The organism is Actinokineospora baliensis (assembly GCF_016907695.1).
GTDB classification, from domain to species: domain Bacteria; phylum Actinomycetota; class Actinomycetes; order Mycobacteriales; family Pseudonocardiaceae; genus Actinokineospora; species Actinokineospora baliensis.
In genome coordinates, this window is sequence record NZ_JAFBCK010000001.1 from 519,044 (window position 1) to 576,714 (window position 57,671).

The following is a 57,671-nucleotide window of genomic DNA, read 5'->3' on the forward strand; positions in this document are numbered from 1 at the left end:
ACGCGGCTGCCGCGGCCATCGCGGACCTGCGCGGCGCCGTCGGCGAGTCGCGCGACGCGGTGCACGGTCGCCTCGACGAGGCCACCGGCGCGCTGCAGGACGCGCTGCGCGAGACCAAGGAGACCGTCGACGCGAGCGACCGCCTGGAGTCGCTGGCGCAGCGGCTGGAGAAGGTCACCGCCCGCCTCGACGAGATGGCGACCCGGCTGGACACGGTCGAGGACGGCTTCACCGAGCGCCTGGGTGAGCTGGGCGGCGCCATCGAGCGCGGCCTGAGCAAGGTCGAGGGCACGCTGTCGCACCGCCCCGACGCGGACTCGGTGGAGTCGCTGGTCAAGCGCGGCAACGACGAGTCGGTCCGCCGCATCGGCGGCCACCTGGACGAGGCCATGGCCACCTTCGCCGAACTCATGCTCGGCGGCGGCCAGCCCACCCCGCCCCCGCCGACCACCCTCCCCCGCCAGGGCACCCGCCGCCGCTCCAACGGCAAGGGTGTGGTCCCCGCCGACAAGCGCGACGACAACGCCGACGACAGCGACATCGCCGCAGGCGCCTAAGAGCCGTTGATGGGGTCGCCCTCTCGCGGGCGACCCCATCGGTATCTCGCGCGGCTACCGGTTCCTTCGTGACGACCGGGAAGCGCTGGAATGTGTTGAGGGCAAGGAACGCCGCGACAGCGACAAAGCCACCGATCGCGGCGAGCCCGCCGCGATTGACAGGTCCGCTGCGAGTGGCGGGCCTGCCGCGACGCCGCGGCACCGATGGGGTGGGGTCGCTAACCGCGCCTAGAGCAAGCAGATAGGGCCGCCCTCATGGGCGGCCCTATCTGCTTCTTAGGCGGCCACCGGTTCCTTCGCGGCGACGGGGTTCGCCTACTAGACGCGGCGAGCATCGAAGGCAAAGGGCTGGCCACAGCAGCGGCATCGTCGCGCCACGCCAATCCGTAGGTGAGAAGCCCCCGAGGCGATCCACCCGCCTCCGCAAGTGGCGCCCGGTTCCCTACGCAGCCACCCGTTTCCCACGCAGCCACCCGTTCCCTACGCGGCCACCTGTTCCCTACGCGGCGACCGGTTCCTTCGCGGCGATCGGGATGTGCCGCAGGGTGCGGTAGGCGATGAAGGCGAGCAGCACGGCCACCGCGGCCGTAACCGTTGCCGTCACGGTCAATCCGTGGGTGAAGGCCTCGCGGGCCGCCGTGATCAGGGTCGGGTCGCCGGTGGCTGTTGCCTCGCCGAGGGTTGCGGGGCCCGCGGGGAGGTCTGCCCGGTAGATGGCGGTGCCGATGGTGCCGAGGATCGCCATGCCCAGTGCGCCACCGAGTTCGCTGGCGGTCTCCGACACCGCGGAGGCGGCGCCCGCGTGTTCGGCGGGGGCGGCGGTGAGCATCAGGTCGGACGTCAGCGAGGTGGTCATCAGCACTCCAGCGGCGACGCCGCCCGCGCCGAGCAGGAGGAGCCACAGCGGCGAGGTCGGGGTGAGTTGGGTGAGCACCGCGAATGCGGTCGCGAGGACGACCAGGCCACTTGCCACCAGCACGGCGACGCGGACCTTGCTCGACAGCACCCCGGTGACGGTCATCCCGACGACGACCAGCGGCATCGCGGCCAGCGACCAGAGCGCCGCGGTGAACGGGCGCATGCCCAGGACCAGCTGCATGTACTGCGTGGTGAAGTAGGTCGATCCGATAAAGCAGAACATCGCGACGACGTTGACCACCACCGCGCCGCTGAACGCGGGGACCCGGAACAGCGCCATGTCGACCAACGGGTGGGCTCCGGTGCGCTGCGCGTGCACGAACACCGCGGCCAGCAGCAGCCCGACGACGAGCGCGGCGACCGGGAGCGGTTCGAACCCGTCGACGGCCAGTTGCTTGATGCCGTAGATCACCGCGAGCACGGCGACCAGCGACAGCAGCGCGCCGCGCAGGTCGAAGCGGCCCGCGGCGGGGTTGCGGTACTCCGGCAGCAGGACCGGGCCGAGCACGAGCAGCAGCACCATGGCGGGCACGTTGATCAGGAACGCCGAGCCCCACCAGAAGTGCTCCAGCAGGAACCCGCCGACGATCGGGCCGATGGTGGCGCCCAGGGTGAGGCCCCCGGTCCACACCGCGATGGCGGTCTTGCGCTGAGCGCCGTCGTGGAACATCGCGCGGATCAGCGACAGGGTGGACGGCATCAGGGTCGCGCCCGCGATGCCGAGCAGGCCGCGGGTGAGGATCAGCACCTCGGCCGACCACGAGTAGGCGGCCACCACCGAGGCGACACCGAACGCGGCGGCGCCGATCAGCAGCAGCTTGCGCCGCCCGATGCGGTCGCCGAGCGCGCCCATGCTGATCAGCAGCCCGGCGAGCGCGAACCCATAAACGTCCATGATCCATAACTGCTCGGTGCCGCTGGGCTGCAGGTCGGCGCTGATGAACGGCAGCGCGAAGAACAGCACGCTGACGTCCATGGAGATCAACAAACACGGCAGGACGAGGACGGCGAGGCCGATCCACTCCCTGCGCCCGGCACGTCCCTGACCCATGTCCCACTCCCAGTTGTTTATGTCGTACGCACTTCTGTTTACGTTATACGCAGCTGTAGGGTGGGACGTCAAGCCGATCCAGGGAACGAGGACATGAGCGAAACCGGACTCCCGGCCAGCATCGAGGCGGCCTGGGGCGTGCGACGGCCCGCGCGCGGACCCAAGCGCGCGTTGAGCCTGGACCGGATCGTCACCGCCGCGGTGGCCGTCGCCGACGCCGACGGCCTCGACGGGCTGTCGATGAGCCGGGTCGCCGCCGAACTGGGCACCAGCGCGATGTCGCTCTACCGCTACGTCTCCGCCAAGGACGAACTGCTGACCCTGATGTCCGACGCCGTCTTCGGCGACGCGGCGGAGGTGACCCCCGGCGGGGACTGGCGCAGCGCGCTGACCGAGTTGGCCTGGGGCTGCGTCCGCGGCTACCGCGCCCACCCGTGGACGGTCCGCATCCCGATCAGCGGCCCGCCGGTGACCCCCAACCAACTGCGCTGGCTGGAAGCCGGGCTTGCCGCCCTGGACCCGACCCCGCTGACCCCCGCCGAGAAGATGAGCTCCCTGCTCATGCTCAGCGGCCTGGCCCGCAACGACGCCACCCTCGCCCACGACCTCGGCGACGCGGGCGACCTGATGCCCAACTACGCCAGGGCCCTGCGCCACCTGCTGCCACCGCTGGAGTTCCCGCACCTGTTCTCGATGCTCGACACCGAGGTCATGGCCCAAGACGACCACCCGGACGTCGAGTTCGCCTGGTCCCTCGACCGCTACCTCGACGGCCTCGCCGCGTTGATCACCGCGAAGTCCCGGTAGCCCGTACGATCCCGCGGGTATGGGCACCGCGAACGACACCGGAGGGCTGCCGTGCCGGTTCGGGCCAATGCCGCCGCTAGCGGGCGGGTTCCAGGACCGGGACCTGCCGCTCCCGGCGGCGGGCGAATGCGTTGTGCTGACCGGGAACGGCGGTCACGGCAAGACCCAGGTGGCCACCGGGTTCGCCGAACGCCTGTGGGCGGCTGGCGAGATCGGTCTCCTGGCATGGATCACCGCCGCGAGCCGCGACGACCTGGTCTCCGGGTACGTGGACCTGGCCAGGCGGCTGCACGGGACCGACCTGCCCGCGGACCGCGCGGTGCCGTGGGTTCTCGGCTGGCTCGGCGAGGCGGCGACGCCGTGGCTGGTCGTGCTCGACGACCTCTGGCACCCCGAGGACCTCGACGGCCTGTGGCCACCGCCAACGGGTCGCGTGCTGGTCACGACCCGGCGCCAGGACTCGGCGCTGCTGGGCCACGGGCGGCGCACGGTGGCGGTCGACCTGTTCACCCCGGAGGAATCCCGCGCCTGCCTGGCCGGGTACCTCCGACCGGAACTGATGGCGGGTGCGGGCGAACTGGCCGCCGAACTCGGCCACCTGCCGCTGGCGGTCGGGCAGGCCGGTGCCTACGCCGCCGACCGGCACCTCACCTGCGAGCGCTACCTCGACCGGTGGCGCGACAGCCCCAAGCCGCTGCGGGCGCTGTTCCCCGACAACGGGTACCGCACCGTGGCCACGACTTGGCGGCTGTCGATCACGGCGGCCGACGAGCTGGAACCCGCCGGGTTGGCGGGCCCGCTGCTGCACATCGCCGCCTTGCTCGACCCCAACGGCATCCCGACTTCGGTGCTCACCTCGCACCCGGTGCTGGAGTACCTGTCCCGCGGAACGGGGTCGCAGGTCGGCACCGATGACGCCTGGGACGCGCTGAGCTGTCTGCGAAGGCTGTCTCTGGTCTCGTTCGAGTCGACGAGCATCCGGGTGCACGCGCTGGTCCAGCGAGCCGCCCGGGAGAGCACCGGTCCGGGGCGGCTCGCCACCCACACCCTGGTCGCGGCCGAGGCCATCGCGGCGGCCTGGCAGGCGATCGAGGTCGACACCGCGCTGGCGTCCTCGTTGCGCGCGAACGCGGCCGCGCTAGCCGAGGCCGCGGGTCCGCTGCTGTGGCGGGACGGCGCCTACCGGGTGCTCATCAAGGCGGGCAGCAGCCTGGGCCGGGCCGGGCACTTCGCCCCGGCGCTGGCGCACTTCAGGGACCTGCGGGACCAGGCGGCGGGCCACATCGACGCGGATCACCCCGACTCGCTGACCATCCGGCACGAGATCGCCTACTGGCTCGCCGACACCGACCTCCCGGCCTCGCTCACCGACCGGTGCGCGCTGCTCGAAGACCAGATCCGGGTCCTGGGCCCCGACCACCGGCACACGCTCAACACCCGGTACAACATCGCTTACTGCCAGGCCAAGACGGGCGACGTCGCCGGTGGGATCGCCACGCTCGAAGCCCTGCTGGACAGCCAGACCCGAGCTCTCGGCGCCGACCACCCGCACACGCTCAAGACCCGGCACGAACTCGCCTTCTGGCGCGCGGTCGCGGGCGACACCGGGGCGGCGCTCGCCGAGTTCGCCGCGCTGCTCGCCCAGCAGACCAGGGTGCTGGGCGCTGACCACCCGCACTCACTGAGCACCCGGCACGAGATCGGACACTGGACCGCGGCAGCCGGGCAGGTCCGCGCCGGGCTCGACGTGCTCGAGTCGGTGCGCGTGGACCGGGTTCGGTTGCTGGGCCACGAGCACCCGCACACGAAGCTCAGCCAGGACACCGTCGCGCACTGGCGCGAACACCTCCGCCAGAGCGAGGCGTAAGCCGTACGATCTTGGGGTGGACGCCACGAACCGGATGGTGGGCGCGGTGGGCAATGCCGTGCAGGCCGAGCACATCCACGGGGGCGTCCACCTGCACAACACCGAGGTGCCGGACGTCCTGCCGTGCCGGTTCGGGCCGGTGCCGCCGTTGGCCGGGGGCTACCAGCGGCGGGAACTGCCGGGCGGCGGGTGCCTGGTGCTTAGCGGGGGCGCGGGCCACGGCAAGACCCAGATGGCGGCGGGGTTCGTCGAGGACCTGTGGGCGGCGGGTGAGGTCGAGCTGTTGGCGTGGGTCTCGGCGGCAACGCGGGAGGACGTTGTTGCCGCCTATGCCGACTTGGCCCATCGGCTGAACGGGCCCGACCTCGACGGCGACCGCGCGGTTCGCTGGGTGTTGGACTGGCTCGGGAAGACGGCGGTGCCGTGGTTGGTCGTGCTCGACGGGGTGCGGGATCCGCGGGACCTCGACGGGCTGTGGCCGCCGTCGCGCGGGCGGGTGGTGGTGACCACCCGCCGCCAGGACGCCGAACTGGTCGGCCACGGGCGCCGCCGCGTCGCGGTGGACCTGTTCACCCCCGAGGAATCCCGCGCGTGCCTGGCCGCCCACCTGGACCCGCGGCTGATGCCCGGCGCCGAGGAGTTGGCCGCCGAACTCGGCCACCTCCCCCTGGCGGTCGGCCACGCGGGCACCTACATGGCCGACCGGAACCTCACCTGCGCGCAATACCTGACCCGCTGGCGCGGCAAACCCCTGCGGGACCTGATCCCGGCGCGGACCTGGCAGCTGTCGATCACCCTGGCCGACTCGCTCGAACCGGTGGGCATGGCGGGGCCGCTGCTGCACATCGCCTCGACGCTCGACCCCCGCGGCATCCCCGTTTCAGCACTGACCTCGCCGCCCGTCCTGCAGTACCTGTCCACAAAGGACGAAACGGATGCCTGGGACGCGCTGAGCTGCTTGAGCAGGCTCTCCCTGATCACCTTCGACGCGACGACCGTCCGCGTGCACCCCGTCACCCAGCGGGCCATCCGCGAACAGGCGAAAGGCAGGCACGCCCGCGTCGCCGCGGACGCCCTCGCGGCGGCGTGGCCCGAAGACGACGCGGCGCGGTTCCGCGCGAACGCGGCCATTCTGGCCGAGACGGCGAAGTCGTCACTCTGGCGCTGGCGGGTGCACCCGGTGTTCTTCAAGGCAGGCAACAGCTTGGGCGCGGAAGGACATCCCGCTGCCGCGCAGGACTACTTCGCCGACCTGCTCGCCCAGGTCGGCCCGAACCACACCAGCAGCCTCAACCTCCGCCACAACGTCGCCTACTGGCGCGCGGTCGCAGGCGACCCCACGACGGCGATCGCCGAACTGGAGGACGTACTGGCCACCCAAATCCGCGTTCTCGAACGGGACCACCCGAACACGCTGAACACACGGCACAACATCGCCCAGTTCCGCGCGGAAGCGGGCGAGGTCGCGGCCGGGGTCCGCGAACTGGAAGCCGTGCTCGCGGACAAAGTCCGAACCCTCGGACCGGACCACGTGGCCACCGAACAGACCCGCGACGCCCTCACCAAGTGGCACGGACAAATCACACCCGAATGACCTCACCCACCAACGGAAGCGGCCGAGCAGGCCGCAAAACACCACCCCGCGAACCGCGCCTAGCCGAAATGGCGGCGGTTCAGGGACGGATGACCTCAACCACCAGCGGGCCGCGGGTGGGCGCGGTCGAACCGATCGTGAAAGCACCGTCCAGGGACGTCAGGGCGGCGGGAATGGCGTCTTCGGTGTCGGTGTGGAGTTCGAGGATGGGGTCGCCCGCTCGAACCACATCGCCGGGTTTGGCGTGGCAGAGGATGCCCGCGGCGGGTTGGACGGGGTCTTCCTTGCGGGCGCGGCCCGCACCCAGGCGCCATGCGGCCACTCCCACGGCGTAGGCGTCGAGGGTGGTCACGGTGCCGTCGGCGGGGGCGGTGATAGTGTGGGTGTGGGCGGGTGTGGGCAGTGGGGCCGAGGGGTCGCCGCCTTGGGCCGCGATCATGCGGCACCACACGTCGTAGGCCTGACCGGAAGCCAGTACCGCAGCGGGGTCCACATCGGACAGACCGGCCAGCGCAAGCATCTCCCGCGCCAGCGCCAGGGTCAGCTCGACGACGTCCGCCGGGCCGCCGCCCTGGAGGACCTCGACCGACTCGGCCACCTCGACGGCGTTGCCCACGGCGCGGCCGAGCGGGATGGACATGTCGGTCAGCAGGGCCGAGGTGCGGACCCCGTGGGCCGTGCCGATGTCGACGAGCGCGGTGGCCAGGCGGCGGGCGTCGGCGGGGGTCTTCATGAAGGCGCCGGAGCCGAACTTGACGTCCAGGACCAGTGCGGAGGCGCCCTCGGCCAGCTTCTTGCTCATGATCGAACTGGCGATCAGCGGGATCGACTCGACGGTGGCGGTGACGTCGCGCAGGGCGTAGAGCTTGCGGTCGGCCGGGGCCAGGCCGGTCGTCGCGGCGCACACGACGGCGCCGACGTCGGCGAGTTGCCGCTGGATCTCGTCGACCGAGAGCTGCGCGCGCCACCCGGGCACCGCTTCGAGCTTGTCGAGGGTCCCGCCGGTGTGCCCGAGGCCCCGGCCGGAGAGCTGGGGCACGGCGGCACCGCACGCGGCCACCAGCGGCGCCAGCGGCAGCGTGATCTTGTCGCCGACGCCGCCGGTGGAGTGCTTGTCCACGGTCGGCCGGTCGACCGCCAGCGACAGCACCTCACCGGAGGAGACCATCGCCGCGGTCCAGCGCGCGGTCTCCTCGGCGTCCATGCCGTTGAGGAACACCGCCATCGCCAGCGCCGACATCTGCTCGTCGGCGACCACGCCCCGGGTGTAGGCGTCGACCACCCAGTCGATCTGGTCGTCGGTGAGCCGGTTGCCGTCCCGCTTGGCGCGGATGACGTCGATGGCGGTGAACATCAGGCCTCTTTCGCGGGCAGGTCGTGCGGGCCGAAGGCGTGCGGGAGGACGTCGGTCATGGGTCGCGGGCCGTCCGGGGTGTCGACGAGGCAGTCGGGTCCGCCGAGTTCGTAGATGACTTGACGGCATCGGCCGCAGGGCATCAGCAGGTCACCTGTGCCGCTGCGGCAGGCGAGCGCGACAAGGCGGCCGCCGCCGGTCAGCCGCAGCTGGCCAGCCAGGGTGCATTCCGCGCACAACGCCAAGCCGTAAGAGGCGTTCTCGACGTTGCACCCGGTGATGATCCTGCCGTCGTCCACCACGGCGGCCGCACCGACCTGCAAGCCCGAGTACTGGCAGTAGGCCAGCGCAGCCGCTGACACCGCGGCGGCGCGCAGTGCGTCCCAGTCGACCGTCATACCGCCTGCCCCCGCCTATAGGGCTCACCGACGAACTTGGGCGGCCGCAAGCGTTGCGAGGCCAACCCGAGCACAAGCAACGTCACCACATAAGGCGCCGCGCCAACCAACTCTGGCGGCACCTCATCGCTCGCGAAGTACCACCAGCCGAATAGAACCCCGATCGCGGCAGCCACACCGGAAAGGACGTTGTGCCCCGACCGGTACTGGATGACCGCCACAACGACCAGCGCGATCCCCAACAGCAGCAAGAGGGCGTGCACAGCGTTAGAGCCCCGCAGCGCCATAGCGTCGGTGTACCCGAACAGCCCGGCGCCGGTGGCGAGCCCACCCGGCCGCCAGTTGCCGAAGATCATGGCGGCCAAGCCGATGAACCCGCGCCCACCGGTCTGCCCGTCGCGGAACTGCCCGGAGCTGACCGCCAAGAACGCCCCACCGAGTCCGGCGAACGCACCGGACGCCGTGACCGCGAGGTACTTGTACTTGTAGACGTTCACACCCAACGACTCCGCCGCCGAAGGCGCCTCACCGCACGACCGCAACCGCAGCCCGAACGGCGTCCGCCACAGAACCCACCCGGTAGCCACGATCAGCACCACGGCGAGCAGCGTCAGCAGCGACACCTGAGTCGTAAGACCGCGCAAGACGCCCGCGAGGTCCGACACGAAGAACCACCGCTTGTTCTCGATGGTCCCCATCAGGTCCGAGAACCCGGGCAACGTCACCTTCGCCGCATCCTCGATCCGCGGCGACTGCTTCTGACCACCACCGGGCGCGTCCGCGAAGTACAACTTCGACAGGAACAGCGCCGTCCCCGGCGCCAGCAGGTTGATGGCGACACCGGAGATGATGTGGTCGACGCCGAAGCTCACGGTGGCCACCGCGTGCAACAGACCACCGACGATGCCCAGGAACAGCCCGAACACCACGCCTGCCCAAGGCCCCCACTGGTAGCCCGCGTACCCGGCGCCGAAAGTGCCTAGAACCATCATCCCTTCGAGCCCGATGTTGACCACACCGGCTCGTTCGGCCCATAGACCGGCGAGAGCCGCCATGGCGAGCGGCACCGCTGCTGTCAGCGCAGCCTGCACGGTGCCCGAAGACGTTAGGTCTGTCGCGCCGCTAAGAGCGCGGACGGCCGACAGCACGACCAGGGCCGCCACAGCCACAACGAGATACACCATTGGCGACAGTCGTGCGCTGCGCCGAGGTGGAGCTGTCTCCTGCCCCACCGAGAGTCCGGCGGTCATGCGGACACCTCCTCAAGGGTCTTGGTGCGGCCCAGGGCCTCACCGACCTTGTGCTGCTCAGCGCGCACGCGGTAGCGGCGGACCAGTTCGTAGGCGACGACAACCGACAGCACGATCACGCCCTGCATGATGAGGACGATCTCGCGCGGCACACCCGAGATGTCCAAGGCGTTCGCCGCGTTGTCCAAGAAGCCCCACAGGAGCGCTGCAACCACCATGCCGATCGGGTGGTTGCGCCCCAGCAGCGCGACGGCGATACCGACGAAACCCAGTCCCGGTGGGAAGTCCAACGCGTAGGTGTAGGAGGAGCCCAGCAACTGCGGCATGCCCACCAGTCCCGCGACGGCACCGGAGAGCAGCATCGAGATGATGACCATCTTCCGCACGCTGACCCCGCTGGCGACGGCCGCCGACTCCGACAGCCCGGTCGCCTTCAGCTCGAACCCGAACTTCGTGCGGGACAGCACGAACCAGTAGAGGAGTCCGACGATCGCGGCCAGGATGACCAGCCCGAACACCTTCGTCGACGAGCCGGACACCTCGAACCCGCCGACCTGACCACCCTCGGTGATCTTCGCCGTGCCGATGTTGTTGCTGCCCGGCGTCGCCTCCGCGAGCCTGGCGGGGTTGAGCAGGTAGGAGACCAGGTAGGTGGCGATCGCGTTGAGCATGATCGTCGAGATCACCTCGGACACGCCGCGGGTGACCTTGAGCAGCGCCGCGAGCCCGGCCCAGCCCGCCCCGACCAGCATGGCGACCCCGATGGTCAGCGCGATCCGCAGGAACGAGGGCAGGTTCTCCATGAACGCCGCGCCCGCCAGCGCGGCCGAGAGCATCGCGGCCAGCCGGTACTGCCCGTCGACGCCGATGTTGAACAGCTTCATCCGGAACCCGATGGCCACGGCGACGGCGGCCAGGTAGTAGACGGTGGCGCTGTTGAGCGAGTTGACCAGGGTCCTCGGCCGCTGGGCCGCGGTGGCCATGGCGTCCACGGTGTCCATCGGCGGGTGCCCGGTCGCGGCGAGGATGACACCGCAGACCAGGGCGGCGAAGACCAGGGCGCCGAGGGGGGCGGCCAGGCCGAGCAGCAGGGAGCGGGGGGTGAGGTTGCGCATCAGTCTTCCCTCCCCGCGCCGGTCATCGCGGAGCCGAGCTGCTCCGGGGTCACCGCCGCCGGGTCGTGGTCGGCGACGAGCCTGCCGCGCAGGATCACCGACAGGGTGTCGGACATGCCGATCAGCTCGTCGAGGTCGGCGGAGATGAGCAGGACCGCGAGCCGCTCGGCGCGGGCCCGGCGGATGTGCTCCCAGATGGCGGCTTGGGCGCCGACGTCGACGCCGCGGGTGGGGTGGGAGGCGATCAGCAGCACCGGGGAGCCGCTCATCTCGCGGCCGACGATGAGCTTCTGCTGGTTGCCGCCGGAGAGCGCGGAGGCGTGCACGTCGATGCCGGGGGTGCGCACGTCGTACTCGTCGACGATCCGCTCGGTGTCGGCCTTGGCGCCGCGGCGGTCCAGCAGCGGCCCGCGCACGTTGGGTTTGCTCGTCTGGTGGCCCAGGATGCGGTTCTCCCAGAGGGTCGCCTCCAGCAGCAGCCCCTGGCGGTGCCGGTCTTCCGGGATGTAGCCGACGCCGGACTCCCGGCGGTGCCTGGTCGTCTCGCGGGTGATGTCCCTACCGGACAACGTGATCGTGCCGGAACTGCACTGCCTGATCCCCATGAGGGCCTCGACCAGCTCCGCTTGCCCGTTGCCCTCCACGCCCGCGATGCCGAGGACCTCACCGGCGTGGATGGTGAAGGAGACGTCGTCGAGCACGGTGCGGCCATCGGCGCTGACCACGGTGAGGCCGTCTACCGACAGGACAGCCTCGTCCGTGACGGTCGATTCGCGCAGCTCCGGGACCGGCAGGGCGCTACCGACCATCAGCTCGGCCAGCTTGCGCGCCGTGACGTCCTCCGGCGACACGCTCGCCACCGTCGTACCCCGCCGGATGACGGTGATGTCATCGGCGACCGACAGCACCTCGTCCAGCTTGTGCGAGATGAACAGGATGGTCAGGCCCTCGGCCTTGAGGTCGCGCAGGTTGCCGAAGAGCTCGTCGACCTCCTGCGGCACCAGGACCGCCGTGGGCTCGTCGAGGATGAGGGTGCGTGCGCCGCGGTAAAGGACCTTGAGGATCTCGACGCGCTGCCGCTCGCCGACGCCGAGGTCGTCGACCAGCCGGTCGGGGTCGACGCCGAGGCCGTAGGCGGCGGAGATCTCGCTGATCTTGGCGCGCGCGGCGGCGAAGTCGAGCCCGACGCCCTTGCGCGGCTCGCTGCCCAGGACCACGTTCTCGAGCACCGTGAGGTTGTCGGCCAGCATGAAGTGCTGGTGGACCATGCCGACCCCGGCGCGGATGGCGTCAGCTGGCGAGGAGAAGGTCACCGGGACGCCGTCGATGGCGATGGTGCCCTCGTCCGGCTGCTGCATGCCGTAGAGGATCTTCATCAGGGTGGACTTGCCCGCGCCGTTCTCCCCCACCAGCGCGTGCACGGTGCCGACCCGGACGCTGATGTTGACGTCGGAGTTGGCGACGACGCCGGGGAAGCGCTTGGTGATCGCGGACAACTGGACGGCTGGGGCGGGCGCACCGCCCGCTGGTGGCTCCGTTGACACTGCCGAATCCTTCGTCGCTGGCTGGGGGGACTCGCGGGGAATGCCCGACGGGCCCGGGGCCGCACGAGGCGGGACCCGGGCCCGTTGGGCGCAGAGCGGGTACCCGCTACTTGGTCGCGGGAACCTTGATCTCACCCGAGACGATCTTGGCCTTGTACTCGTCGACCTTGGTCTTGACGTCGTCGATCATGCCGCCGCTGGTGGCGTAGTCGATGCCACCGGCCTTGAGGTCGTAGACCTTCTCGCCCTTGGCGAACTTCGCGTCCTTCACCGACTTGATGAAGTCGTACACCGCGACGTCGACCTCCTTGATCATCGAAGTGATGATCACGTCCTTGACGTCGGCGAGCGCGGGCAGGTTGTACTGGTCGGAGTCGACGCCGATGCCGAACTTGCCGTTGGCCTTGGCCGTCTTGAACACGCCGTTGCCGGAGCCGCCCGCGGCGGCGTAGACGATGTCGGCGCCCGCGTCGTACATGCCCTTGGCCGCGGTCTCGCCCTTGGCCGGGTCGTTGAAGCCGGTGAAGTCCGGTGGCTGGGTCAGGTATTTGACCTGCACCGTGGCGTCGGCCTTGACGGCCTTCACGCCCGCGGTGAAGCCGACCTCGAACTTCTGGATCAGCGGCACGTTCACGCCGCCGATGAACCCGACGTTGCCGGTCTTGCTCTTGAGCGCGGCGACCGCACCGACGAGGAACGAGCCCTCCTGCTCGGCGAAGGTCAGGTTCGCGACGTTGTCGGCCTTGGGGTCGGCGCTGTCGATGATGGCGAACTTGACGTCCGGGTAGTCCTTGGCGGTCTTCTCCAGCGCGGTCGCGTAGGCGAAGCCGACGGCGATCACGGTGTTGTAGCCGCCCTCGGCGAGCTGGCGGAGCCGGTCCTCCTTCTGCGCGTCGGTCTCGCCTGCCGCGGCTTCGAGCTCCTTGATGTCGAAGCCGAACTCGGACTTGGCCTTGTCGAGGCCGCGCGCGGCCGAGTCGTTGAAGGACTGGTCGCCACGGCCACCGATGTCGTAGGCCAACCCGATCTTGAGGTTGGACGCGGCCTGGCTGGCACCGGTGGTGCCGCTCGTGCCGCCCGAGCCACTGTCGTTCTTGGAGCCACAGGCCGCCAGGGCGAGCCCCAGCGCCACCAGACCTGCCGCGAGACGAAGTCCTCGCACTCGACGCAAGGCTTTCTCCTTCCGGATCTCCAGGCGTCCTCGCCAGACGCTGTCGTTCCGCAGGACCGTACTCCCCGGTACGGGACTTTCCCCGGCGCGACCCGGGGCGTGACCCAATTGTTGGTTGCCGCCACCCGGCGTCGCCACCCGGCGACCCGACCGGGTGGTCAGCGCCGCACCGCAGGTCCGGCGGACCCCGACCTCCTGTCCAGTGTGGACACATAGGGGTCGCCGGTAGGGGTGCCAGGGGTCGAGCGGCGAAAAAGCGCGGAATCGATCCAGAACCAGCGCCACCCCCACCGGGTCATGATCGCGACCCTGCGTCACCGGCAGCGCCGGGGTGACCGGGGACAGTGGCCCCACCAGCGGGGGACGGGGGTCCGGCGCGTGTCTCGTCCGTCACAGAGGGGATCGGCGGGTTGGGTGCGCTCCGCTTGTCAGGTCTAGCATCCGTTGAGTCAAGACCCGTTTCGTGTGGAGTCCCCGCACGCCGCGGCACACCACCAGCGAGTCAACCAGAAACGCAGGAGGCCTGCTTCCGATGTCCGACTCGGCCATCGCCACCGAGCAGGTGGCGCCGCGCGGGACCCGGCGGACCGGGACCCTCTACCGCGGCGACCCGGGCATGTGGTCCTGGGTGGCGCACCGGATCACCGGGGTGCTCACCTTCTTCTTCCTCTTCGCGCACGTGCTGGACACCGCGCTGGTGCGGGTCTCGCCGAACGCCTACGACGAGATCATCGAGACCTACAAGACCCCGGTGGTCAACCTGCTCGAGGTCGGCCTGGTCGGCGCGGTGCTCTACCACGCGCTCAACGGCCTGCGGGTGCTGCTGGTGGACTTCTGGTCGCGCGGGCCGCGGCTGCAGAAGCCGATGCTGTGGACGATCCTGGGCATCTGGGTCGTGGTGATGGTCCCCGGTGCCTACTTCATGATGGAGCGCACCGTGCGCGAGATGTTCGGGGGCAACTGATCATGGCGCTCGCCCTGGACAAGCCGCGCGCACCGCGCCGCCCCGCCGCCCGCCGCGGCAACTTCGAGATGGTCAGCTGGGTCTTCATGCGGGTCTCCGGCCTCGCGCTGATCGTGCTGGTGCTCGGCCACCTGCTGATCATGAACATCCTCGACGGCGGCGTGCACCGGATCAACTTCGCCTTCGTGGCAGGCCGCTGGTCGAGCCCGTTCTGGCAGGTGTGGGACCTGCTGATGCTGTGGCTGGCCGAGATCCACGGCGGCAACGGGTTGCGCACGGTGATCAACGACTACGCGCGCAAGGACAGCACCCGGTTCTGGCTCAAGATCATGCTGTACGTGTCGATGGTGCTGATCCTGTTCCTCGGCACCTACGTGATCTTCACCTTCGACGCGACGATCCCGACCACGCACTGAGCGCGGCGCGCGCACCCACCACACCCGAGTCGGAAGAAGCGGTTGACCCATGCAGTTCCACAAGTACGACGTGGTGATCGTCGGGGCGGGTGGCGCTGGCATGCGCGCGGCCCTGGCCGCGGCCACCGAGGCCGGGCACGCGCCGCGCACCGCGGTGCTGACCAAGCTGTACCCGACCCGGTCGCACACCGGTGCCGCCCAGGGCGGCATGTGCGCCGCGCTGGCCAACGTCGAAGAGGACAACTGGGAGTGGCACACCTTCGACACGATCAAGGGCGGTGACTACCTGGTCGACCAGGACGCCGCCGAGGTCATGGCGAAGGAGGCCATCGACGCCGTCCTCGACCTGGAGAAGATGGGCCTGCCGTTCAACCGGACGCCGGAGGGCCGCATCGACCAGCGCCGCTTCGGCGGCCACACCCGCAACCACGGCGAGGCCGCCGTGCGCCGGGCCTGCTACGCGGCCGACCGCACCGGCCACATGATCCTGCAGACCCTGTACCAGAACTGCGTCAAGCACGGCATCGAGTTCTTCAACGAGTTCTACGTGCTCGACATCTGCCTCACCGAGACCGACTCCGGTCCGGTCTGCACCGGCGCGGTCGCCTACGAGCTGGCCACCGGCGAGATCCACGTGTTCCAGGCCAAGGCCGTCGTGTTCGCCACCGGCGGCTTCGGCAAGGTCTTCAAGACGACGTCCAACGCGCACACCCTCACCGGTGACGGCATGGGCATCATCTTCCGCAAGGGCCTGCCGCTGGAGGACATGGAGTTCTACCAGTTCCACCCGACCGGCCTGGCCGGGCTGGGCATCCTGCTCACCGAGGGGGCCCGCGGCGAGGGCGCGATCCTGCGCAACGCCTCCGGTGAGCGGTTCATGGAGCGCTACGCCCCCACCATCAAGGACCTCGCGCCGCGCGACATCGTCGCCCGCTCGATGGCCCTGGAGGTGCTGGAGGGCCGCGGCGCGGGCCCCAACAAGGACTACGTGCTGCTCGACTGCACGCACCTGGGCGCGGAGGTCCTGGAGACCAAGCTGCCCGACATCACCGAGTTCGCCAGGACCTACCTCGCGGTGGACCCGGTGAAGGAACCGGTGCCGGTGTACCCGACCGCGCACTACGCGATGGGCGGCATCCCCACCAACATCCACGGCGAGGTGCTGCGGGACAACGACAACGTCGTCCCCGGCCTCTACGCGGCCGGTGAGTGCGCCTGCGTGTCGGTGCACGGCGCGAACCGGCTGGGCACCAACTCGCTGCTCGACATCAACGTGTTCGGCCGCCGGGCCGGGCTGTCCGCGGCGAACTACGCGGCCAACCACGACCTGATCGACCTGCCGGAGGACCCGGCGACCGCGGTGCAGGAGCAGGTGTCGCTGCTGCTGTCGGACCACGGCCGCGAGCGCGTCGCCGACATCCGCACCGCGCTGCAGGCCACGATGGACGCCAACGCCTCGGTGTACCGGACCGAGGAGACGCTCAAGCAGGCGCTGCACGACGTGCAGGCGCTCAAGGACCGCTACGCCCACATCTCGGTGCAGGACAAGGGCAAGCGGTTCAACACCGACCTGCTGGAGGCCGTCGAGCTCGGTTTCCTGCTGGAGCTGGCCGAGATCCTGGTCGTCGGCGCCCTGGAGCGCAAGGAGTCCCGCGGCGGCCACGCCCGCGAGGACTACCCCAACCGCGACGACACGAACTACATGCGGCACAGCATGTTCTACAAGCAGGGCGACGGTCTCAAGAGCGAGATCCGGCTGGACTACAAGCCGGTGACCTTCACCCGGTACAAGCCCATGGAGCGGAAGTACTGATGACTGCGGCTACTGTGGATCGACCGTCCGGGGCGCGCGGGGACCAGCCACCGGTGCCCGACGGCGCGGTCACCGTCACCGTGAAGATCATGCGGTTCAACCCGGAGGTCGACTCCGAGCCGCGCTGGGAGTCCTTCGGGGTGCCCGCGCTGCCCACCGACCGGGTGCTGAACCTGCTGCACTACATCAAGTGGTACCTCGACGGGACGCTGACCTTCCGCCGGTCCTGCGCGCACGGCATCTGCGGCTCCGACGCCATGCAGGTCAACGGCGTGAACCGGTTGGCGTGCAAGGTGCTGGTCAAGGACCTGATGGCGGGCGGCGGCAAGCACACCACGATCACCGTGGCGCCGATCAAGGGCCTGCCGGTGCACAAGGACCTGCTGGTCGACATGGAGCCCTTCATGGAGGCGTTCCGCGCGGTCAAGCCGTTCCTCATCACCTACGGCAACGAGCCCACCCGCGAGCGCGTCCAGTCCGCGGCCGACCGCGAGCGCTTCGACGACACCACCAAGTGCATCCTGTGCGCCTGCTGCACCACGTCGTGCCCGGTGTTCTGGAACGAAGGCAGCTACTTCGGCCCCGCGGCGATCGTCAACGCCCACCGCTTCATCTTCGACTCCCGCGACGAGGGCGCCCAGGAACGCCTGGACATCCTCAACGACGCCGAAGGCGTGTGGCGCTGCCGGACGACGTTCAACTGCACGGACGCCTGCCCGCGCGGCATCCAGGTGACCAAGGCGATCCAAGAGGTCAAGCGGGCACTTCTGTTCCGCCGCTGAGTTGTCGCTCAGAGGCCGCGTCCATCAGGACGCGGCCTCTTTTAGTTTCGGCACCGCTTGCTCGGCCAGTTCACGCGCGCCATCCCCGGAGACTCTTAGGTCAACCGGGATGTCTGGGTGGAGTCGCACGAAAATCGCGGAACCGGTGACAAGCGCGGGACGGCCGCCTACGTGGTCTGTGTAGCTGGAGACGCTGTACAGACTGGCCTCTAGTGCCACCTCGTTGCGCCCCGCGATGCACTTGTCGTCCCTCTTGCTGGCCGCTAGGAGCCCACAGAGCCGCTCGGTGCGGGCACCCTTGGGCAGGTCGACCAACTTGCCACCGTCGCCCTTGGACGGCCTGGTGAGCACCGACCGCAACGCCTCCAACGCCCGATCCCTGACCGCGGCGTCCTCGGGCTCCACTGTCACGTTCACCGACGTCGTGCCCAGGTCCAGTCCAGGCCCCCCGAGCCGAACGGTGACTACCCGGTCTCCGCCGCGCAGTACACACGCCCCAGCAGCCGTGACCGCCGCGTCAACCGGCCCCACGACGTCCCCCCACCGCACGGCCTGGCACAAGACCTGCCCAGCGGTCTCGGGGAACACCTCCCCCAACGCCTCCCCGGTGACCAGGGCCACCGGCCGCACCCCGAACTCGGCCAACGACGTCACCGGCTCATCACCAGGGGCGGAACACCCCACCACAGCACCCACCACGAGCACGACCAGGAGGTTCCACCGCATGGCGGCGAGAATACCCAGGGTTGGATCACCTCCGGCACCGCTCGCCCAGCCAACTCGAGCTCGCCAAGGAGGCCCGGCACAGCTCACGATCGGGTGAACCCGCACCGATGCGTACTCCTGCGCGCGGCAGCACTGCCACTCTCCTGCACCGAGGAGAGGGGGCTCATGGGCTGGGAAAGCCAACCGCGCGGGCGGGACGGCAAGTGGGTCAAGGGCGGAGCTGGGGTGACTGTCGCGGCGGCGGCCGTGGGGTTGGCGGTCGTCGGCGGGGCGGGCGGGGCGGCTACGGGTGCGGCGGTGCCCGCGGCCAACGCGGCGGCGCGGGCTGAGGCGGCCGCGAAGCCGAACCGCGGTGCTCGCAAGACCAAGGCGGACGACGGTTGGCGCAAGCTGCGGCTGCGCAATGTCCGCGAGGCCACGGAGAACGCGCTGGACTGCGCCATCAACTCCTACGGCCAGGTCCGGGACTTCTTCCTGCGCAACCCCTGCGCGGACCTCGACCGGACGCTGTTCACCCTGGCCGATCCGGCGGGCAACACGTTCGTCGTGTCCGTGGCGTGGGTGCGGATGCGGTCCGCGAAGGACGTGCGGCCGCTCAAGGCGCTCATCGACACCGATGGCACCGGCAGCGTCAAGTCGCTCGGGTTCGACCTCCTCAAGCAGCAGGGCGTGCGGTTCACCGGCACGCCTTTCCGCTCCCGGCCGAGCAGGGATGTCCTGGTCGTCGCCGAGGGCGCTGCCGTGTCCGGGAAGCCGGATCCGACGATCTTCCGGCAGGCTGTCGACCTCGCGGCGGAGTTGCCCCGCTAGGTTCGGACCGCTGAGGACACCGTGCGGAACTCGATGCCCGCTGCCACCAGGCGGTCGATGAGGGCGGTGCCCATGGCGGTCGCGGTGGTCACCTGGCCCGCGGTGGTGGGGAGGTCGTCGAAGGCCAGGGAGAGGGCTGATTCGGCGAGCATCTTGGAGGTTTCGCCGTAGCCGGGGTCGCCGCCGGTGAGTTCGGTGTGGACTCGGTGGTCGCCGCCGGTGGCTATGAAGGTCATTTTGAACCAGGAGCGTTCGCGCTGGGCTTCGGTGGGGCCCTGGCCCGCGGGGTTGCGGTTCACCAGCCACTTGCGCAGCGGGGGCACCTGGGACGCGGCGATAAGACCGGCGGCGCCGCCGGAGATGGCCAAGGCGGTGGGCAGATGCTTAACAGCCAGGTGGTGGCCGTAGCTGAACTCCGGGCCGTACCGGTCCAGCGCGCGGGCGGACCGCAGGACCACCTGTGGGTCGATGGTCGGCAGCGGTACCGCCCAGATGCCCAGGTCGGTCACGCGCCCTGCCTTGCCCCTGCCGCGCACCTTTCGCTGCGACCTCGGCTCGACCTTACGACGCTCGGCAGCCGCCTTACGCATAGCGCCGAGCCGCGAGAACGCGTTCACGGCTGACTCGAGGGTCCCGCCGGAGATAGAGGCCGAGACGGTGAGGTAGCCGTTGACGGTAAGAGGCACGTCGGCCGGTAGCTGGTTCACGGTGTACAGCACGCCGAGGTCGTGGGGGATCGAGTCGAAGCCGCAGCTGTGCACGAGGCGCGCGCCGGTCTCCACCGCCTTCGCGTGGTGGCGCAGGTAGGTGCGGTCGACGAACTCGGGTTCGCCGGTGAGGTCGACGTAGTCGGTTCCGGCCGCCGCGCAGGCGCCGACCAGGGGATCTCCGTAGGTGATGTACGGGCCCACAGTGGAGATGACGACCCGGGCGGCCTCCGCGACGGCCCTCAGCGAGGCCGGGTCGTTCACGTCCGCGGTCAGCAACCCGACGCTGTCGACGCCGAGGCGGTCGCGCACGGCCTCCAGCTTCGCCCTGGTGCGCCCGGCGAGCGCCCACCGGGTTCCGGTGGGCGCGTGCCGCGCCAGGTACTCAGCGGTCAGCTGGCCGGTGAACCCGGTAGCCCCGAACAACACGACGTCGAACTCACGCCCGGTAGCCATGACCGCATCCTACCCATCGGTAACCTCAGGTCCAGAAGACGGCCAGCCCCACGTTGAGCACGACCAGCCCGCCCAGCACCGGCGGCAGCCAGCGCGGGTTCACCTTCTTGGCGGTGAACGCGAACGCCAAACCGAGGATGGCCACGACCACCAGCAGCTTGATGCCGAGCTTCATGTGGTTGTACTCGGCCCCGGTGAGCGGCGCCAACGCCATCAGGGCGATCCCGGTGATCAGCTGCAACCCGGCCCCGTGCAACCACCCCTTGTTCACCACTTCGGGCGAACGGAACTGCAGCAGCAGCGCCCCGATCAGGGCGCCCATGCCCAGCAGGTGCAGGAACACCAGCAGGTGTCTGACGAACTCCACGGCTAACTCCTCCTCCAGGCCCGCCAGCCGATGACGCCGATCATCGTGCCGAACAGCAGCGAAGCGGCCGTCAGCAGGGCGTGCACCAGGAAGAACCCGGTCGGCCCAGGCGCGAACGACCGCGGGTCGACCCAGATGTTGCGCAGGAACATGGGCCAGATCACCCACGACCACACCCCGAACCCCACCAGGAACAACGCTGCCCGCCGACTCATACCGGCAGTATCCAGCGCGGACGGCGGCTACCCACGTGTGGGTGACAGGCCGGATCGTGGCCGGATCGTGACAGGCCCTACCCTGCAGAGGTGCGCTTCGCAGCCCGCAGGACCGTGACCGCCCTCTTCGTCCCGCTGTGCGCCCTGCTCTTCGGGGCCACGCTCGCGACCCCGGTGGCCGCGCAGCCGGTGGTCCGCGGGGCCACGCAGCAGACGACGGGGGCCCAGGCGCCGACCTCGAACAGCGCCCAGTGCCAGAACCACGACCGGCCGCCGCCCCCGGTGGACACCTCCGAGGAGCCGCTGCCCGGCCAGCCGACGCCCGAGCCGCTGCCGGTGCCCAAGGAGCCGGTCGGCGGTACGCGGATGGGCGAGTGCGGCCTGGTGGTGCCCAACGGCGCCAAGGCGGCGATCGCGGGCGAGGTCACCTCGGCGTCCTGGGTGATCGCCGACATCGACACCGGCGCGGTGCTGGCCGCCAAGGACCCGCACGCCAGGGAGCGGCCCGCGTCGCTGATCAAGACGCTGCTGGCCGTGGTGGTGATCCGCGAGCTGCGCCTCGACGAGGTCGTCACCGGCACCCAGGAGGACGCCAACCAGGAGGGCACCAAGGTCGGCGTCGGCCCCGGCGGCCAGTACACGGTCCGCCAACTGCTGTTCGCCCTGCTGATGCGCTCGGGCAACGACGCCGCGCACGCGCTGGCCGGGCAGCTCGGCGGCGTGCCCGCGGCGCTGGAGAAGATGAACGCGCTGGCCAAGGAGATCGGCGCGCTCGACACCCGCGCCGCCACCCCGTCCGGCCTCGACGGCCCCGGCATGAGCACCTCGGCCTACGACCTGAGCCTGGTCTTCCGCGCGGCCATGAAGCACAAGGAGTTCGCCGAGGCCGTCGGCACCAAGTCGATCGACTTCCCCGGCTACGGCACCAAACCGGGCTACAAGGTCGTCAACGACAACAAGCTCCTCGGCCGCTACCAGGGCTTCACCGGCGGCAAGACCGGCTTCACCGACGACGCCCGCCACACCTACGTGGGTGGCGCCAAGCGCGGCAACACCCGCATCGCGGTCGTCCTCCTGCGCGGCGAGCTCAACCCCAACCCCCTGGCCGAGCAGGCGTCCCGCCTCCTCGACTACGGCTTCGCCCTGGCCACCGAGAAGTCCAAGCCGGTCGGCCAGCTCGTCGACCACGCCCCAGAAGCCCAGCCCAAGCAGGACACCGGCATCGGCACCACGTCGTCCACCCAGCCGCCAGCGGGAACGACGCAGGGCAACTCGGACACCGCCCTCCCGCCGGACGCCCAGCGCTCGGCCTTCGGCAACTACGGCGCCCCCCTGGTCGCGCTCGCGGGCGTGGCGGTGCTGGTGTCATTCGGACTCTGGTTCCGCCGCAAGCGCGCCCGCGCCGCTCGAGCCGCCCGCGCCGCCGCTGGCTGATCACACCTCTTACGCATAGAGCCCGCCCAGCTCCGAGGAGCTGGGCGGGCTCTTACGTTGAAGAAGGCCTACTTCCGGCGGCGGAGGGCCATGCCGAGGAGGGCGCCTACGCCGATCAGGCCCAGGGATTCCTTCAGGCGGGGGGTGCGGGCTTCCTCGACCACCGGGCGGATCACTGCGGGAGGTGGGGCCGCCGGGGGTTCTTTGACGATGTTCTCCTTGGCGGTGGCGGTCCAGGCTGTGATGAACAGGAGGAAGCGGGACACCAGGTTCGCGAACACCAGCAGACCGACGATCGGGCCGATGATGGCGCCGAGCGGGCCGCCCAGGACGGTGTTCAAGTAAAGGGTGCCGACCAGCTTGAGGATTTCGAAGCCGATCGCGGCGGCGAGGGCTCCGCGTACCGCGCTCTTGGCGCTCACCGGCCTGCGCGGCAACCGTGCGATCACCCATAGAAAGACGAGCCAGTTGGCGCCTATAGACAGCAGAGTGGCGACGATGAACAGCACGACTTTCGCCCACCCGTAGCCGCCCAGGCCTACTGCGTCGAGCAGGGTGTCGGCGAGACCGCTGCCTATAGCGCTGAGGCTAAAAGAAACGGCGAGTGCGACGCCCAAGCCCAGTAGGGCCAAGAGGTCCATCAGCATGCCGCGGAAGAACGGGCGCTGGTCGAGCTTTTGGCCCCACTGCGCGGTGAGCGCGTCGCGGAGGTTGCTCATCCAGCCGAGGCCGGTGTAGGCGGCGGTGAGCAGGCCGATGATCCCGACCTTGCCGCGTTCGTCGATGGCGGTGGTGACCAGGTCGTTCAGGGTTTGCCGGATGCTCGTCGGGGCGGCGCTGACGATGCTGTCGCGCAGGTCCTTCAGCGTGTCCGGCTGGCCGTTGAGCACGAAACCGAGGACGGCGACGCCGATGAGGGTCAGCGGGAACAGCGACAGGACGCTGAAGTAGGTGATCGACGCGGCGAAGTGGTTGCCGTAGCGCTCGGTGAACGCGTCGAAGGCCCGGATCAGGTGGTCGATGGCAGGCCGACGGGCGCGCAGCCGGGTCAGGGCCGACTCGTTCTCGGTCACCAAGGGAACTCTAGCCGCCCAGGCCGCGGCCGCAACGCGAAAGATCTTCGGACGAGCGGGTTTCCGCCCGGCCAATCGCCCGAACGGGGTCAGTTGTGCGGAGAACGGGTGATCATCGTTCTCCCCGGGGCCCGACACCCCCTAGCGTCGGCGGAATCCGTCTCTGCACCGATCATGAAAGGTCACCATGACCCACACCCTCCAGGGCGTCGACGTCGCCGACCTGGTTCCGTCGCTGGGCGCCCAGCACTCCGTGTCCGTCACCAACCGTTCCACTGTGGACGGACGCAACGCCGTGGTGTTCCAGAGCTCGCCGTCGCTGCCGGACAACGCCGTCCCGCTGGCCTGGCTGGCCCGCCTCTCCCGCCCCGGCACCACCGTCGCGCTGGAGTGGTCGCTGAACTACTGCTTCGTCCACGGCAGGCAGGGCAACCTCCACGACGGCGTCGACTACGGCCGCGCCGGAATCCTCGACGCGAGGCTCGCCCGCTACAACGTCGCCGGATTGTCCTATAGGGCGGGGAACTTCGGTTTCCGCCGCGAGCCGGGCAACCACCCAGACGGCGTTCTCGCCGTGTTCCAGGACGACACCGTGCCCGGCGCGGGCGCCTACCGCCGGGGCTGCGTCGGCATCGGCATGGACGGCGCCGCCACCTTCGTCGCCCCGACCGAACCGGGCGTCGACCTCACCTTCGACCCGCACCCCGAGTACTGGCTCACCCTGGCGCGCTACGCCGCGGGCGCCGTCGTCGACCCCGGCGCGACCGCCGCGGTCCGGCTCAGCTTCCCCGGCGGCAAGACCAGGGCCAACGCGGTGTTCACCGGCAGCACCTGGACCGTCGACTACAGCTAGGCGACTCGCGACTAGGCGAGGAAACCCGCCTTGTCGTACACCCGCGACAGCGTGGCCGAGGCGACCTCTCGAGCCCGCTCGGCACCGGCGCGCAGGACCTTGTCCAGCTCGGCCGGGTCGTCCAAATAGGACTTGACCCGGTCGCGCACCGGCGTGACGAACTCGGCGACGACCTCGCCGAGGTCCTTCTTCAGGTCCCCGTACCCCTTGCCCGCGTAGTCCGCCTGCAGGTCATCGATGCCCCGGCCGGTCAGCGCCGAGTAGATGCCGAGCAGGTTGCTCACGCCCGGCTTGTTCTCCTGGTCGAACACGACCTCCCGACCGGTGTCGGTGACCGCGGAGCGGATCTTCTTCGCCGAGACCTTCGGGTCGTCGAGCAACTCGATGATGCCGTTGGGGCTGGAGGCGGACTTGCTCATCTTCGCCCCCGGCTCCTGCAGGTCGTAGATCTTGGCGGTGTCCTTGAGGATGTAGGGCTCCGGCGGGGTGAACGTCTTGCCGAACCGCGAGTTGAACCGCTGCGCCAGGTCGCGGGTCAGCTCCAGGTGCTGGCGCTGGTCCTCGCCGACCGGCACGTACTGCGGCCGGTAGAGCAGGATGTCGGCCGCCTGCAGGATCGGGTAGGTGAACAGCCCGACGCTGACCACCTCCTGCTTGGCCGACTTGTCCTTGAACTGGGTCATCCGACCGGCCTCGCCGAACCCGGTGAGGCACTGCATCACCCAGCCCAGCTCGGCGTGCTCGGGCACCTGGCTCTGCACGAACAGCGTCGTGCGCGCCGGGTCCAGGCCCAGGGCCAGCAACTGCGCCGCGGAGACCCTGGTGCGCTTGCGCAGCAGCTTCGGGTCGTGCTCGACGGTGATCGCGTGCAGGTCGGCCAGGAAGTAGAAGGCGTCGTGGGTGTCCTGCAGCGCCACCCACTGGCGCACCGCGCCGAGGTAGTTGCCGAGGTGGAAGGAGTCGGCGGTCGGCTGGATGCCGGACAACACGCGCGGCTTGCGCTCCGGGCTGCTCTCGGTGGACACACCCCCAGTGTCGCAGGCACGGCCCCCGCCGGATGCGCTGGCCCAACCGGCGGATTGTGCGCACCGTCCCAAGGTGACAGGTTCTCGGCAGGCCAGCCGCGCCTCGCGCGCGCCCGACCGGCGCCTGGCCACCCGATCCCCGACCTGGAGGTTCTCCCGTGCACAGACGTTCCCGACTCCGCCTGCTCGGCGCCGCGGTGGTGCTCGCCACCGCCGCGACCGGTCTGGCGACCGCCGCGGGTCAGGCCAGCGCGGCCCCCGCGGCCCCGGCAGCGGCCGCGGCGGGGGGTGCCCACTTCGTCGTCCTCGGCGACGAGGGCCGCAACCTCGGCCAGGTCGAGCGCGCGGTGCGCGCCGCGGGCGGCACCGTGCTCAAGAGCTGGCCGCAGATCGGCGTCGTCATCGCCACCTCGACCAGCGCCGACTTCGCCACCGTCGTGCGCGGCAAGCAGGGCGTCCGCGGCGCGGGCGCGACCCGCAACCTCGCCGAGCTGGCCACCACCCCGCCCGCGGCGCGCATCGCCGCCGCGCAGGGCAACGCCAAGACGCTGGAGGCGACCGAGGCGGTCGTCACCAACGGCGGCAAGGGCAACCCGACCGACCCGGGTGACCCGCTGACGGTCAACCAGTGGAACCTCAAGTCCATCAAGGCCGACCAGGCGCACGCCCGCTCCGGCGGCAGCCCCAACGTCGTCGTCGGCGTGCTCGACTCCGGCATCGAGGCCACCCACCCCGACCTCGCCCCCAACATCGACGCGTCCCGCTCGGTGGGCTGCACCAACGAGGGCGTGCCGGACACCTCCCCGGCCGCCTGGGCGCCGACCACCAGCGACCACGGCACCCACGTCGCGGGCATCATCGCCGCGGCCAAGAACGGTGTCGGCGTCGTCGGCGTCGCGCCCAACGTCAAGCTGGCCTCGGTGAAGGTCGTCGACGACGAGGGCTACATCTACCCCGAGTACGCGATCTGCGGGTTCGTGTGGGCCGCCGAGAAGGGCATCCACGTCACGAACAACTCGTACTTCATCGACCCGTGGTTCCTGTGGTGCCGCACCGACGCCGACCAGCGCGCCGTGATCACCGCCGTGACCCGCGCGGTGAACTACTCGGCGCACCGCGGCGTGGTCAACGTCGCCGCGCTCGGCAACAGCAACTGGGACCTCTCGCACGACATCACCGACTCCGGCAGCCCGAACAACGGCACCCCGGTGACCCGCGAGACCGGCCCCGAATGCCTCAACCTGCCCAGCGAGATCGACGGCGTGGTCGGCGTGTCCTCGACCGGTGTGAAGAACGAGAAGTCCTACTTCTCCAACTACGGCATCACCGAGACCGACGTGGCCGCCCCCGGCGGTGACCGGATGCAGATCCCGACCACCCCCGACGCCAACGGCCGCGTGCTCTCGACCGTCGTCGGTGGCGCGTGGGGCTACAAGCAGGGCACCTCGATGGCGTCCCCGCACGCCGCCGGTGTGGTCGCGCTGATCCGCTCCACGCACCGCAACTGGCCCGCCCCGCTGGTCATCGGCGCCCTGCACGTCGGTGCCGACCGCCAGGCGTGCCCCAGCGGCGTGTACGACCCGGATGGCACCGGCGCTTGGCTGGCCACCTGCGAGGGTGGTCGCTCCGGTCGCGGGTTCTACGGCTCGGGTCTGATCGACGCCCTGGCCGCTGTTCGCTAGTTCTTACGCCAAGAGCCCCCCGTGTTCGCACGGGGGGCTCTTGCTTTGCTTTTAGGTGCTTTAGGCCCGGTTGTCGGCCTGGTGCGCCCGCCGCGGCGCGGGCACCTTCAACGGCGTCACCACGGGCACCGGCGCCTTGGTCGTTTTGCGCCTGCGCACGAGCCCCACGGCGAACCCACCGACCCCGACGATCACCGCCGCGATCCCGACCGGACCGGCCACGGTGAACGGCACGCTGCTCTCCACCGCACCCCCGTCAACGGCGGCCGAAGCGACCTGGTCGGACCCGAGTGCGAAAACCACCGCCCCCGCCGTGGCGACCGCCATGCGAGCCACCAGCGCGCGCGGAGTCCACGCGCTCACGAATCGACACCACTTGACACAGCTCTACCGTCCCTCGATTGGACTAGCACCATCGGCCTGGTCCCCGGAACCCGCGACCGATCGTGGCGGCCGGAACCGCACGTTCGGTTGACGCCCGCGAGACTAGCCCTGCACACGCCCCCCGGCGGCACGGGGTAGTCGATCACCAGATGGCCACGTGGCAGTCAGCGCAGTGGCGCTGGTCACCGATGCCCTGGTCGCGCGGCGGAACTGTGGGTAAGCGCGAGGTTGCTCGGGGTGACCCACAGGCGCCCCACAGACCACCTACCCGGGTGACCCCCAAGCGGCCCTGCCGCGTCAGGCGCCAGGCTCGGTCGGCGGCCAGTTATCAGAGGGCAGCGACGGGGCATGGTCACGCCAGCGGGCCGCACGCGGCGGCATAGAGCGTCTCCCTTGTTTCCAGCACCTGCTGCCGGAAGTACGGGTTCCGCAGACCAGCGGTGGTCACGACGTCCACCGGGCGTCCGAGCAGGGCCTCAAGGCCCTCCTTGAGCGAGAAGAAGGCGTCGAACTCGGGGCCGTCGACGAACTCGACGAGGACGTCGACATCGCTGGTGGCGGGGTTGAAGTGCACGCCGAGCGCTGAACCGAACAGGTCGAGCCTGCGGACCCCGGTCCGGCGGCAGAGGTCTTCGATCTGCGGCAACCTGGCCGCGACGAGCTCGTGCACGGCCACCACCTCAGTCGGTCGGCGGCCAGTTGTAGACAGCCGTGACCGGGGCGTGGTCGGTCCAGCGGGCGTCGTAGCTGGCGGGGCGTTCGACGGCGATGGTGGTGGTGCGGTCGGCGAGGCGGGGGGTGGCGACGTGGAGGTCGATGCGCCAGCCGGAGTCGTTGTCGAAGGCTTTGCCGCGGTAGGACCACCACGTGTACGGGCCGGGGCCCTCGGGGTGCAGTTGGCGCAGGACGTCGCGGTAGCCGGCTTCGGTGAACAGCTTGCCCATCCAGGCGCGTTCGCCGGGGGTGAAGCCCGCGTTCTTTCGGTTGGCCTTCCACGCCTTGAGGTCGATCTCCTGGTGCGCGATGTTCCAGTCGCCGCAGACCAGGACCTCACGGCCGTCGGCGGCGGCCTTGGCGCGCAGTTCCACCAGGTACGGCAGGAACGTCTCCATGAAGCGTTCCTTCTGGTCCTGCCGCAGCGTGCCGACCTCGCCGCTGGGCAGGTAGACGCTGCCGACGACCACGCCGGGGAACCACGCCTCGACGTAGCGGCCGCTGGCCTCGAACTCGGGGACGCCGAAGCCGACCCGGGTGGCCTCGGGCGCTTCCCGCGAGTACACCGCGACCCCGTTGCGCCCGCGCAGCAGCGTCGACTCGGCGTGCACCGCGTGCCAGCCCTCGCTGAACTCCGCGGGCAGCTCGTCGACCGGGGAGCGCACCTCCTGCAGGCAGACGACGTCGGCCTCGGTGGCGGCGAGCCACTCCAGGAAGCCCTTCTTGGCGGCAGCACGCAGCCCGTTCACGTTGACGGTGGCGACAGTCAGCACGCCACCACCCTATGACTAGCCGCAGTCGCGACCTTCGAGCGGCTTGAGGAACTCGTTGGACGCCCAGCGGTTCTCGCCGAGCTTGCGGTACCCGTTCTGCACGAGCTTGTCCGCGTCGCTCTCGGCGCCGCTCTTGAACTTGCCCACGATCTCCGCCGCCGCTTCCGGCTTGGCCCGCACGTTGAGCACGTCAGCGGTGACCGCCACCCGGCACCCGCCCACGCCACTGGTCGGCGCCGACTCGCCGTTGGGCGGCTCGACCCCCATCGAGTAGATGATCGCGACGGCGACGATGCCACCGCCGACGAGCAGGGTGCCCTTGGGCAGCAACACGACTCACACTCCACGGTGCGCGGACGGATCCCCTCCACGGTCCCGCACCCGCCCTGATGCGCGCCAGTGCCCGTGGCCGGAACCACCCACTGGAGCCAACGCCGGGCACCGTCAGTCACGGGCGCGCAACAGAACGGCCCCCGCGCCTGAGCACGGGGGCCGTCCAACGAGAGAGCGTCAGCCAGCGGCCTTCTGCAGGTTCTCGTCGAGGGTCGCGAGGAACTCCTCGGTGGTCTGCCACTCCTGATCCTTGCTGACCAGCAGCGCCAGGTCCTTGGTCATGCGGCCGCTCTCCACGGTCTCGATGACCACGCGCTCCAGGGTCTCGGCGAAGCCGGTGACCTCGGGCGTGCTGTCGAGCTTGCCGCGGTGGGCCAGACCGCGGGTCCAGGCGTAGATGGACGCGATCGGGTTGGTCGAGGTCGGCTTGCCCGCCTGGTGCTGGCGGTAGTGCCGGGTGACCGTGCCGTGCGCGGCCTCGGCCTCGACGGTGCGGCCGTCGGGCGTCGACAGGACCGAGGTCATCAGGCCGAGGGAGCCGAAGCCCTGGGCGACGGTGTCGGACTGGACGTCGCCGTCGTAGTTCTTGCAGGCCCAGACGTAGCCGCCCTCCCACTTCATCGCGGCGGCGACCATGTCGTCGATCAGGCGGTGCTCGTAGGTGAGGCCCTTGGCGTCGAACTCGGCCTTGAACTCGGCGTCGAAGACGGCCTGGAAGATGTCCTTGAAGGCACCGTCGTAGGCCTTGAGGATGGTGTTCTTCGTCGACATGTACACCGGGTAGTCCCGCTGCAGGCCGTACGAGAAGGAGGCCCGCGCGAAGTCCTCGATGGACTTGGTGAAGTTGTACATGCCCATCGCGACGCCGCCGTCGGGGCCGTAGTTGGCCACCACGTGCTTGACCGGCTCGGAGCCGTCCGCCGGGGTGAAGGTGATGGTCAGCTCACCGGCGCCGGGGACCTTGAAGTTGGTGGCCTTGTACTGGTCGCCGTGCGCGTGGCGGCCGATGATGATCGGCTTGGTCCAGCCGGGCACCAGGCGCGGGATGTTGGAGATGATGATCGGCTCGCGGAAGACCACGCCGCCGAGGATGTTGCGGATGGTGCCGTTGGGCGAGACCCACATCTTCTTGAGGCCGAACTCCTCGACCCGCGCCTCGTCCGGGGTGATGGTGGCGCACTTGACGCCGACCCCGTGCTGCTTGATGGCGTTGGCGGCGTCGATCGTCACCTGGTCGTCGGTGGCGTCGCGGTGCTCGATGCCCAGGTCGTAGTACTCCAGGTCCACGTCCAGGTAGGGGTGGATCAGCTTGTCCTTGATGAACTGCCAGATGATCCGGGTCATCTCGTCGCCGTCGAGTTCGACGACCTTCCCCTGGACCTTGATCTTGGCCATGAGCCGCGGTGCTCCTCTCGCCTTCTACGCCTTCAAACGGTACAAGCGTACTGCTATCCGGGCGCACCACGCCTGTGGGCGCGGTCACCCGGATCGTAGGCCGTCAAGGTATCCTGACAGACATGCACGACATGGACCTCCCGGGCCACCGCGGCGGCGTGACCGACCTGCGACCGCACTGCGACTGCGGGTGGACGGCCGACCGGCACTTCCGCGACCGCGAGGAGGCCACCGCGCACTGGTTCCGCGCGCACGCGCTGCCCGCGGTCGAGGCCGAACCGCCGAGCTGGCTGCTGGTCAAGTCCGACGTGCTGCGCGAGCAGGTGGAAGAGCTGATCAAGACCCGCCCGGCGGTCGCGCTCAAGCTGCTGCACGAGGTGGAGGCGTGGCACCGGCCGCTGACCCAGCGCGCCGTCGCCGCCGCCCGCACCTCGGGGGCGTCCTGGAGCGAGGTGGGCCAGGCGTTAGGCGTGACCAGGCAGGCCGCGCACGAACGGTTCCGCGACCTGGGCTGAGGGCCACTCGCTGGCCAGCATCGCGTAGACGGCCTCATCGGCCCACCGGCCGCGGACGAACTCGTTGCGCACGAAGTGCGCCTCCTTGCGCATCCCCAGCCGTTCGAGCAGCCGCGTCGAGGCCGCGTTGTCGGCGTCGAGCCGCGCGATCACCCGGTGCATGTCGAGGTCGTCGAACGCGGTCCGCACCAGCTGGGCGGCCGCCTCCGTGGCGTAGCCGCGGCCCGCGTGGTCGGGGTGGAAGATGTAGCCGATCTCGACGGTCCGGTGCTCCTCGCTGACCCAGGCCAGGTGCACCTCGCCCAGCAGCTCGCCGGTCTCGGCCAGGTCCACGGCGAGGATCACGCGGTCGCCCTCGGCGGTCAGCGCGGTTCGCGTCATCCGGTCGGCCAGCGCCGCCTCGGCCTCTTCGCGCGTGCGCGGACCCCAGTAGAGGTACTGCGTCACGTCTTCGCGCGACTGGGCGCGGTAGAGCTGGTCGGCGTCTTCTGGGCCGTAGGGGCGCAAAACGAGTCGGCGGGTCTTGATCGGAAACGGCGGGAGCGGCACCCCGCGGATCCTAGAGTGAGCGGCGTTCGTCGGCTTTCGAGTTTCCTGGGGGTCTCCGGTGTCGACCGGTCCTACGCACGCCATGAGCGGGCTCGCCGCGTGGGCCGCGGTCACCGCGCTCGCCGAGGGCACCGCCATCGGCAGCCTGTCGGCCAAGGGCTGGCTGGTCGGGGCCGTCCTGGCCACCGGGGCGGCGCTGTTACCCGACCTCGACCACCCGGAGTCGACCGTCTCGTCGACCTTCGGGCCGGTGACCCAGGCCGCGTCGAAGATCTTCAACACCATCAGCCGCGGCATCTACAAGGTGACCAGGACCAAGCGGGACTCCAAGCGCGAGGGCGGGCACCGCGGCTTCACCCACACGCTGGTGTTCGCGCTGATCGCGACCGTGGTGACCACCGCGATCATCCAGACCAGCCGGTCGTGGGCGCTGCCGGTGCTGATGTTCTTCTTCAGCGGGCTCGCGGTGCGCGGGATCATGCACAAGTGGTGCCCGCGCAACGACGCGCTGTGGATCACCGGGACGGCGCTGCTGCTCACCTACGCCTGCCTGAAGTGGACCGACCAGACCACCGCCGACGCCGCGGCCTGCGGGGTCGCGGTCGGCATCGGCTGCATCGCGCACTACCTCGGTGACGCGATCACCGAGCAGGGCTGCCCGATCCTGTGGCCCGTACCGATCGCCTGGAAGACCTGGTACCCGGTCGCCCCGCCGAAGTTCCTGCGGATGCGCACCGGCGGCCGGGTCGAGATGGCCCTGGTCGGCCCCGCGCTGACCGTGGTCGCGGTGTGGATGTCCGCGGTCGCGCTGCAGCGGACCGGAGTGCTGCCGATGCTCGACGGGGTGCCGCTCACACCGTGGGCCATGTAGCGCCGACAAGCGCCGCGGCCGAATTTGTCGGCCGATGACAAGTTATTCCGGAATTCGGTTCCGGTATTGCCCGCCGCACGCGCCGGCTGTTTCATTTGTCTTCCCCTTAGCTTGCCCGTAACACACCCGCCACAACGGAGCGGTTGTTTCGCCGTGCCGTTTTCCGGGCGTGGGCGTCCAGAGAGGAAGCCAGCGTGGAATTCGGAAGCGCACGACGGAGAGCGGCCACCGCCATCGGCGCGGTCGCCGCGCTGGTGGCCACCGGGGTGCTGGTCGGCTCCGGGACCGGAGCGGCGGCACCGCGGGAGATCACGCTCAACTACACCTGCCCGTTCCCGCTGATCGGCACCCAGCAGGTCAAGGTGACGGTCAAGGGCGACATCCCGACCGAACTGCCGCTGGGCACGCCGTCCCCGGAGTTCGTGATCGACACCGTGTCCAACGCGGGCCCGACCGCCACCCAGGGCATGAACCTGATCGGCGCGGTCACCATCGAGGGCAGCGCGGTCGCCAACACCGAACTGGTCATGCCCGGGTTGACCCTGCCGCTGGAGGTCCCCGCGACCGTGCCGGTGCAACCGGTCCCCCCAACCGGCCAGGACTTCATCGTCAACGCCACCGGCCGGGCCCCGTCGATCACGGCACCGCAGGTGGGGACGGTGCGGATCTTCATCAAGGACCTGCTGCTGCGCCTGACCCCGAAGAAACCGGACGGCACAGCACCACTGGGCACCTTCGACTCGGCGTGCTCGCAGGTGGCCGGGCAGAACAACCTGTTCGCGGAGATCGCGATCACCGCACCGGGGGACACGCAGGCACCGACCGCGCCGAGCAACCCCAGGGTCACCGACGTAGCCCAGAACAGTGTCACCCTCGCGTGGGACGCAGCCTCGGACAACGTCGCCGTCACCGGCTACGACGTCTACCGGGGGGCGATCCTGGCCGCTTCCGTCACCGGGACCTCGGCGACGGTCGACGGGCTGACCGCGGACACGGAGTACACCTTCACGGTGCGCGCAAAGGACGCTGCCGGCAATACTTCACCGGCGAGTGCCGCGGTGAAAGCCCGGACTTCCCCGGCTCCGGACACGACAGCACCGAGTGCGCCTGGCGGCTTGCGGTCGACCGGAACGACCCAAACGAGTGTCGCTCTCGCGTGGGACACGGCCTCAGACAACATCGGCGTCACCGGCTACGACGTCTACCAGGGAGCGACCCTAGCCACATCCGTCACCGGCACTTCAGCGACGGTTGAGGGACTGACCGCAGATACGGAGTACACCTTCACAGTGCGCGCGAAGGACGCCGCAGGCAACGTATCCGCCGCGAGCCCAGCGGTGACAGCCCGAACCTCGGCAGCTCCAGACACGACCGCACCAAGCACCCCCAGCGGCCTTCGCTCAACCGGCACCTCCCAGACCACCATCGACCTAACCTGGGACGCAGCCACAGACAACATCGGCGTCACCGCCTACGACATCTACCAAGGCGCGACACTGGCCAAGTCGGTCACCGGAACCTCGGCAACCATCGACGGCCTCACCGCAGACACCGAGTACTCATTCACCGTCCGCGCCAAGGACGCCGCAGGAAACACCTCCCCCGCAAGTGCGGCTCTAACAGTCCGCACCCAGTCCACCCCAGACACCACAGCCCCGACAGCGCCGAGCAATCTGCGCTCCACCAGCACGACCGCAACCTCAATTTCCCTAACCTGGGCCCCGGCGACCGACAACGTCGGCGTCACCGCCTACGAAGTATTCGAAGGAACCACAACCGTCGCCACCACCAGCGACACCACCACAACCATCACCGGCCTAACCCCCAACACCGAACACACCTACACCGTCCGGGCAAAGGACTCCGCAGGAAACATCTCCCCGGCGAGCGCGCCACTCAACGTCCGCACCCAACCCGCCCCAGACACCACAGCACCCACCGCTCCCAGCAACCTGCGCTCCACCGGCACAACGCCCACGTCGATCACCCTGGCCTGGGACCCCGCCACCGACAACGTCGGCGTCACCGGCTACCAGGTCTTCGAAGGCAGCACACCAATCGCCACAACCACGGACACCACCACAACCATCACCGGACTAACCCCAGACACCGAACACACCTACACCGTCAAAGCGAAAGACGCCGCAGGAAACACTTCCCCGGCGAGCGCACCACTCAAGGCCCGCACCCAACCCGCACCAGACACCACCGCGCCTACCGCCCCAGGCAACCTACGCTCGACTGGCACCACGCCAACCTCGATCACCCTGACCTGGGACCCCGCCACCGACAACGTCGGCGTCACCGGCTACCAGGTCTTCGAAGGCAACACACCAATCGCCACAACCACGGACACCACCACAACCATCACCGGACTAACCCCAGACACCGAACACACCTACACCGTCAAAGCGAAAGACGCCGCAGGAAACGCCTCTCCCGCAAGCACACCGCTCACCGCCCGCACCCAGTCCACACCGGACACCACAGCACCCAGCGCCCCGAACAACCTGCGCTCCACCGGCACCACCGATACCTCGGTATCCCTGGCCTGGGACCCCGCCACTGACAACGTCGGCGTCGTCGGCTACGACCTCTACCGCGGGGCAACACTTGCGACGAGTGTCGTAGGGACTTCGGTGACGGTGTCCGGGTTGGCCGCTGATACCGAGTACTCCTTCACCGTCAAGGCGAAGGACGCGGCGGGGAATGTTTCGGCGGCTAGTGCAGCGGTCACGGCGAGGACCAAGCCGACCACTGGGCCGCCGGTGGTCAAGTACGGCTACGACCTCACCGGTACCGGCAAGCTCCGCGCGCTCGACGGCTCCCTCCCGCTCACCGGCGGGATCGACGCCCAGGTCGTGCTCGCCACCGGGGCCGTCGACGCCACGTTGGCGCTCAACCCGACCACTGGGCGGTTCCGGTTGTGGGGGCTGGTGCCGGTCACCGCGCAGGTGCGGTTCGAGCAGGTCGGGTTGACCACCGGGACGCTGGCGGGTGGTGCGCTGAGCACGGTGTCGAACGTGGTGGTGAAACTGCCGAAGGTGAGCGTGCTCGGGTTCCCGATCAGCGCGAGCCAGGGCTGCCAGACCTCGACCCCCGCGCGGATCCCGCTCAAGTCCAAGCCCGGCTTCGACCCCATCCAGGGCGGCAAGCTGTCCGGCACCTACACCCTGCCCGCGCTGACGGGCTGCGGTCCGCTGACCCCGCTGCTCAGCGGCCTCGTCGCCGGGCCGGGCAACACCCTGGAGATCACCCTGAAAGCCAGCCGCTGACCGGGTGACCCGGCCCCACCGCCCCGCGCGGATGGGGCCGGGTCTGCCTCACCCGGGGTGCGCCCCCACCGCATCCCGAATCCGCTCCCCCAACCGCTCGTCGACCGACCTGGCGCAGTGCGCGCAGCAGTAGAACCGGCCCTCGACCTCCACCCCGTGCCCCAGGATCCGACACGAGCAGTGCTCGCACACCGGCGCCAGCTTCGTCGCCGCGCACTCGAAGCAGTCGAAGGTGTAGACCTGCCCGCTGACCGTCCGCACCTCGAACGCCATCCAGTAGTCATTGCCGCAGGTGTCGCAGATCGCCATCGGGGCTCCTCTCGTCCCCCCGCACCCTGCGCCCCAGCCCCGCCCCCGGCAACCCAGAACCCCGCCCCCAAGCCCAACCTGCACGATCGGGTGATTCTGCAACGCCATGGCCCCGGGATGAGATCTTGACGGTATGAGGCGGCACGTCCTGGTCCCCCTGCTGACCGCGGTCGCAGGGGTTGTACTCGCCCTAGCGGCTGTGGTGACCAACTACGCGACCGAGAATGTCCCGGAGTTCTTCAAGGATCCGTGGAAGGTCGGGCTGTCGTTGGCGGTGCTGGTGCTGCTGGCGGTGCTGATCGAGTTGATCATCCTCTGGCCCCGACAGGCCGACAGCGTTGAGCTGACACCAGGTCCCGCCGCACCCCGGTCGCTGCGGCCGCCGGCGGTGGGTGCGGTTGTGTTGCGGGGCCGGGAATCCGAATTGGCGCGGGCCGGGGTGAAGACCGGGCTGGTGGTGATCTGCGGGCCAGGTGGCATGGGGAAGACCACCCTCGCCGCCGCGGTGGCCAACGAGCGCGCTGGGCAGACGGTGTTCTGGATCCGCTGGCAGGACCCGGAGACGTTGACGGCGCTGATGATCGAAGTGGCGTGCACGTTGGGCCTGCCAACGGCCGCGGTGGACGCGGCCCAGAAGTCCGGCGCAAGCATCCCCGACCTGGTGTGGCGACACTTGTCCTCGGTGCGTCGGTGGACCCTGGTACTCGACAACATCGACGACCCCAGCGTGGTCAGCCCCGCCGAGCCGCTCTCCACCTACCGCGGCTGGATTCGCCCCTCTGACACTGGTCTCGTGCTGGTGACCAGCCGCGACCGCTCCCCAGACACCTGGGGCCGCGACGCCGACCTAGTAGACCTCTCGCCACTATCCCCACCCCAAGGCGGCCGAATCCTCCGCGACCTAGCCCCGCAGGCGGGCTCCGCCGAGGACGCCGAGGCCCTCTCCGCCCGCCTAGGCGGCCTGCCCTTGGCCCTACACGCGGCAGGAACAGCCCTAGCGTCGCCAACCGCCCGCTTACGCACCTTCACAGCCCTCACCGACAAGTCAGCCAGCGTGCTACCCCCACGCCCAGACGCCACCGACCGCGAAACCGCCCGCAAGCTAGTCGGCTACACCTGGGAACTCTCCCTGGACCACATCACCGACGACGGCCACCCACTGGCTCGCCCGCTGCTACGAGCCCTGTCCCTCCTGGCCGAGGCACCCATCCCCATCGCTCTCATCAGCCCGGCCCTCTCGTCGGAGGGCACCCAACCTGAGGTAGACGCGGCGCTAGCCCAACTACACCGCTACGGCCTGATCGACACCCGCGGCAAGCCGGTCCCGGTAGTCGTTCTGCACCCCTTGGTCCGCGAAACCAACCAACTGCTGGACAACAGCCTCCAGGCCACTGTCGATGCGGCCCTGATGGAGTTCACCACCACCACCGCAGCCGAGGGCCGCCCCGGCTGGCCCACCCTGCACCTCTTGGCGCCACACCTCGTCGCACTCACTGACCTGGATAACGCCGAGACGTTCCTCGACGCCCGCGACACCCTCGATACCGCCGCGGAAGAGCTTTCTGCTGGCGGCAATTCCGCTACAGAGACCATTCTCCGGCAGCGCGTCCTTCAGATCGAATCAGCCCACCTCGGCAACGATCACCCAGACACACTCAGTAGCCAAAACAACCTCGCCAACGCCCTCAATCAACTCGGCCGCTACAACGAAGCCACTGAACTGCACCTCGCCACACTGGAAGCATTCCGCCACTCACTCGGCAACAGCCACCCACGCACACTCAACAGCCAAAACAACCTCGCTGGCGCCCTCTCCAAACTTGGTCGCTACAACGAAGCCGCTGAACTACACCGCGCCACACTCGAAACACGCCGCCGCACACTCGGCGACAACCACCCACACACACTCAACAGCCAAAACAACCTCGCCAACGCCCTCCACCAACTCGGGCACCACCACGAAACAGCCGAACTACACCGCGCCACACTGGAGGCACGCCGCCGCATACTGGGCGATATTCACCCACACACCCTCGACAGCCAGAACAACGTTGCCAACGCCCTCAAAGAACTCGGACGTCACCACGAAGCAGCCGAACTACACCGCGCCACACTCGAAACACGCCGCCGCACACTCGGCGACAACCACCCACACACACTCAACAGCCAGTACAACCTCGCCAACGCCCTCCACCAACTCGGGCACCACCACGAAGCAGCCGAACTACACCGCGCCACACTCGAAACACGCCGCCGCACACTCGGCGACAACCACCCACACACACTCAACAGCCAGTACAACCTCGCCAACGCCCTCCACCAACTCGGGCACCACCACGAAGCAGCCGAACTACACCGCGCCACACTGGAGGCACGCCGCCGCATACTGGGCGATGATCACCCAGACACCCAGTCGAGCCGGAAGAATCTGGCCATCGCGGAGCGGAATGCGCGAAGGCGGTGGTGGCGCAGGTGATCAGCCGTTGCGGGCCTGGGCGAAGTTGTCGATCTTTAGTTTGCCGTTTTCCTCGGCGAAGGCGTAGACGTAGGGCTCTTGGCTTGTCTTGCCCTTTTTGGTGACGAACTTGACCTGGGCGGTCACCTTGTCGCCGTCGGCTTTGGGGTTGAGGAGTTCTACGGATTCCTGGTCGGCGTAGAAGCCGGAGAAGGCCTCGTAGCCCTTGGACTTGGCGCGGGCTTTGTCGGTCAGGAGTTCCCAGGCGGCTTGGGGGTTGGCGGGTAGGAGCGCGTAGTAGTCGCGCAGGGCGCCTTCCAACTGCTCCGCCGTCGGGCCGGGGGCGGCCGTGGTGGTGGGCGGCGGCGTTGTGGTGGTTGCGCGCGTTGTGGTCGGGCGTGCAGTGGTGGTGGGGCGGGCTGATGTGGTGGTTGTGGGCGCCGCGCTGGAGGTGCTGGCGGGGCCTGAGCCCTGGGGGGTGTTGTTCTTGGAGAACACGCTCGCCACGAGGATGCCGATCAGGGCGGCCGCGACGATCGCCAGGACCGTCAGCAGCACCGAGCGGACGTCGTGCTTCTTCTTGCGCTCCGGCGCGGGGGGCTGGCGGACAACGCCACCCGGAGGAGTTCGGGGCGGCGGGGGCGTGTAGTTGCGGGGCGGCAACTGCTGGCGCATCGGGCCCGACGGGGTGGGCTCAGCGAACGGGTTGACGTCCAGGCGGGTGCCGGTCACCGGCGGCAGGTTCGTCGGGCGGGGCGCGGGCACCGTGCGCTGGTTCAGCATGGCCACGGCGGGCAGGGGCTTGCCTGCGGCGACGGCCGCGAGGGCCTCCTTCGCCGCGGTCATGGTGGGTCTTTCGGTCGGGTCCGCGCGCAGCAGCTGCATCAGCAGAGCCGTAAGAGGCCCGGCCTGGCGCGGAGGCGTCACCTTGCCCGCGGCGACCGCGTACAGCAGCGCGAGCGTGTTCTCCGACAGCCCGAACGGCGAGTGCCCCTCGACGGCCGTGTACAGGGTCGACCCGAGCGAGAACACGTCCGCCGCGGGCGTGGGCGCCTCGCCCTTGGCGACCTCGGGCGCCAAGTACGCGGGGGTGCCCGCCAGCATCCCGGTGGCGGTCACGGTGATGTCGCCGGTCGCGCGGGAGATGCCGAAGTCGGTGATCTTGACGGTGCCGTCCTCGCCGAGCAGGACGTTGGCGGGCTTCACGTCGCGGTGCACGATCCCGGCCGCGTGCGCGGCGACGAGGGCCGCGGCGATCTGGGTGCCGATCCGCGCCGCCTCGACCGGGGCGAGGACCTCGCTCTCGGTCAGCGCCGTCGCCAGGCTCTTCGACGGCAGGTACTCCATGATCAGCCAGGGCTCGTTGTCGTGCTCGGCCACGTCGTAGACGGTGATCGCGTTGGGGTGCGCGAGCCTGGCCGCGATCCGGCCCTCGCGCATGGCGCGCTGGCGGGCCTCCTCGGCCTGGTCGGCGGAGAGCCCCGGCTGGGAGAGCAGTTGCTTGACCGCGACGGTGCGGTGCAGCCGCTCGTCGCGCGCCTGCCAGACCACACCCATGGCGCCGCTGCCGATGCGCGCGCCGAGCCGGTAGCGCCCCGCCACCAAGGTCTGCTCGCTGGTCATGTGCTGCCGCTCCTGGCTCACTGGGTGGTGGTCGGGGTCACGCTCGAGTTGTTGGCGTCGGTCGTGGTGGTGACCGCGGTCGTCGTGGTGGTGGTCGGCGCGGGCGGTGTGGTGGTGGTCGACGGCGCGGACGGGGTCGTCGTGCTGACCGCGGTGCTGGTCTGCTTCTGCGCGGTCGTGGTCGGGACGACGACCTTGGTGGGCCGCTCGGTCTCCGACGGCCGATCGCTGGTGGTGGGCACGACGACCACGCTGGGCGGGTTGTCGATCGGGCCGGGCTGGTGGCTCGGCTCGGCGCCGGTCTCGCGGTTGATGATGAAGAACGTTCCCACGGCCAGGATCGCGGCCAACCCCACCCCGGCGACCACCAGCGGCATCCGCGAGCGCGGCGGCAGCGGCGGGGGCGCGGCGACCGGTCGCGCCCGGCCGGTCCGCGGGTTGACCGCGGTCGGGTCGGCGGCGGCGACCAGGCGGGTGCGCGAGTCGGACGCGGTCGGCACCGGCGGCACGTCCGGGTCCTCGCCCCTGGCGACCGCGCCGAGCATGTCGCGGGCCTTGGCCGCGCTGGGCCGGTCGTCGACGTCGGAGGCGAGCAGGGCGACCAGCACGTCGGTCAGCGGGCCGGAGCCGGTTGGCGGGTTGATCTTGCCGGAGGCGACGGCGTGCAGCAGGCCGAGGGTGTTCTCCGAGAGCCCGAACGGCGGCTCGCCCTCGGTGGCCGCGTAGAGCGTGGAGCCGAGGGAGAACACGTCGGAGGCGGCCGACGGGTCGCGGCCGACGGCGACCTCGGGGGCCAGGTAGGCGGGGGTACCGGCGATCAGGCCGGTCTTGGTGACGGTGACGTCGTCGGAGGCGCGGGAGATGCCGAAGTCGGTGATCTTCACCGAGCCGTCGTCGCCGAGCAGGATGTTGCCAGGCTTGATGTCGCGGTGCACGATCCCGGCGGCGTGCGCGGCGGCCAGCGCGGCGGCGACCTGCACGCCGATCGCGGCGACCTCGATCGGGTCGAGCGGGCCGCGCTCGGTGAGCGCGATGGCCAGGCTCACCGACGGCAGGTACTCCATGATCAGGCAGGGGGCGCCGTCCTCGTCGACGACGTCGAAGACCGCGATGGCGTTCGGGTGGTGCAACCGGGCGGCGATGCGGCCCTCGCGCTTGCAGCGGGCCACCGCCTCCTCGGCCTCGTCCTCGGGCAACCCCGGTGGCAGCAACAGCTTCTTGATCGCGACCGTCCGGTTGAGCCGCTCGTCGACGCCCTGCCAGACCACGCCCATCGCGCCGCTGCCGATGCGTCGCTCCAGCCGGTAGCGCCCGGCGACCAGCCGGCCCTCGTCGCTCATCCCGACCGGAACCTCCCTTGCCCGCGAAGCGCCTCGCGGGCTGTTCGTCTACGGCGCGGGTGCGCGCCACCGGGCACACCCCCGGCACCGGCGTCGCCGGTTCGCCAACCGGGGGTGGCCGACCGTTCCAGGCTAGGCGTTCACGCAGCGCGCACGAACGCAGTCCCACCACCACGGGGGCGCCACCGGTGACCGCTACATATTGTCACAGGCCTGCCCCGAACGGGGGTAGAACAGCGGACCTCAGTCCAGCTGCGCGGACACCAACTCGGCGCCGACGATCCGCTGCGGCGCGGTCCTGGTGACCGTGAGTAGCTGCTGCACGCGCAGGTGAACACCGTCGCGCAGGTGCAGCCGCAGCACCGCGAGCACACCGTCACGCCGCTCGACCACGTCGAGCACCTCGATCCGGCTGACGTCGGTCCACGAGCCCAGGAACTCCCCGAGCGTGGTGCCCAGCACGTCGCCCGCGATGAGCTCGAACGCCGAGCGCGGGTTGATCTCGATCAGCCGGTAGTACTCCAGGACCAGCTCGCGGTTGGAGGTGACCGGGCGGGCGCCGCGCTCCCAGTGCGCCGGGCTGGTGTCGCCCCTGCGCTGGCCGCTGCTCGACGGGACCGGGCTGGTGGTGGTCGGCGGCGGGCTGATGCTGCCGGACGCGGCGCCGGTCGACTGCGGCTCGAACCGGGTGTCCGCGGCGTCGTCGGCGCCGGTGACGGCACGGCCGAGCTGGTGCGGCAGCAGGGCGCGCTCGCCGGTGATCTGACCGGCCGCGGCGACGGCACCCCTGGTGGCGTCCCGGTCGCGGGCGACGATGGTGGCAGCGGCGACCGCGCCGCAGAGGGTGACCACGGCGACGCCGAGGCCGGTGAGCTTGGCCAGGCGCGCGGCGCGCGAGTCGGGGTCCCGCTCGGCCGGGCCGCCCGCGGTCCTGGCATCAGCGGTCGGGCCGTCGGTGATCCGGTGGTCGACCGTCCGGTGCGCCGCGCGGTCCAGCACCACCCGCACCGGTTGGGGGTCCACCGTCGGGGTGAACACCGGCTCGGCGTCGACCGGTTCGCACTCGGCGTCCGGCCTGCGCTGGATCAGCTCGGCGACGCGAACCGACCCGGAACGCACCCGGCGCCTGCCGGTCGTCGGACGATCCACTGCCGCTTTCCTCCGCCTGACTCGCTCGTCGGGGCAACTCGTACCGTGCCGCCTTCTGCTCACACCAGTCTTTCTCGGCGCATCACCCGATCGAGGCGATACCTGGCCGTCAGATTCACTCGAAAGGAGCAGTGGTGACTCACTGCTCCGGCCGGATCCCGCCGGGTCGGGTGCGATCGGACCAACACCGGGGGCCGCGCGGTCCATCACCGCGACCCCACCCCGCCCATCATGCCCCACCAGGGCGAAGAGGTGAACCGAGCACGGGTTCCGGCGCTCACGGGGTCGTCTTGTCCGCGGTGATGAGCGGGTCCTCGCCGTAGGAGAAGGTCAGCTCGCGCTGCTCGGTGCTGACCGACCCGTCCTTGCGGAACACCCGCAGCACCGACCTGGTCCGCGCCCGGGTGGGGTCGATGACGATCCGCTCCACCTCGACCTTGGTCACGTCCGCGTAGCGGCGCTGGATCTGCTCCTGGCCCTGGCGGCGCAGGTGCCCGCTGGTCATCGCGAACGCGGCTCCCGGGTCGGCGACCACGTCCCGGTAGTAGGCCTCGGTGCGGTCGCCCATGGTGTCCGGGTCGTTCGACGGGACCACCAGCATCGGGGTGACCACGGTGCTGCGCGGCGCTGCGCCGGTCTGCGGCTCCGCTTCGAAGAACGTGCCCGGCCTGCTGTCGGTGGTGGACGGCCCGATCGCGGCCGAACCGGGTCCGGACGGGGCGGGGGGCGGCGGCTCGGCGGGCGCGGCGGCCGATTCCGGCGTGGGCGCGGTGCCCGCGGTCGTGGTCGACGGCGTGGCGGACTGGCTGCGGTCCGGGGTCGAGGTGAGCCCGGACGGGGCGTCGGTCAACGGGCGGGGGAACTGGCTGGGCAGGCCCGGCAGCGCCTCGATCACGTCGGGGCGGCGCGGGCCGGTCATCAGCGTCACCGCGGCGTAGGTGATGCCGAGGACGACCAGCATCGCCGAGGTGACCGCGAACCAGGCGGCGTGCCGCCACGAGCGTGGCGGGGTCACCGACGCGGGGATGCTGCCCAGGTCGAACTTGGCCAACCCGGTCGCGGGCCGGTCGACGCGCACGGTGGCGCCGACGACGGGCAGTACGTCGGTGTCGTCTGCGGCGCGCGCCGCGCTGTTGCGCGAGTGCGCTCCCGCACTGCGCACACGCCGAGCTCGCGAGCCGCAAGCCCGGTGCTTGCCGGGCTCGGCTTCGAAGCCGTCCAGCTCGTCCGGGCAGTCGCTCGACTCGTCGAGGTGGTCGTCTTCGGGGTCGGGAGCCATCGTGCTGGGACCCCGCTTCAGCGTTCGGCCGGTGTTGACGACCGGGAACGCTCCGGCCCGCGGGAGGACCTGGGGGTGCGCGCGGCAGCTCTGATCACGCGGAGAAGACTAAGCGGTCACGCTCCGTTGTTTCGCCTGCGCCGCTGTCGCCCGGGTCGCGCTACACGTTCGCGTGAAACGCGGCCGCGGTGTCCCCCGCTGGGTTCACTTGTCGGTGCGGTAGCGGTCCATGGTGGCGGTCAGCGCCTTGCCCGCGGTCGCGCCGGAGCCCGCCGCGATGAGGATCGCCACCACGTCGAGGAAGCCGCCCCCGCTGGTCAGCAACCAGGCGAGCAGCGCCCCGGCGGTGGTGATCCCGGCGACGGGCCACCGGCTGCGGACGTAGGTGGCGACCGAGTTGCCGCTCACCCCGCGTTTGCGCGCCGCCGAGTTCAGCAGCGCGAGGTATCCGGTGAGACCGAGGGCGGCCACCAGGGCGACGATGGCGACGAGGACCGCGATGAGATCCAACATGGTCCCAGTCTGCCCCACCTGGGCCACCGCCCAGATGGGGGAAGCCCCCTAGTCGACCCTGGTTGTCCCGGGTCAGCGGCCGAGCTTGCCCCGGCTCAGGTCCAGCAGCGCCAGCGCGAGGGTGCGCCCGGCCGGGCCCAGCTCGCGGTAGCGGGCGAGCACGTCCATCTCGCGGTTGACCACGATCCGCGGCCCACCGGCGGCCATCCGCGACGCGCCGATCGCCTTGGACACCTCCGCGCGCCGCTTGACCAGGCGCAGGATCTCCTGGTCGAGCACGTCGATCTCCTTGCGGAGCTCGGCCACTTCCTCGGGGGCGGGCAGCTCGACGCCCGGCTTGTCGGTCTCGGGCTCGGTCTTGTTCTCGGTGATCGGGCTCATCATCTTCCCTCGGTGTTGGATCGCACCAGGTCACGTTCCCGAAGCAACGGAAGCCCCGGGTCCGTGGACTCGGGGCTTCGCGGTGGGTTTGTGGTGCCTACGCCACTACGGGAGCCGGAGTCCGGGTCCCGTAGAAAAACTCGTAGCAGGTCAGCACCAGACGAGTTTGGCACACCTCGACGGCGCTGGGCGAGCAGTTGGGTGAATTACTGGGGTCGGTCGGGGGCCCGGTGGCGGCACAGGACTGTCGGGGGTGACCGGTACGGTGGTCGCCACGATGGAAGCTCTCTTCGACCTCCCCGCACCCGATCCCGGCCCGGCCCCCGAGCAGCGGCTCCCGGCGCGGGTGGCGGCACTGCTCGACGACCTCAACGACCACCAGCGCCGTGCCGTCGAGCACGCCGGTACCCCCCTGCTGGTGGTGGCGGGCGCCGGTTCCGGCAAGACCAGGGTGCTGACCAGGCGCATCGCCTACCTGCTCGCCGAGCGGCACGTGCACCCCGGCCAGGTGATGGCGATCACCTTCACCAACAAGGCCGCCGCGGAGATGAAGGAGCGGGTGGCCGACCTGGTCGGCCGCCGGGCGAACGCGATGTGGGTGTCGACGTTCCACTCCATGTGCGTGCGGGTGCTGCGCCGCGAGGGCAAGGCGCTGGGGATGGGGTCGAGCTTCTCCATCTACGACGCCGACGACTCGCGGCGGCTGCTCACCCTGGTGGCCCGCGACCTGGACCTCGACCCCAAGCGGTACCCGGCGCGGACGCTGTCGGTGCACATCTCGAACCTGAAGAACGAGCTCGTCGACGCCGAGACCGCGGCGCAGAACGCGGGCAACGACCTCGAGCGCCGGGTCGCCGAGGTGTACGCGGAGTACCAGCGCAGGCTCGGCCAGGCCAACGCGGTGGACTTCGACGACCTGATCATGCGCACGGTCGAGGTGCTGCAGGCGTTCCCCGACGTGGCCGAGTACTACCACCGGCGGTTCCGGCACGTGCTGGTCGACGAGTACCAGGACACCAACCACGCCCAGTACACCCTGGTGCGGGAGCTGGTCGGCAAGGGCGAGGACGGCCTGCCGCCAGCGGAGCTGTGCGTGGTCGGCGACGCGGACCAGTCCATCTACGCCTTCCGCGGCGCGACCATCCGCAACATCGTCGAGTTCGAACGGGACTACCCGGACGCGACGACCGTCCTGCTGGAACAGAACTACCGGTCCACGCAGAACATCCTCACCGCGGCCAACGCGGTCATCTCGCGCAACCCGAACCGGCGCGACAAGCGGCTGTGGACCGCGTCCGGCGACGGCGAGAAGATCGTCGGCTACGTCGGCGACAACGAGCACGACGAGGCCAGCTTCGTGGCCAACGAGATCGACCGGCTGGTCGACTCCGGGGTGGCCAACAACAGCGACGTCGCGGTGTTCTACCGGACCAACAACCAGTCCCGGGTGTTCGAGGAGATCTTCATCCGGCTGGGGCTGCCCTACCGGGTGGTCGGCGGGGTCCGGTTCTACGAGCGCCGGGAGATCCGCGACGCCCTGGCGTACCTGCGGGTGCTGGCCAACCCGGACGACACGGTCAGCCTGCGGCGGGTGCTCAACGTGCCCAAGCGCGGCATCGGCGACCGCGCCGAGGCGTGCGTGTCCGCCTACGCCGACCGGGAGCGGATCAGCTTCGCCGCGGCGCTGCGCGCGGCGACCGAGGGCAAGGTCCCGCTGCTCAACCCGCGCTCGCAGCGGGCGGTGTCCGGGTTCGTGGAGCTGGTGGACGGTCTGCGCCGGTTCGTCGACGACGGGCAGGACGTGGCCGAGGTGCTCGACGCGGTGCTCGACCAGACCGGCTACCGCGCCGAACTGGAGGCCAGCGACGACCCGCAGGACGCCTCGCGGCTGGAGAACCTGAACGAGCTGCTGACCGTCGCCAGGGAGTTCACCGAGGCGCCGGAGGTCATGGCGCCCGACAACGCCCCCGAGGGGATCGCCCCGGTCGAGCAGACCGGGCCCGCCGCCGGGTCGCTCGCGGCGTTCCTGGAGCGGGTGTCGCTGGTGGCCGACGCGGACTCCATCCCCGACGCCGAGGACTCCGGTGGCGTGGTCACGCTGATGACCCTGCACACCGCGAAGGGCCTGGAGTACCCGGTCGTGTTCAGCACCGGCTGGGAGGACGGGATCTTCCCGCACATGCGCGCGCTCAGCGACCCGGTGGAGCTGGCCGAGGAGCGCAGGCTGGCGTACGTCGGCATCACCAGGGCCCGGGAGCGGCTGTACCTGTCGCGGGCGATCGTGCGCTCGGCGTGGGGCCAGCCGATGACCAACCCGGCGTCGCGGTTCTTCGACGAGATCCCGCCGGACCTGCTGGAGTGGCGCCGGATCGGGCCGGAGCGCTCGGCGCCGACCAGGGCGACCACCTGGGGCGGCCGCTCGAGCCAGTCGGTGCAGGCCAGCAGGCAGCGGGCGTCGCCGACCAGCGGCTGGAAGGACGGCCCGTCGCTGTCGCTGGCGGTCGGCGACCGGGTCAACCACGACAAGTACGGCCTGGGCACCGTGGTCGCCGCCGACGGCCAGGGGCCGAGGGCCACGGCGACGATCGACTTCGGCACCTCGGGCACCATCCGGCTGATGCTGATCGGCAGCGTGCCGATGGTGAAGCTCTAGTTTCACTCTCCCCCGCCACCCGCCCCCACGTCCCCGCCCGGCATCGTTCCCGGCTTGGCGGGGCAGCGTTGCCGTGGGTCGCGGGGATTAGAGGGCCTGGTAGGCGGAGGTCAGGAAGTCGGAGTAGACCTTCGGGCCAGCCGGGGAGGTCCACGCCTGCTGGGTGAGCAGGATGGTGACCAGGTCCTCGGCGGGGTCGACCTGCCCGGACGTGCCGAGGCCGCCCTCCCAGCCGAAGCGGCCGGGCGTCTTGTGGATGTCGTCGCGGGCGGTGACGACGCTGAGGCCGAAGCCCCAAGTCGTGGTGTCGAAGAAGCCGTCGACCAGGCCGCCGCCCGCTTTCTGGGCCGCGGTGAGCTGGTCGGAGGTCATGGTCAGCACCGACGGGCGGGACAGGACCGGGCCGCCGCCCGCGCGCAGGGCGGACAGGAACGCGAGGTAGTCGGCGGCGGTCGAGACGAGGCCGCCCGCGCCGGAGCGGAAGGCGGGCGGGGTGCTCCACTGACCCTCTGGCGGGTCGTAGACGACGCGTTCGCCACTGTCGGTGTTCGAGTAGGCAGTGGCGAGCCGGGCGATCTTGTCGGCGGGGACGTGGAACCCGGTGTCGCGCATGCCGAGCGGGGCGAAGATCCGTTCGTCGAGGACGACGTCCAGCGGCTGGCCGGTCGCCCGTTCGATGAGGACACCGAGGACGTCGTAAGCGGTGTTGTACCACCACTTCTCGCCGGGGTGGCTCAGGAGCGGGATCGTCCCCAGTAGACGCATCGCCTCGTCGGCGTCCGGTGTGGACTGCGGTTGGGGCGGTCCCGGTTCGAACCCGGCCTCGGCGATGGCGGTCTGGACGGGGTACGTGCCGGGCATCGCCATGATCACGCCTTGCCCGAAGGTGGAGTTCATCAGGTGACGCACGGTGATGGGGCGCCGGGCCGGGACGGTGTCGTCCAGCGGGCTGTCGATGGCCTTGAGGACCCGCGGGGTGGCCAGTTCCGGGAGGAGGTCGCCGATGGGGTCGTCGAGGCGCAGGACGCACTCCTCGACCAGGGTCATGGCGGCGGCGGTCACCACGGGCTTGGTCATCGACGAGATGCGGAAGATCGTGTCGGCGCCCGCGGGGAGGTCGCCCAGGACGGTCTGGTGCGCCTGGCCGCCGTGGTCGAGCAGCGCCACGACGCCGGGGATGTCGCCGCTGTCGACGTGCCGTGCCAGGACGTCCCGGTGCCGAGCCAGCCTCACCTGATCCATGGCGGCCAACCTAGCCCACGTCGCACACGGGTTCGAGAAATTGTCGTACCCGTGCGGTTCACTGCTCACATGGCAGCGGGGGTTTCAAGCAATGGGGGTTTCAGGCAGCGTGATCGGGGGCACTCTGGGGGTGGGTCGGACTAACCGCGTGACAACTCAACAGCGGCGGTCAGAGCGCGATGCCCCGAGAAGCCAGCCACGGGGTGGGGTTCATCTTGCGCCCGTCCGCGTCCCAGATCTCGAAGTGCAGGTGCGGACCGGTGGACTGGCCCCGGTTGCCCATGTGCGCGATCATCTGGCCCGCCTTGACCTTCTGGCCCTCGCGGACGACGTAGTCGTTGACGTGGCCGTAGACCGAGACGGTGCCGTCGGCGTGCTGGACGCGGACCCAGAGGCCGAAGCCGCTGGCCGTGCCCGCCTCGATCACGACGCCGTCGGCGACCGACAGGATCGGGGTGCCGATGCGGTTGGCGATGTCCACGCCGTAGTGGGTGACGCCCCAGCGGGCGCCGAAGCCGGAGGTGAAGGTGCCGACGGCCGGGCGGACGAACTTGGGCCTGGCCGCTTCCTCCTGCTGGGCCTTGAGCACCGCGGCGCGCTCGGCCTTGGCCTGGGTGAGCCGCTCGGTGGTGGCCATCTTCTGGGCCTCGACCGTGCCGTCGGCCTGGTTGGCCAGGGCGAGCAGCTCGGGGGTGGCGGGTGCGTCACCGCCCATGCCCATCGCCGCCGACGCCTGGCGGGTCCCCGCCAGCGGGACGACCTCGTCCGCCGGGGAACCACCGCCCGCCGCGGCCGACTGCAGGGTCTGCCCAGCGGCCGCCGCCGCGAACGCGCCGACCGCCACAGCGGCGACGACGACGCGACCGCGCAACGCCGATGACGGCGGAGCGATCCGGTGGGCACCCTTGGCGCGGCGTGCACCGCGTTCGAGCGCTTCGTCGAGCGCGGCGAACTCGTGTTCGCCGCCGGTGGAGCGATGTCGAGACAAGACCTAGCCTTCCGCCTTCGGGGAGTCGGGCCACACCACCAGCTCGCGGGGGACGAGCTCGTTCGGTGTCGGACACCGGGCGGGGGACCCGGTTGAGCAGGCATCCGAGCCGGATTCCTACCCCGTCCTGTTCGTGACCAGACCGTGACAACGGACCCGGGGACAGTAACGGGGAGGCAGCGCCGCAGGCAACAGTGCTCACCCAGATCTCACCGGACACCATACGACCAGAACGCGGCACCCAGCGGCTACTACGCAAAGTTAACCCGAAGTCACACCTATAGTGTGAGCTGGGTCTCCCATCAATCGTCCATCCGGGTGGCAACCGAATTACCCCCGAGTTCGTCCCGGGCGGGCGCGAAGGTCACGACCCGGACACTGGACCCCTCGGAGCCCTCTGCTCGATGGGGCCGACTTGGCTTGCGTGGGGGCTCCGAGTCGCGAGCCGTCCCGCCCAACCCGACGACCGCCCCCAGGAAGCCGCCCGCCCAATGCTCGATGGGGCGGACTTGGTTTGTGTGGGGTGGCGGTGCCCGTAGCGTTGTGCGCGGACAGGGCCATGCTTTTCGGCCCCAGCTTTGCGGTCCTGCCACGGGTGGCGCAGGGGCCCCGCGCAAACCAAGTTCGCCCCATCGAGCACACCCGACCACGACGGGTCCGGGTCGCGAGCCCGCCCCATCGAGCCTGCCCACGCCACCACGATCCAGCGCAATGCCGAAGGCGAGCCGACGACCCGACGGCGCCCCCAGCACCCGCTTGCTAGCGTTGCCTGCGATGACTTCGCGGATCACCACCCCGTCCCCCGCTGACTCGCCCGCCGACGACAGAGCCGGGGCTCGGGTTGGGTGGGCCCAGAGTCCGGTCCAACTGCGGCTCGCCCTCGGCCTCGCAGCTCTCGGCGCTTTCGCCCAGATCGCGGGCATCGCCATCGGGCTTGTCGACCACGGGCCGCCGCCCGGTTTCTCCTCTTTTCCCCTGCTGCTCCTGCTCGCCGCGCTCCCCCCTGCCGTGGCGATGGGGCTCGTGGCGGGCAAGCGGCCCGTCGTGGGCGCGGGTGTCCTGGTCGGGGCCGCCCTCCTCGGGCCTGGGCGGCTGCTGGGCGATCTCCAGTTCCTGGTCGACCCCCTGGTGGTGTCCCGGCCGGAGATTATGGTTCCGACCAGCCTGGCTCCGCTGCACGCCGGTGCGGGCCTGTGGCTGCTGCTCGCCGGCCACCTCCTCGCGATCACCGCGGGTGTCTTGGCCGCCAACCGGGCTGGAGCGCCCTACGGGACTCCTTATGCCGCTGAGGTGCACGACGAGGTCAAGCAGCGGTCGCCGGTGGGGTTGGTGGCGGCGGTCGTGGCCGCGTTCGGGTTGCAGTTGGCACCGTTCTATTCGGGGAATGCGTTCCTGCTCGCCGAGGGGCTGATCGACAGCCCGTGGCTGGGGCGGTTCGCGCTGCTGGTCGCCGGGATCGGGGTCGTCGGCGCGGCGTTGGTGGGGACGCGCGGCGCTGCGGTCGGGGTGGTTCTCGGCGTGGCGGCGATCGCGGTTCCGCAGGTCGCGGCCGGGTTGTGGGTGGGGCTGCTCGAAGCGGCCCCCGGGCCTTGCGTGGCTCTGCTCGGGGTCGCGGGGCTGGCGGTGTCCGTGTGGGTGACGACCCGGGACGAGCAGGGGACCGATCCGGTGGCTGCGGTGCACCGGATCGCGGGCGTGCTCGGGGTCCTGTCCGGACTGTCGGGTATCGCCGCCGCGACCACCACCGTTCTGGCTGTCGACGGCGTCGAGCAGGAGACCTTCTCCAACCGGCTGTTCCTCCCGGCCGGGATCCTGGTGGCCGCGCTCGCCATACCCCTTCTGATCCCCAGGGTCGCGGCACCGGTGCGGCCCGCCTTCGCCGCCGCCCTCGCCTCGATCGCACTGGCCGGTACGTCCACTTTGGACGCGGTGGTGACCGCGACCGGCGTCGGCGCCCCCATCAGCACCGGCGCGGCCGTCTGGTTCACCGCGGCAGCCGTGGTGTTCGCGGGCGCGGCGACGATCACCGTGCTGTTCGCGGGCAACGCCGAGCGCGGCGAACCGCAGGACCGGCCGCTCGACCTCGCGCTGGTCGCCCCGCTGGCCGTGGCCGGGCTGCTGGCGGTCGGCGCTTTCGGCCTGCCCGTCGGCAAGGCCCGCGGGCTGGTGCCCCCGGGGATCTGGACCGAGTTCCGGCTCGCCTCCCTCGGCCTGTTGCTCGCCGTGATCACCGTCGTCGTGGCGGTGGCTCTGACGCCCGCGTCACGGCCGCACCGGGCGGGCGCGCTGCTGCTCGGCTGCGCGGGCCTGGTCGGGGTCCGCGCCATGGAGTACCCGCTGACCTCGGCCCGCGCGATCGGCTCGGTGCCCGGCCCCGGCCTGTGGCTGTCGTTGGCCTGCGCGGCCGCCCTGGTGGTGGCAGCGCTGATGGTGCTGAGCCGCCGGTGAGGGTGGTGCTGGTCAGCCAGGACACCGCGGTGGCCGCGGCGCTGCGCGACCTGGGGGTCGAGGTCGTCTACCTGGCGGCGGCGACCCCTGAGGCGCTGGTCAGCACGGCCATGCAGGAGGACGCCGATGCCGTGGCCGCGCCGGGCGCTCTAGGGGCGATCACCGCGCTGTTGGCCGACAATGGCGCCACCGACATAGCCGTGGTCGGCGTGGACTCGATCGCCGCCTGGGTCGTCGCCACGGCCGGTGAGTGAGCTCACCACCGGTCGTGACGGACCTCACCGGGTGCGAAGTGTCAAGCCCCATCCCACGTCGCTAGGGTTCCCGTGTCGTCAGACAGCGCGACCTCACCCAAGCCTGTCGTCCCACAGCAGCACGTCGACACCGTAAGTCAGGAGACTGTCGAGTGGACCTGTACGAGTACCAGGCGAAGGATCTCTTCGCCGCCCACGGGGTCCCGGTCCTGCCGGGCGACGTGGCAAGCACCCCCGAGGAAGCCCACGCGATCGCGCAGGGGCTCGGGCAGACCGTGGTCATCAAGGCCCAGGTGAAGACCGGCGGCCGCGGCAAGGCGGGCGGCGTGAAGCTCGCCGACGACGCCGACGGCGCCAAGGAGAAGGCCGAGGCGATCCTCGGCCTCGACATCAAGGGCCACATCACCCGCAAGGTGCTGGTGACCGTCGCCTCCGACATCGCCGAGGAGTACTACTTCTCCTTCCTGCTCGACCGCGCCAACCGGACCTTCCTGGCGATGGCCTCGGCCGAGGGCGGCATGGAGATCGAGCAGCTGGCCGTGGAGCGCCCCGACGCGCTGGCCAAGGTGCCGGTCGACGCGATCAAGGGCGTCGACCTGGCGACCGCGCGCGACATCGCGACCCAGGCCAGGATCCCGGCCGAGGTGCTGGAGCAGGCCGCCGAGGTGATCGTCAAGCTGTGGGAGACCTTCGTCAGCGAGGACGCCACCCTCGTCGAGGTCAACCCGCTGGTGCGCGACCCGCAGGACAAGGTCATCGCCCTCGACGGCAAGGTGACCCTGGACGAGAACGCCGCCTTCCGCCAGCCCGGCCACGCCGCGCTGGTCGACAAGGACGCCGAGGACCCGCTGGAGGCCGCGGCCAAGGCCAAGGACCTCAACTACGTCAAGCTCGACGGCCAGGTCGGCATCATCGGCAACGGCGCGGGCCTGGTCATGTCCACCCTGGACGTCGTCGCCTACGCCGGTGAGAAGCACAAGGGCGTCAAGCCCGCGAACTTCCTCGACATCGGTGGCGGCGCCTCGGCCGAGGTGATGGCCAACGGCCTGCACATCATCCTGGGCGACCCGGACGTGAAGTCCGTCTTCGTCAACGTCTTCGGCGGCATCACCTCCTGCGACGCGGTCGCCAACGGCATCGTCGCGGCGCTGCAGATCCTGGGCGACGAGGCCACCAAGCCGCTGGTCGTCCGCCTGGACGGCAACAACGTCGACGAGGGTCGGCGGATTCTGGCCGAGGCCAACCACCCGCTGGTGACGGTCGTCGACACTATGGACAACGCGGCTGACAAGGCCGCCGAGCTCGCGGCTGCGGGGGTCTGACCCAGATGGCTATCTTCCTGACCGAGAACAGCAAGGTCATCGTCCAGGGCATCACCGGCTCCGAGGGCACCAAGCACACCGCGCGGATGCTCAAGTCGGGCACGAACATCGTCGGCGGGGTGAACCCGCGCAAGGCGGGCACCAAGGTCGAGATCGAGGGCCAGTCGCTGCCGGTGTTCGCCACCGTCGCCGAGGCCATCGCCGAGACCGGCGCGGACGTGTCGGTCATCTTCGTGCCGCCGAAGTTCGCCAAGGACGCCGTCATCGAGGCGATCGACGCCGAGATCGGCCTCGCGGTCGTCATCACCGAGGGCATCCCGGTGCACGACTCCGCCTACTTCTGGGCGCACGCGGTCGCCACCGGGCACAAGACCCGGATCATCGGCCCGAACTGCCCCGGCCTGATCTCCCCCGGGAAGTCCAACGCGGGCATCATCCCGGCCGACATCACCGGCCCCGGCAAGATCGGCCTGGTGTCCAAGTCGGGCACGCTGACCTACCAGATGATGTACGAGCTGCGCGACATCGGCTTCTCGTCCGCGGTCGGCATCGGCGGTGACCCGATCATCGGCACCACGCACATCGACGCGCTCGCCGCGTTCGAGGCCGACCCCGAGACCGAGCTGATCGTGATGATCGGCGAGATCGGCGGCGACGCCGAGGAGCGGGCCGCGGCCTACATCAAGGAGAACGTGACCAAGCCGGTCGTCGGCTACGTCGCGGGCTTCACCGCCCCCGAGGGCAAGACGATGGGCCACGCGGGCGCGATCGTGTCCGGCTCGGCCGGTACCGCGCAGGCGAAGAAGGAGGCCCTCGAGGCCGCAGGCGTCAAGGTCGGCAAGACGCCGTCGGAGACCGCCGCGCTGGCGCGGGAGCTGTTCACCGCGCGCGGCTAGGGAGTGTTGAGCACTACCGTGGGGCCGGGCGCTGGTAGCGTCCGGCCCCACGCTCGTTCATCCGCCCGGGAACCGGACACGGTCGGGTGACGTCCAACGGGCAGGGATGGGCTAGCGTTTCGTTGGCTCTGATGTTTCTTCGTCGCTGAGGAGAGCACGCGATGACCTACCCAGGTGCGCCGGGCGGATACCCGGGGCCGGGACAACCGCAGCAGCCACCGCAGCCCCAGCCGGGGTTCGGCCCGCCGCCGGTGGCCTCGGGCAGCAGGTTCACCCTGGCGCAGACGCTGCACTTGGTCGTGCTCGGTCTCGGCGCGCTGAACCTGTTCCTCGGGTTCGCCCCGCTCGCGGCGTCGATCAGCTTCTACGAGGGCGGCTTCGGCTGGGTGCCCGGTCTGCTGTTCGCCGGTGGCCTGCTCGCGCTGCCCGCGGTGCTCGCCGGTGACAAGAAGGTCGGCGTGCACTCGGTCGCCCTGGTGCTCGGCGCGACGCTGGCGTTCCTGTTCAGCGTGTTCGCCAGCGACGGCGAGCTCAAGGCTGGCGGCATCATGGTGCTGATCTTCGGCTTGCTGCAGTCCGGTGGCGCCATCGCCGCGTTCCTGTTCGAGGCGGGCATCCTCAAGCCGCCCGCGCCCGCGCAGCACCACGGCCACTTCGGACAGCCGGGCGGCTACAACCCGCCGTCCGGGCAGTTCCAGCAGCCCTACGGCCAGCCGCCGGTGCAGCAGCCGCAGCCGGGCGCGCAGACCACCTTCGCCCCGCAGCAGGGCCAGTTCGGCCAGCCCCCGCACGCCCCCGGCACGCCGCCGGGTGGGTACCCGCAGCAGGGCTGACGCGCTTTCTCGCCGGAACGGGCGGGGTCACCGGGAAACCGGAGACCCCGCCCGTTCCGCGTTTCCGGGGTGGTGGCGGTGATGAGGCTGATCAACCTCGGCGCAGGTGGCTGCCTGCCGGGGGCAGCAGTGCCAGATCCGGGGCGGCTGCCCGAACACAGGAATGGCAGCCGGATTCGGCTGACCGCCACCGCCGCTGGGCGGGTGCCGTTGGCGATGTCCGCACCTCGCCGTCGTCGGGCCCGAGGCGGTCGGGGTCCGTCGCCGACCTCGTTTCCGGGCGTTCACCGGATTGGTGGGTGGCGGCGTGGCTGAACCGATCGGCGGAGCGCGGGTGTCAGAGTGGGGGCCATGCCGGACACCGACCTGTTGGAGGCCGAGGAGACCGACCGGGTCGTGATCACCCGGTCGCTGCGCGGGCGGGTGCTCGCTGTCGCCGCTGTTGGGCCGGTGCTCACCGGGTACGCGGCTGTGGCGGCGGTGTTGGCGCTGGTCACGGCGATCGCGGCGCGGGCGTTGTTCACCACGCCCGGTGTTCTGGCCGCGGCGGTGCCGGGCTGGCTAGCGGCTTACCAGGTGCCGGTGCGGATCGAGGGCCATGAACTCGGTGCTCTGCCCCTGTTGCCGACGCTGCTGGTGTTGGTGCTGGTGTGGCGGACGGCGGCTGCGGCAGCGGAACGGTTGGACGTGGAGACGCCGCGGGAGGCTGGGCAGGTGGTGGGTGCCGTTGTCGGCGCGCATGCCGTGGTGGGCCTAACGCTGGCGTTGTTGTGTTCGGGTGGAACGGTCACGATCGACCCCTTGGCGGGGTTGTACTACCCGGCTCTCCTGTCCGGTATCGCCGCCGTAGCCGGGGTGATTCCGCGCGCTGGGGTATTGCACGTGTTGTCCGAGCGGATGGACGCGGTAGCGCTAAGAGGCCTGCGAGCCGGTCTGCTCGCGGTGGCGGCACTGCTTGCCACGGGCGCGGTTGTGCTGACCCTGGCGTTGGCCCTGTCGTTCTCGACCGTGAAGGGCCTCTTCGCCATAGAGGGCCTCGGCGGCGGTGTCGGCATGTTGTTGCTGTCGCTGGGATATCTGCCTAACGCGGTGATCGCGGCCACGGGGTTCGCAGCGGGCCCAGGCTTCTCCTTGGGGACGGTTGTGGTGTCCCCTATGGACTTCTCCGGTGGCGTAGTGCCGCCGCTGCCGCTTCTAGGCGCCTTGCCGGAGCATGGTCAACCGTGGTGGTTGGTGCTGTTCGCGTTGCCCGGCGCTGTCGGGACGCTGGTGGGCTGGGTACTGCGCGAGGTCGACGAGTCACCCCGGATGCGGTTGCGCGCGGTGGCGGTGGCCTCCGTTGTGGTGGCGATGGTGTTCGCGGTGCTGGGTGGGGCGGCGGGCGGAGCGCTGGGCGGTGGCCCCTTCAACCCGTTGGACCTGCGGGCGGCGTGGTTGTCGTTGGCGCTGGTGGCCTGGGTCGCGGTCCCCGGCGGCCTGATCGCCTGGACTGCGGGACCGCAGCCCGAACCGGAACCAGAGCCTGATCCCGAGCCGGACGACGAGACCGACGAGACCGAAGAAGACCCCGACGAGGTCGAGGAACCAGAAGACCCGGTGGACGAGGCGGTCGCGGACGAGGCCGAGCCGGAGGACGAGCACGAGGGCGGGGACACAGCCAAGCCCGGGTCCTGAGCAAGATCGACTTCCCACGGCCTAGTCTGGGCGCGTCCTGGTCCGGCCTTCGCAGGGAGCACGTTGAGCGCTCAGTACCCGCCCGCTTCCCCAGCCAGGGTCGTCGTCCTGGTCTCCGGGTCCGGCACCCTGCTGCAGGCCCTGCTCGACGCGGCCGCGTCGCCGGACTACCCGGCCGAGGTGGTGGCCGTCGGCGCCGACCGGACCGGGATCGAGGGCCTGGCCAGGGCCGAACGCGCGGGGGTGCCGACCTTCTCGGTGCGCCTGCGCGACCACGCCGACCGCGCGGCCTGGGACGCGGCGCTGACCGAGGCGGTCGCGGCGCACCGGCCGGACCTGGTGGTCTCGGCCGGGTTCATGAAGATCGTCGGCGCCGGGTTCGTGGCCCGCTTCGGCGGCCGGACGATCAACACGCACCCCGCGCTGCTGCCCGCCTTCCCCGGCGCGCACCCGGTGCGCGACGCCCTCGAGCACGGCGTCCTGGTCACCGGGGCCACCGTGCACCTGGTCGACTCGGGCGTGGACTCCGGGCCGATCCTGGGCCAGGCGCCGGT

Annotated in this window: 52 protein-coding genes (2 of these 52 running past the window's edge); 24 read left to right on the forward strand and 28 right to left on the reverse strand. The window is 70.4% G+C overall.

Features of this window, described 5'->3' with window-relative positions; all coding sequences use genetic code 11:
- A protein-coding gene (locus JOD54_RS02015; protein ID WP_204456016.1) for a hypothetical protein crosses the window boundary here: on the forward strand, nt 1-557 show its end. It extends 697 nt beyond the left edge of the window; only the last 557 of its 1,254 coding nucleotides appear in the window; the start codon falls outside the window, past its left edge; its stop codon occupies nt 555-557.
- A gap of 499 nt (nt 558-1,056) precedes the next feature.
- Here the strand turns inward: JOD54_RS02015 and JOD54_RS02020 are convergent, their stop codons facing one another.
- Nucleotides 1,057-2,526, reverse strand: a complete 1,470-nt coding sequence (locus JOD54_RS02020; RefSeq protein WP_204448914.1) for an MFS transporter — start codon at nt 2,524-2,526, stop codon at nt 1,057-1,059.
- A gap of 93 nt (nt 2,527-2,619) precedes the next feature.
- On the opposite strand from JOD54_RS02020, the gene JOD54_RS02025 reads away from it, so the two are divergent.
- The 3 genes from JOD54_RS02025 to JOD54_RS02035 are packed head-to-tail and all read left to right on the forward strand — an operon-like array spanning nt 2,620 to nt 6,794.
- A complete protein-coding gene (locus JOD54_RS02025; protein WP_204448915.1) occupies nt 2,620-3,333 on the forward strand; it encodes a TetR/AcrR family transcriptional regulator in 714 nt (237 codons plus the stop codon).
- A gap of 19 nt (nt 3,334-3,352) precedes the next feature.
- Nucleotides 3,353-5,200: a DUF7779 domain-containing protein gene (locus JOD54_RS02030; RefSeq protein ID WP_204448916.1), complete on the forward strand. Its 1,848-nt coding sequence runs from the start codon at nt 3,353-3,355 to the stop codon at nt 5,198-5,200.
- A 16-nt stretch (nt 5,201-5,216) separates the two neighbouring features.
- Nucleotides 5,217-6,794: a tetratricopeptide repeat protein gene (locus JOD54_RS02035; protein ID WP_204448917.1), complete on the forward strand. Its 1,578-nt coding sequence runs from the start codon at nt 5,217-5,219 to the stop codon at nt 6,792-6,794.
- Between the two features lie 79 nt (nt 6,795-6,873).
- Here the strand turns inward: JOD54_RS02035 and JOD54_RS02040 are convergent, their stop codons facing one another.
- From JOD54_RS02040 to JOD54_RS02065, 6 genes are all read right to left on the reverse strand, one after another.
- The gene (locus tag JOD54_RS02040; protein WP_204448918.1) at nt 6,874-8,148 is read right to left on the reverse strand and encodes a thymidine phosphorylase; all 1,275 of its coding nucleotides are present in this window, start codon (nt 8,146-8,148) and stop codon (nt 6,874-6,876) included.
- Nucleotides 8,148-8,546, reverse strand: a complete 399-nt coding sequence (locus JOD54_RS02045) for a cytidine deaminase (RefSeq protein WP_204448919.1) — start codon at nt 8,544-8,546, stop codon at nt 8,148-8,150. Before JOD54_RS02045 ends, JOD54_RS02040 begins: the two co-directional genes overlap by 1 nt.
- Nucleotides 8,543-9,715, reverse strand: coding sequence for an ABC transporter permease (locus tag JOD54_RS02050; protein ID WP_307859792.1), 1,173 nt, complete (start codon nt 9,713-9,715; stop codon nt 8,543-8,545). The genes JOD54_RS02045 and JOD54_RS02050 overlap by 4 nt, the downstream gene beginning before the upstream one ends.
- A 77-nt stretch (nt 9,716-9,792) precedes the next feature.
- The gene (locus JOD54_RS02055) at nt 9,793-10,911 is read right to left on the reverse strand and encodes an ABC transporter permease (RefSeq protein ID WP_204448921.1); all 1,119 of its coding nucleotides are present in this window, start codon (nt 10,909-10,911) and stop codon (nt 9,793-9,795) included.
- Nucleotides 10,911-12,455, reverse strand: a complete 1,545-nt coding sequence (locus JOD54_RS02060; RefSeq protein WP_204448922.1) for an ABC transporter ATP-binding protein — start codon at nt 12,453-12,455, stop codon at nt 10,911-10,913. The genes JOD54_RS02055 and JOD54_RS02060 overlap by 1 nt, the downstream gene beginning before the upstream one ends.
- Nucleotides 12,456-12,561: 106 nt before the next feature.
- Nucleotides 12,562-13,626, reverse strand: coding sequence for a BMP family lipoprotein (locus JOD54_RS02065; RefSeq protein WP_204448923.1), 1,065 nt, complete (start codon nt 13,624-13,626; stop codon nt 12,562-12,564).
- 532 nt (nt 13,627-14,158) lie between these two features.
- Here JOD54_RS02065 and sdhC point away from each other — a divergent pair.
- The 4 genes from sdhC to JOD54_RS02085 are packed head-to-tail and all read left to right on the forward strand — an operon-like array spanning nt 14,159 to nt 17,601.
- Nucleotides 14,159-14,590 carry a succinate dehydrogenase, cytochrome b556 subunit gene (gene sdhC, locus JOD54_RS02070; protein WP_204448924.1) on the forward strand — a complete coding sequence of 144 codons (432 nt, stop codon included), beginning with the start codon at nt 14,159-14,161 and terminating at the stop codon, nt 14,588-14,590.
- A gap of 2 nt (nt 14,591-14,592) precedes the next feature.
- Nucleotides 14,593-15,006: a succinate dehydrogenase hydrophobic membrane anchor subunit gene (locus tag JOD54_RS02075; protein WP_204448925.1), complete on the forward strand. Its 414-nt coding sequence runs from the start codon at nt 14,593-14,595 to the stop codon at nt 15,004-15,006.
- 49 nt (nt 15,007-15,055) lie between these two features.
- Complete coding sequence (gene sdhA / locus JOD54_RS02080) at nt 15,056-16,819, forward strand: succinate dehydrogenase flavoprotein subunit (RefSeq protein WP_204448926.1); 1,764 nt, start codon at nt 15,056-15,058, stop codon at nt 16,817-16,819.
- Nucleotides 16,819-17,601, forward strand: coding sequence for a succinate dehydrogenase iron-sulfur subunit (locus tag JOD54_RS02085; protein ID WP_204448927.1), 783 nt, complete (start codon nt 16,819-16,821; stop codon nt 17,599-17,601). Before sdhA ends, JOD54_RS02085 begins: the two co-directional genes overlap by 1 nt.
- Nucleotides 17,602-17,625: 24 nt before the next feature.
- On the opposite strand, the gene JOD54_RS02090 is transcribed toward JOD54_RS02085, so the two are convergent.
- Nucleotides 17,626-18,327, reverse strand: a complete 702-nt coding sequence (locus JOD54_RS02090) for a hypothetical protein (RefSeq protein WP_204448928.1) — start codon at nt 18,325-18,327, stop codon at nt 17,626-17,628.
- A gap of 165 nt (nt 18,328-18,492) precedes the next feature.
- Between JOD54_RS02090 and JOD54_RS02095 the strand changes: the two genes are divergently transcribed.
- Nucleotides 18,493-19,137 carry a hypothetical protein gene (locus JOD54_RS02095; RefSeq protein WP_204448929.1) on the forward strand — a complete coding sequence of 215 codons (645 nt, stop codon included), beginning with the start codon at nt 18,493-18,495 and terminating at the stop codon, nt 19,135-19,137.
- Here JOD54_RS02095 and JOD54_RS02100 read toward each other — a convergent pair.
- Genes JOD54_RS02100 through JOD54_RS02110 form a run of 3 tightly spaced genes read right to left on the reverse strand, consistent with a single transcriptional unit; the run spans nt 19,134 to nt 20,882 of the window.
- Nucleotides 19,134-20,300, reverse strand: a complete 1,167-nt coding sequence (locus JOD54_RS02100; protein WP_204448930.1) for a saccharopine dehydrogenase family protein — start codon at nt 20,298-20,300, stop codon at nt 19,134-19,136. The genes JOD54_RS02095 and JOD54_RS02100 overlap by 4 nt on opposite strands.
- Nucleotides 20,301-20,325: 25 nt before the next feature.
- Nucleotides 20,326-20,667, reverse strand: coding sequence for a hypothetical protein (locus tag JOD54_RS02105; RefSeq protein WP_204448931.1), 342 nt, complete (start codon nt 20,665-20,667; stop codon nt 20,326-20,328).
- Between the two features lie 2 nt (nt 20,668-20,669).
- Nucleotides 20,670-20,882, reverse strand: coding sequence for an SCO4848 family membrane protein (locus tag JOD54_RS02110; protein WP_204448932.1), 213 nt, complete (start codon nt 20,880-20,882; stop codon nt 20,670-20,672).
- Between the two features lie 90 nt (nt 20,883-20,972).
- Here JOD54_RS02110 and JOD54_RS02115 point away from each other — a divergent pair, with 90 nt between their 5' ends.
- Nucleotides 20,973-22,316 carry a D-alanyl-D-alanine carboxypeptidase family protein gene (locus JOD54_RS02115; RefSeq protein WP_307859793.1) on the forward strand — a complete coding sequence of 448 codons (1,344 nt, stop codon included), beginning with the start codon at nt 20,973-20,975 and terminating at the stop codon, nt 22,314-22,316.
- Between the two features lie 68 nt (nt 22,317-22,384).
- Here JOD54_RS02115 and yhjD read toward each other — a convergent pair whose 3' ends face one another.
- A complete protein-coding gene (gene yhjD, locus JOD54_RS02120) occupies nt 22,385-23,392 on the reverse strand; it encodes an inner membrane protein YhjD (protein WP_239573254.1) in 1,008 nt (335 codons plus the stop codon).
- A 184-nt stretch (nt 23,393-23,576) separates the two neighbouring features.
- On the opposite strand from yhjD, the gene JOD54_RS02125 reads away from it, so the two are divergent.
- Complete coding sequence (locus JOD54_RS02125; RefSeq protein WP_204448933.1) at nt 23,577-24,242, forward strand: RhiA family protein; 666 nt, start codon at nt 23,577-23,579, stop codon at nt 24,240-24,242.
- A gap of 11 nt (nt 24,243-24,253) precedes the next feature.
- Here the strand turns inward: JOD54_RS02125 and trpS are convergent, their stop codons facing one another.
- Complete coding sequence (gene trpS / locus JOD54_RS02130) at nt 24,254-25,267, reverse strand: tryptophan--tRNA ligase (protein WP_204448934.1); 1,014 nt, start codon at nt 25,265-25,267, stop codon at nt 24,254-24,256.
- A 158-nt stretch (nt 25,268-25,425) separates the two neighbouring features.
- Here trpS and JOD54_RS02135 point away from each other — a divergent pair, with 158 nt between their 5' ends.
- Entirely contained in the window at nt 25,426-26,949 is a 1,524-nt protein-coding gene (locus tag JOD54_RS02135) for a S8 family peptidase (protein ID WP_204448935.1), read from the forward strand.
- A 60-nt stretch (nt 26,950-27,009) separates the two neighbouring features.
- Here JOD54_RS02135 and JOD54_RS02140 read toward each other — a convergent pair whose 3' ends face one another.
- The 5 genes from JOD54_RS02140 to JOD54_RS02160 form a co-directional block, all read right to left on the reverse strand.
- On the reverse strand, nt 27,010-27,312 hold the full coding sequence (locus tag JOD54_RS02140; protein ID WP_204448936.1) for a hypothetical protein: 303 nt from the start codon (nt 27,310-27,312) through the stop codon (nt 27,010-27,012).
- A 373-nt stretch (nt 27,313-27,685) separates the two neighbouring features.
- A complete protein-coding gene (locus JOD54_RS02145; protein WP_204448937.1) occupies nt 27,686-28,003 on the reverse strand; it encodes a nucleotidyltransferase family protein in 318 nt (105 codons plus the stop codon).
- 10 nt (nt 28,004-28,013) lie between these two features.
- On the reverse strand, nt 28,014-28,820 hold the full coding sequence (locus tag JOD54_RS02150) for an exodeoxyribonuclease III (RefSeq protein ID WP_204448938.1): 807 nt from the start codon (nt 28,818-28,820) through the stop codon (nt 28,014-28,016).
- 15 nt (nt 28,821-28,835) lie between these two features.
- Complete coding sequence (locus JOD54_RS02155; protein WP_307859795.1) at nt 28,836-29,153, reverse strand: SH3 domain-containing protein; 318 nt, start codon at nt 29,151-29,153, stop codon at nt 28,836-28,838.
- Between the two features lie 177 nt (nt 29,154-29,330).
- On the reverse strand, nt 29,331-30,548 hold the full coding sequence (locus JOD54_RS02160) for an NADP-dependent isocitrate dehydrogenase (protein WP_204448939.1): 1,218 nt from the start codon (nt 30,546-30,548) through the stop codon (nt 29,331-29,333).
- Nucleotides 30,549-30,670: 122 nt separating this feature from the next.
- Between JOD54_RS02160 and JOD54_RS02165 the strand changes: the two genes are divergently transcribed.
- Nucleotides 30,671-31,063 carry a hypothetical protein gene (locus JOD54_RS02165; protein ID WP_204448940.1) on the forward strand — a complete coding sequence of 131 codons (393 nt, stop codon included), beginning with the start codon at nt 30,671-30,673 and terminating at the stop codon, nt 31,061-31,063.
- On the opposite strand, the gene JOD54_RS02170 is transcribed toward JOD54_RS02165, so the two are convergent.
- The gene (locus tag JOD54_RS02170; RefSeq protein WP_204448941.1) at nt 31,013-31,612 is read right to left on the reverse strand and encodes a GNAT family N-acetyltransferase; all 600 of its coding nucleotides are present in this window, start codon (nt 31,610-31,612) and stop codon (nt 31,013-31,015) included. The genes JOD54_RS02165 and JOD54_RS02170 overlap by 51 nt on opposite strands.
- 58 nt (nt 31,613-31,670) lie before the next feature.
- Between JOD54_RS02170 and JOD54_RS02175 the strand changes: the two genes are divergently transcribed.
- Nucleotides 31,671-32,483 (forward strand): metal-dependent hydrolase, encoded by an 813-nt coding sequence (locus JOD54_RS02175; protein WP_204448942.1) that lies wholly within the window; start codon nt 31,671-31,673, stop codon nt 32,481-32,483.
- Between the two features lie 194 nt (nt 32,484-32,677).
- Nucleotides 32,678-35,758, forward strand: coding sequence for a fibronectin type III domain-containing protein (locus JOD54_RS02180; RefSeq protein ID WP_307859796.1), 3,081 nt, complete (start codon nt 32,678-32,680; stop codon nt 35,756-35,758).
- A gap of 48 nt (nt 35,759-35,806) precedes the next feature.
- Here JOD54_RS02180 and JOD54_RS02185 read toward each other — a convergent pair whose 3' ends face one another.
- The gene (locus tag JOD54_RS02185) at nt 35,807-36,067 is read right to left on the reverse strand and encodes a metallothionein (protein WP_204448943.1); all 261 of its coding nucleotides are present in this window, start codon (nt 36,065-36,067) and stop codon (nt 35,807-35,809) included.
- A gap of 274 nt (nt 36,068-36,341) precedes the next feature.
- On the opposite strand from JOD54_RS02185, the gene fxsT reads away from it, so the two are divergent.
- Entirely contained in the window at nt 36,342-38,543 is a 2,202-nt protein-coding gene (fxsT, locus tag JOD54_RS02190; protein ID WP_307860502.1) for an FxSxx-COOH system tetratricopeptide repeat protein, read from the forward strand.
- Here the strand turns inward: fxsT and JOD54_RS02195 are convergent, their stop codons facing one another.
- From JOD54_RS02195 to JOD54_RS02220, 6 genes are all read right to left on the reverse strand, one after another.
- Nucleotides 38,544-40,145, reverse strand: coding sequence for a serine/threonine-protein kinase (locus JOD54_RS02195; protein WP_204448945.1), 1,602 nt, complete (start codon nt 40,143-40,145; stop codon nt 38,544-38,546).
- A 17-nt stretch (nt 40,146-40,162) separates the two neighbouring features.
- On the reverse strand, nt 40,163-41,485 hold the full coding sequence (locus tag JOD54_RS02200) for a serine/threonine-protein kinase (protein ID WP_204448946.1): 1,323 nt from the start codon (nt 41,483-41,485) through the stop codon (nt 40,163-40,165).
- A gap of 243 nt (nt 41,486-41,728) precedes the next feature.
- On the reverse strand, nt 41,729-42,634 hold the full coding sequence (locus JOD54_RS02205) for a hypothetical protein (RefSeq protein WP_204448947.1): 906 nt from the start codon (nt 42,632-42,634) through the stop codon (nt 41,729-41,731).
- 277 nt (nt 42,635-42,911) lie between these two features.
- Entirely contained in the window at nt 42,912-43,913 is a 1,002-nt protein-coding gene (locus tag JOD54_RS02210) for a hypothetical protein (protein WP_204448948.1), read from the reverse strand.
- A gap of 204 nt (nt 43,914-44,117) precedes the next feature.
- On the reverse strand, nt 44,118-44,426 hold the full coding sequence (locus JOD54_RS02215; protein ID WP_204448949.1) for a hypothetical protein: 309 nt from the start codon (nt 44,424-44,426) through the stop codon (nt 44,118-44,120).
- Nucleotides 44,427-44,498: 72 nt separating this feature from the next.
- A complete protein-coding gene (locus JOD54_RS02220; protein WP_204456021.1) occupies nt 44,499-44,807 on the reverse strand; it encodes a chorismate mutase in 309 nt (102 codons plus the stop codon).
- 277 nt (nt 44,808-45,084) lie between these two features.
- On the opposite strand from JOD54_RS02220, the gene pcrA reads away from it, so the two are divergent.
- Complete coding sequence (pcrA, locus tag JOD54_RS02225; RefSeq protein WP_204456022.1) at nt 45,085-47,460, forward strand: DNA helicase PcrA; 2,376 nt, start codon at nt 45,085-45,087, stop codon at nt 47,458-47,460.
- Nucleotides 47,461-47,547: 87 nt separating this feature from the next.
- On the opposite strand, the gene JOD54_RS02230 is transcribed toward pcrA, so the two are convergent.
- Together JOD54_RS02230 and JOD54_RS02235 are read right to left on the reverse strand one after the other, a co-directional pair.
- Complete coding sequence (locus JOD54_RS02230; protein WP_204448950.1) at nt 47,548-48,702, reverse strand: serine hydrolase domain-containing protein; 1,155 nt, start codon at nt 48,700-48,702, stop codon at nt 47,548-47,550.
- Nucleotides 48,703-48,871: 169 nt separating this feature from the next.
- A complete protein-coding gene (locus JOD54_RS02235) occupies nt 48,872-49,690 on the reverse strand; it encodes a M23 family metallopeptidase (RefSeq protein WP_204448951.1) in 819 nt (272 codons plus the stop codon).
- 774 nt (nt 49,691-50,464) lie between these two features.
- Between JOD54_RS02235 and JOD54_RS02240 the strand changes: the two genes are divergently transcribed.
- The 7 genes from JOD54_RS02240 to purN form a co-directional block, all read left to right on the forward strand.
- A complete protein-coding gene (locus JOD54_RS02240) occupies nt 50,465-52,138 on the forward strand; it encodes a hypothetical protein (RefSeq protein WP_204448952.1) in 1,674 nt (557 codons plus the stop codon).
- Entirely contained in the window at nt 52,135-52,392 is a 258-nt protein-coding gene (locus tag JOD54_RS02245; protein ID WP_204448953.1) for a hypothetical protein, read from the forward strand. The genes JOD54_RS02240 and JOD54_RS02245 overlap by 4 nt, the downstream gene beginning before the upstream one ends.
- 152 nt (nt 52,393-52,544) lie before the next feature.
- Complete coding sequence (gene sucC / locus JOD54_RS02250; RefSeq protein WP_204448954.1) at nt 52,545-53,714, forward strand: ADP-forming succinate--CoA ligase subunit beta; 1,170 nt, start codon at nt 52,545-52,547, stop codon at nt 53,712-53,714.
- A gap of 5 nt (nt 53,715-53,719) precedes the next feature.
- Nucleotides 53,720-54,610: a succinate--CoA ligase subunit alpha gene (gene sucD / locus JOD54_RS02255; protein ID WP_204448955.1), complete on the forward strand. Its 891-nt coding sequence runs from the start codon at nt 53,720-53,722 to the stop codon at nt 54,608-54,610.
- A gap of 161 nt (nt 54,611-54,771) precedes the next feature.
- Nucleotides 54,772-55,443 carry a DUF5336 domain-containing protein gene (locus tag JOD54_RS02260; protein ID WP_204448956.1) on the forward strand — a complete coding sequence of 224 codons (672 nt, stop codon included), beginning with the start codon at nt 54,772-54,774 and terminating at the stop codon, nt 55,441-55,443.
- 351 nt (nt 55,444-55,794) lie between these two features.
- Nucleotides 55,795-57,117 carry a cell division protein PerM gene (locus tag JOD54_RS02265; protein WP_204448957.1) on the forward strand — a complete coding sequence of 441 codons (1,323 nt, stop codon included), beginning with the start codon at nt 55,795-55,797 and terminating at the stop codon, nt 57,115-57,117.
- A gap of 63 nt (nt 57,118-57,180) precedes the next feature.
- Nucleotides 57,181-57,671, forward strand: partial view of a phosphoribosylglycinamide formyltransferase gene (gene purN / locus JOD54_RS02270; RefSeq protein WP_204448958.1) — the 5' portion only. Its footprint extends 139 nt past the window's final position; only the first 491 of its 630 coding nucleotides appear in the window; it begins with the start codon at nt 57,181-57,183; its stop codon lies off the right edge, out of view.

Coding starts and splice junctions, on each gene's coding strand:
- JOD54_RS02020 (WP_204448914.1), bottom strand. CDS start 2,526: ATGGGTCAGGGACGTGCCGGGCGCAGGGAGTGGATCGGCCTCGCCGTC.
- JOD54_RS02025 (WP_204448915.1), top strand. CDS start 2,620: ATGAGCGAAACCGGACTCCCGGCCAGCATCGAGGCGGCCTGGGGCGTG.
- JOD54_RS02030 (WP_204448916.1), top strand. CDS start 3,353: ATGGGCACCGCGAACGACACCGGAGGGCTGCCGTGCCGGTTCGGGCCA.
- JOD54_RS02040 (WP_204448918.1), bottom strand. CDS start 8,148: ATGTTCACCGCCATCGACGTCATCCGCGCCAAGCGGGACGGCAACCGG.
- JOD54_RS02045 (WP_204448919.1), bottom strand. CDS start 8,546: ATGACGGTCGACTGGGACGCACTGCGCGCCGCCGCGGTGTCAGCGGCT.
- JOD54_RS02055 (WP_204448921.1), bottom strand. CDS start 10,911: ATGCGCAACCTCACCCCCCGCTCCCTGCTGCTCGGCCTGGCCGCCCCC.
- sdhC (WP_204448924.1), top strand. CDS start 14,159: ATGTCCGACTCGGCCATCGCCACCGAGCAGGTGGCGCCGCGCGGGACC.
- JOD54_RS02075 (WP_204448925.1), top strand. CDS start 14,593: ATGGCGCTCGCCCTGGACAAGCCGCGCGCACCGCGCCGCCCCGCCGCC.
- sdhA (WP_204448926.1), top strand. CDS start 15,056: ATGCAGTTCCACAAGTACGACGTGGTGATCGTCGGGGCGGGTGGCGCT.
- JOD54_RS02085 (WP_204448927.1), top strand. CDS start 16,819: ATGACTGCGGCTACTGTGGATCGACCGTCCGGGGCGCGCGGGGACCAG.
- JOD54_RS02090 (WP_204448928.1), bottom strand. CDS start 18,327: ATGCGGTGGAACCTCCTGGTCGTGCTCGTGGTGGGTGCTGTGGTGGGG.
- JOD54_RS02095 (WP_204448929.1), top strand. CDS start 18,493: ATGGGCTGGGAAAGCCAACCGCGCGGGCGGGACGGCAAGTGGGTCAAG.
- JOD54_RS02100 (WP_204448930.1), bottom strand. CDS start 20,300: ATGGCTACCGGGCGTGAGTTCGACGTCGTGTTGTTCGGGGCTACCGGG.
- JOD54_RS02110 (WP_204448932.1), bottom strand. CDS start 20,882: ATGAGTCGGCGGGCAGCGTTGTTCCTGGTGGGGTTCGGGGTGTGGTCG.
- JOD54_RS02125 (WP_204448933.1), top strand. CDS start 23,577: ATGACCCACACCCTCCAGGGCGTCGACGTCGCCGACCTGGTTCCGTCG.
- JOD54_RS02160 (WP_204448939.1), bottom strand. CDS start 30,548: ATGGCCAAGATCAAGGTCCAGGGGAAGGTCGTCGAACTCGACGGCGAC.
- JOD54_RS02165 (WP_204448940.1), top strand. CDS start 30,671: ATGCACGACATGGACCTCCCGGGCCACCGCGGCGGCGTGACCGACCTG.
- JOD54_RS02185 (WP_204448943.1), bottom strand. CDS start 36,067: ATGGCGATCTGCGACACCTGCGGCAATGACTACTGGATGGCGTTCGAG.
- JOD54_RS02195 (WP_204448945.1), bottom strand. CDS start 40,145: ATGACCAGCGAGCAGACCTTGGTGGCGGGGCGCTACCGGCTCGGCGCG.
- JOD54_RS02200 (WP_204448946.1), bottom strand. CDS start 41,485: ATGAGCGACGAGGGCCGGCTGGTCGCCGGGCGCTACCGGCTGGAGCGA.
- JOD54_RS02210 (WP_204448948.1), bottom strand. CDS start 43,913: ATGGCTCCCGACCCCGAAGACGACCACCTCGACGAGTCGAGCGACTGC.
- JOD54_RS02215 (WP_204448949.1), bottom strand. CDS start 44,426: ATGTTGGATCTCATCGCGGTCCTCGTCGCCATCGTCGCCCTGGTGGCC.
- JOD54_RS02220 (WP_204456021.1), bottom strand. CDS start 44,807: ATGAGCCCGATCACCGAGAACAAGACCGAGCCCGAGACCGACAAGCCG.
- pcrA (WP_204456022.1), top strand. CDS start 45,085: ATGGAAGCTCTCTTCGACCTCCCCGCACCCGATCCCGGCCCGGCCCCC.
- JOD54_RS02230 (WP_204448950.1), bottom strand. CDS start 48,702: ATGGATCAGGTGAGGCTGGCTCGGCACCGGGACGTCCTGGCACGGCAC.
- JOD54_RS02240 (WP_204448952.1), top strand. CDS start 50,465: ATGACTTCGCGGATCACCACCCCGTCCCCCGCTGACTCGCCCGCCGAC.
- sucD (WP_204448955.1), top strand. CDS start 53,720: ATGGCTATCTTCCTGACCGAGAACAGCAAGGTCATCGTCCAGGGCATC.
- JOD54_RS02260 (WP_204448956.1), top strand. CDS start 54,772: ATGACCTACCCAGGTGCGCCGGGCGGATACCCGGGGCCGGGACAACCG.
- JOD54_RS02265 (WP_204448957.1), top strand. CDS start 55,795: ATGCCGGACACCGACCTGTTGGAGGCCGAGGAGACCGACCGGGTCGTG.